Below are 56768 nucleotides of genomic sequence, written 5' to 3' on the forward strand. Positions count from 1 at the left end.
AACGCCGATATCAGTTTCAAGGCCATGACGCTGGGCGCGGTGGATTACATTCCCAAGCCATCTTCGGCCAAGGATATCAATGTCGGGTCAGGTTTCCGAACCGAACTGATCGACAAGGTCAAGGCATGGTCTGAACAGCGTCGCAAGATGCTGGAACAGTCCCAGGAATTTGACGATGGCGATTTCGACGATGATGCCGATATCGATGCCGTCGCCGGTGATGAACATTCCCCTGGTGATGCCGGATCTAACAGTGATGGTTCCGGCCATGGTGGTGGTTTAGCCGCCGGGGCGGGCGATGTATCCGGTGCGACGCACGATGCTACCCATCATGTTGGTGGTGCTGGCGAAGGGGCCGATGGTCAGGGCGACCATGTTGAACATGGCGATCATGACGGCGCAAAGCCGTTTCGAGCCGAAATGTCGCTTGAACATCAGGTTTTGCAAAAGCCTGGCCGTATTCAGCGCAAACGTTTTACCGCCGAATTACGCCCGCGCCCGATGCAACAGCCCATGCGCCCGCAAATGCGGCCAATGCCGATGGCGCCCGCGCGCGAGCATGATGACCATGGCCCGGCTCGTGAAGGCGCCCATACCAAAACCGATGCCAGCCCGGCACCGCGTGATCCCGGCCGGTTGATAGAAGATGCCGCCGTTGCCGCGAAAAAGGCAGGCATGACCAGCCCGGCAAACCATGCAACGGCCCCGGCCAGTGTTGCCAAGCCCCTTATGCCCGGTAAACCGGCGCAAAGCCGCCCGGCAGGTGTCGCCGGTGGTGTTGCCGCCCGGCCCGCCGAGGCCGCACCGGCCCGACCCGCCACCGGCCTGACCCGCGAGGCACCGGCGCGCCGCCCGGCACCGCAAAATGCCCGTACCGCCGATGCGAAGGCCAAACGCGCAGCCGCCGCAGGCAATGCCCCGGCACCGGCCCGGCGTGGCCGTGTTCAGGGCCAGATCAGCCTGGTACCGGAAAAGCATGTTAATGTTGAAGCTATCGCCATTGGCAGCTCAACAGGGGGGCCGCAAGCCCTGTTTGAAGTTTTGCGCGGGTTGGTTGGCGTTCGACAGCCGATTTTTATTACCCAGCACATGCCCGCAACCTTTACGACCATTCTGGCCGAACATATTACCCGTTTGACCGGGCTTAAATGCGGCGAAGGCGTAAATGGCGAACCGGTTCAGCCCGGCAGGGTTTATTTGGCCCCCGGCGATTACCACATGGTGGTAGAGGGGCGCGGCAATAACCGCAAAATCGCGCTGAACCAGAATGCACCGGAAAATTTCTGCCGGCCGTCGGTGGACCCGATGCTGCGCAGTCTGGTCGATAGCTATGGCGGGAATATGCTGACAATCATCCTGACCGGAATGGGGCAGGATGGTATGCTGGGTGGTCGCAATGTTGTTGCGGCAGGTGGCATGGTGGTGGCCCAGGACGAAGCTACCAGTGTGGTATGGGGCATGCCCGGTGCTGCTGCCCAGGCGGGAATTTGTACGGCGATACTGCCAATAGGGGGCATTGCCCCTTACGTGAAAAAATTTGCCGGAGGTCGTTAACACAAGATGTTGAAGCCGGAAGACTTTGATTTCGTTAGCAAATTGATCAAATCCCGCTCGGGCCTGGTCCTGACGCAGGATAAGTTCTATTTGCTCGAAAGCCGGCTCATGCCGATTGCGCGCAAGCGCGGTCTCAAGGACCTTGGCGAGTTGATCGGGGCGTTGCGCGGCATGGACCGCACGCTGATTGAAGATGTGGTCGAAGCCATGACCACCAATGAATCCTTCTTCTTTCGAGATACCAAACCGTTTGACCAGTTCCGTCATGTGGTATTGCCCCACATGATCAAGGCCCGGGCCAGCAAGCGTCACCTGCGCATCTGGTGTGCGGCGGCTTCATCCGGGCAGGAACCCTATTCGCTGGCAATGATCCTGCAGGATTTCGCCAGCCAGCTCGCCGGTTGGCGCATTGACATCATCGGCACCGACATTTCGCGCGAAATCCTGAACAAGGCGCGCGCCGGGCTGTATTCGCAGTTCGAAGTCCAGCGTGGTCTGCCCATTACGCTTCTGGTCAAACATTTCCAGAAGGCCGATGACATGTGGCAGATTTCGGCTGATTTGCGCTCCAAGGTGCAATATCGCGAATATAACCTGCTTGAGGATCTAAAGCCGCTGGGCCAGTTCGATGTGGTCTATTGCCGTAACGTCCTGATCTATTTTGACCAGCCGACCAAAACCGATGTGCTTTCGCGCATTGCCGCACAGATGCCCGATGATGGCTTTTTGTTCCTGGGTGGTGCGGAAACGGTTTTGGGCATTTCCGATAAATTCAAACCGCTGGCGCGCCAGCGCGGCATTTATCAGCTTAACCGCCCCGGCGCGCCCGATGTTGACGTTAGCGAACTTGAAAAAGTACAGGCTGGCGGTGCAACTGGCGCGGCGGCGACAACAGGTGGCGGTTTTGCCTTTCCGAAACCCAAATCAATGCAGGGCAGTGCAGGCAGCACCACGCCGTCCTCAGCCGGGACAAGCGGTTTAACGCCGCGCTCGACCAGCACCACCGGTACATCATCGACGACAACCCCGCGCAGCAGCTTTGGCACCAGCAGCACAACAGGTGGTACTGGCAGCACCGGCAGCACTTATAGCCGCCCGTCAACCACCGGCGGGTCCAGGCTGGGCACGTCGCGTTATGGCACGGGTAGCACTGGCAGCAGCAGTTCGTCAGATAGCTCAAGTGGCTATCAACGACCCACGCGCCCGGCCGGGAGTGACAGTGCTGGCAGCACAGGTAGCAGCTTTTCATCGACACGGCCCAGTACGCCGTCATCGTCAAGTTTCAGCCGGACCTATCCGCGCAAACCCGATGATAAAAAAGACTGACCATTTTTCGGACTGATACAGCCCCGATGATTAAAGCGCCCGGATATAACCGGGCGTTTTTTTGTTTCAATGCCCGCAACTTTGAATAGAATTGAATTTGAATTAAATTCAAATTGGGGCGGGTCATGAAGAATTGGGGAATTCCGGGGCTGGCGATGTTGGGCGCGGTGCTGGCCGGGTGCAGCTTTGTCGATCAGGGGGCGATTGATTACCATGTTGATCGCAGTTCAAGCGCGGGTGCGATGTATCTGGAGGGTAAATATGCCACGGCCAATGGCGGTAGTACTGGTGCCATTGTTGCGGGCGATACCATCACCCTGGACCTGAAACAGGTCTTTATGAAGGATTTCATCGAAAGTGCGCTGTTTTCCGATGACAAGCAGGGCGAAATTGCCATTGTCGCCAATGTCTATGAAATGTCGGATCAGTCAGGGCGCAATGCGGTTGATTACGGGCCAAATTCCGTCAAAAGCGGGCGTGTGATCTATTATTCCGACGATGTGCGACCGGGCCAGTTTCTTAATCTGTCGCAATTACCGGTTTACGGGCCGATCCGCTATAACGGGAACCGGCTGGTAATCCAGCTTTATATCCTTGAACTGGATTCAGTCGGCAGCGAAGCCGTTTCAAGCCTGCTTAAAAAGCTTGCCGAATTGGGCGGTGCGGCTTATCCGCCAGCATCAAGTACCCTGCGGGTTCTGGATTCCCTCGGCAGCGCGCTGTTGCAGGGGAATAAAAACGATACGGTATTTTCCTATACCATGACGCTGTTGCCCGCCCAAAATGGTGCCAGCTTTTCAGAACCTGCCGTGCTGACGGCGGGGAATTATGTGTTTGTGCGCAAGCAGGAACGCCAAAGCGATTTTCGCTGGTGTGATGTGTTTTATGCCCAGTCGCGTGGCCGCCTGGTTGTGGCAAACCCGAAACCAACGGATGGTAAATGCCCGGCTGGCGGTATTGCAAAATCGAATGAACAGGATGAAAACGCATTGCCGCTGTTTCGCGATGAAACCTACGTCGTGGTTCAGATCGAAAAGGGCTATGACAGCATCTCGCTGGATTTGCAGCAGGCAACCTTTGATACGCTGATCGCGCAGCTTGATGCCAAAACCACCAGCGACATTGCCGCTGTTGAAAAGGTTACGGATAGCTATGTTGCCAGTGTCCGGCGGATCAATAATTACAAAGATGTCAAAGGCATGCTGCAAACCCTGTCCCAAACCGGGGTTGTGCAGGCACAGGCGGAAAATGCCGCCTTTGAACTGATGCAAATCGTGGGTGAAGCCGCCCGTACCGCCAATGCCGCCGATTTGGGCCAGGATGCGGAACCCACCTTGCAGGAAGAAGACCTGCAATCAACGCTGCGTCATATCCGTTTGCTTGTACCAACCGATGCCAATGTTACCCTGGCGAAAATCGCCCCGGTCAGCGGGGGCGTGGTGACGGTTGATAGTGCCGTTGTCGATGCCATCCGTGCCGAGCTGGTTAATGCCGCCATTGCGGCTGCACCAGCAGCACAGGCCAATACCGATGCCAGCGCCGGAGCAGGGACAACCGCCCCGGATGCAGCGGCTGGTACTGGCGGTTAAGGCAGTTGCCTGAAATGCGTTAATTAAAGCCCTTTGCCCTTAATCAGGTTCATTTTGTTTCATTTCGGCGTGTCTTCTGGCAAGGCACATCGCGCAGCGCGATGCGGTGTATCGGGCAAGTGATGTAACACAGCCAGAAGCCGTCGAAATGGAATCCTTCGGGCGGCTTTCATTTGTCGCCCTGCTACGTCGAAATCCTTGGCCGTAAAACCATTACGCCCTGCGGACTTCTCCTTGCCGGGCAACAAATGACAGCGGCAAAATGAGCCTGATTAAGGGCAAAGGGCTTTAGTTGGGTAAAGGCTCAATAAAATACCCCGCAGCCATCACGGTTGCGGGGTATTTTAATGGCAGATAGCGGGATGCCTTGACGGTGCCTGTATCAGGCGGCCGCGTGCGCCCCGTTTGCGTCGGGGTCGCGCAGCACATATCCGCGCCCCCAAACGGTATGAATATAATTGTCGCCGTCGGTTGCAGACTGGATTTTCTTGCGCAGTTTGCAAACGAAGACGTCAATGATCTTCAATTCGGGTTCGTCCATGCCACCATAAAGGTGGTTCAGGAACATTTCCTTGGTCAGCGTCGTGCCTTTACGCAGCGACAGCAGTTCCAGGATGCCATATTCCTTGCCCGTCAGATGCAGCGGCGAACCGGCAACATCGACTGTACGGGCATCAAGATTGACATGAAGTTTGCCCGTGGCGATCACCGACTGGGCATGCCCCTTGGAACGACGGACAATCGCCTGGATGCGTGCCAGAAGTTCCGTTTTGTCAAACGGTTTGGTCAGATAGTCATCGGCACCAAAGCCAAGGCCTTTGACCTTGTCTTCGGTTTCCGTCAGGCCCGAAAGAATAAGAACCGGCGTTTCCACCCGCGCATCACGCAGGCGGCGCAGAACCTCGTAGCCGTCAATATCGGGCAACATCAGGTCCAGCAAAATAATATCGTAATCGTATAATTTACCGATCTCGAGGCCATCTTCCCCAAGGTCGGTGGTATCCACAACCATCCCTTCGGACTTCAGCATAAGTTCTATGCTGTCCGACATGGCGTCGTCATCTTCGACAAGCAGCACCCGCATTTTCCGCTCCGCTCCGTTACCATATTCCGCAATAAATTTGGTTTTTATCCGGACTGTCCCGGCTATGCCCCAACAGCAGCCGTATCGTGGGATTTTTCCCGTTTCGTTAACGATACGTTGCTTTGCGACTCGTGGCAAGCGCACGAGTCGCAATTTGTTAACTTTTTTACCGCCATATTGTTCCCGTCATGACCAAATAAAGATTTAACAGGGGTTTAGAGCGCCCTGACTAGGTCAGAACTTTGGCGGCATTACGGCTGCGTTTGATCGCTGGCTTTGTAAATTAACCCTTCTCCCATTATATTTGGATCAGGACGCGGCGTTTTCCACCCCCGCGTCGCGCATCACCATCGAGACGACGCAAAAGGCCCCCATGTTCCAGATTGGCAAAAACATCATCGCCGACCTTCGCCGTGTTCCCGATTACTGGGTTGTGGGTCGCGTCACAGCGGTTTTGGGGCTTCTGGTTGAAATTGGTGGCGTCGAGGGTGCGATGTCGATTGGCGACCGCTGCAAGGTGGTGCGTCGTGATGGCGAAGCCGTCATTTGTGAAGTCGTTGGATTTCGTAGCGAACGTGCCTTGCTGATGCCCTTTGGCGCGCTGGACGGCATTGGCATTGGCTGCGAGGTCGAACTGGCCGATACCCAGCCGCAAATCTACCCCGATGAAGGCTGGCTGGGCCGCGTGATCAATGCCTTTGGCGAACCGGTGGATGGCAAGGGGCCTTTGCCACAGGGCAATTTGCCCTATGCCATTCGCCGAACCCCGCCATCGGCCCATACCCGCCAGCGTGTTTCGGGCAAGCTGGATTTGGGCGTGCGCGCCATGAATACGTTTTTAACCTGCTGCCGTGGCCAGCGTATGGGTATTTTTGCTGGGTCCGGTGTGGGTAAATCCAGCATGCTGTCAATGATGACGCGCCACACCACGTCGGACGTTTCCGTTGTCGGCCTGATCGGTGAACGTGGCCGCGAAGCCCGCGAATTTATCGAAGATGACCTGGGCGAAGAAGGCCTTCGCCGGTCTGTTGTGATTGTCGCAACATCCGATGAACCGCCGCTGATGCGCCGCCAGGCTGCCTATATGACCATGGCAGTTTCCGAGTTTTTCCGCGATCGTGGCCGCGACGTGCTGTGCATGATGGATTCCGTCACCCGTTTTGCCATGGCCCAGCGTGAAATCAGTCTGTCGGTCGGCGAACCACCGGCATCAAAGGGTTACACCCCAACTGTCTTTGCCGAACTGCCCCGCTTGCTGGAGCGCGCCGGTCCTGGCGGGCCGGGGCAAGGGTCCATCACCGGGCTGTTTACGGTTCTGGTCGATGGCGATGACCATAACGAACCAATTTCCGATGCCGTGCGTGGTATTCTTGACGGGCACGTGGTGCTGGACCGTTCGATTGCCGAACAGGGGCGTTACCCGGCGATCAATATTTTGCGCAGCGTGTCGCGAACCATGCCAGGCTGTAACAACGAACATGAAAACCAGATCGTGCGGCGGGCGCGCCAGTTGCTGGCAACCTATGATGATATGGCGGAATTGATCCGCCTTGGCGCCTATCGCCGCGGGACAGACCCCAAAGTGGATGAAGCCATTCATTACTTTCCGCTGATCGAGGAATTTTTAAGCCAGCGCAAAAATGAATGCACCCGCCTTGCCGATGGTTATGCCGATCTGGCACGCAGGCTCGATATGGCCCCGGTCGAGGACGGCAATGCGCAGGTCGCTGGCAATGCCGGCCACGCCGCACGCCCGGGTGCGCCGATCAACAGCCAGTCGGCCCAGCGCCAGACCGACCTTAACGCCGCCAAACGTGCCCTGGGGCGCTAGGTGCTGATATTGACGGTCAGAATTCGCAATTTCATGATGATGTGCTGCGGCGGCATCTAACTCCGCCGGGGTAAGGAGAAGGGCCGGGAAATGGCCAAGGATTTTAAAACGCTGGTGCGTATTCGCAAATGGACGCTGGATGAAAAGCAGCGTGAACTGGGCGAGATGATGCGCGTGCTTGAACATCTGATCGAGCAACGCCAGCAGCTTGAACTTGCCCTGAAGTCAGAACAGAAAGTGGCGGCAGAAAACCCGCAAACGGCTGGTTTTGCCTATGGCAATTTTGCCAGTGCCATCATTGTGGAACGTGAAGCACTGGACCAGCGGATCAAGGCGCAGGAAGCCAGGATTGATGCGTTCCGTGACGAGGTCGCACAGGCATTCAAGGACATGAAAACTGCCGAAATATCCGAGCGCAACCGCGTGGCGGCATTACGTGCCGAAGAAGACCGCAAGGAACAGGAAAGCCTTGATGAGATCGGCGCGCGTGCCGCCACCCGCAAAGATGGTTTGATTTAATCTTTGCCGGGCAACGAGCTTTAATCCCTAAGCTTCAAGCGCCAGATCATGCCCGGTCGAAATGCCGGTGATGTGGCAAAGCTGGTGCGGGGTCAGGCAAAAAACGCTGCTGGGTGTCCCTGCCGCCAGCCAGATTTCCGGCTTTGCCAGCAGTTTTTCATCAATCAGGGTTCGCAGGGCATTGGCATGGCCAAAGGGCGGTACGCCGCCAATGGCATAACCGGTATGGGTACGAACCTGTGTTGCATCCGCCTTGCCAATTTGTTCACCGATCAGGGCGGCAACCTTGTTTTCACAAACCCGGTCCGCACCATTCATAATGATCAGAACGGGTGTGTTGCTATCCTTGGCCTGAAAGACCAGTGATTTGCCAATATCGCTGATGTCACAGCCAATGGCGGCGGCTGCATCGGCGGCCGAACGGGTGCCAGCGGGAAATTCCAGAACATCAATATCGTTTAGCCCGGCCGTTGCGAATGCGCTGGCAAGCCGTTCAGGGGGCGTGATTTTTTTCATGATCCGGTTGCTGCCTGTTTCGCCTTGTTTTTGCGTTTGCGATTAAGAAGGTTAAGCGTTTCGACCCCCAGACTGAAGGCCATTGCGAAATAAATGTAACCTTTGGGGACATGAATTTGCACGCCATCAAGCAGAAGCACAAACCCGACCAGGATCAGAAAAGACAGGGCCAGCATCTTGATCGAGGGGTGGTTATTGACGAAATCGCCAATAAAGCGCGCAGCAAACAGCATCACACCGACCGATATGATCACGGCCAGCATCATCACGGTCAGGTGGTCTACCAGGCCAACAGCGGTAATCACGGAATCCAGCGAGAATATGATATCAAGCAGCATGATCTGGATGATGGTGCCGACAAAACCCGCAACGGCCCTGGTTTCGTGTTCTTCGGGTTCATCAATGGTGTGATGGATTTCCATTGATGCCTTGGCAATCAGGAACAGCCCGCCGACAATCAGGATCAGGTCACGGCCGCTAATGGCGCGGTCTAAAACTTCAAACAGGGGCGATGTCAGCTCCATGACCCAGGCCATGCAGGCCAGCAGCAACAGACGGATCAGCATGGCCCCCAAAAGACCGGCGCGCCTTGCTGCTTTTTGCTGTTTTTGTGGAAGTTTGGCGACAATGACCGACAGAAAAACGATATTGTCGATCCCCAGAACAATTTCGAGTGCCGTCAGGGTAGCAAGACCCACCCACATATGGGGGTCGGCGATCCAGTCAAACATTTAAATACCCGTTTCCGTTTTGTCGCCTGTTCGGCACTGTCGCATCAAGATGTGTCTGCACTGCATCTAACGCAAGCGTGAATTGATTTCGCCGCCCGCAGGCCCGAAAACAGTGCATATCAGGTTGATAACGGCGGTAAAATTTGATTGTTCCGTCATGGTTTTATGCCAGCCTGATGGCGCAGGACCACCTAATGACTTTCCGGGGGAGGAAACATCATGTCCAAAACTGTCACGCTGGCCCGTTTGTTGGCGGCATCCCTATTGGGTGGGGCCGTTGCCCTGGCCGCATTGCCTGCAAGTGCTGACCCCGCACCGGACATGAAAAACTGGGATGCGGTGGTAAAGCAGGCCCAGGGACAAACCGTTTACTGGTACGCCTGGGGTGGGGAACCGCGCATTAATGATTACATCGCCTGGGCGGGCAAACAGGTGCAGGAACGTTATGGCGTTACGGTAAAGCAGGTCAAACTGGCCGATACCGCCGATGCGGTTTCCAAGGTCGTTTCCGAAAAGGCCGCTGGTAAAAACGATGGCGGTGCGGTGGATATGATCTGGATTAACGGTGAAAACTTTGCCGCCATGAAGCGCAATGGCCTGCTGTTTGGCCCATGGGTCGAACAGACACCGAATTTCAAATATGTTGATGTTACGGGCAAACCCACTACGGTTAATGATTTTACCGTGCCGACTGACGGCCTGGAAGCCCCGTGGGGCATGGCGCAGCTTAGCTTTTTTGATGATACGTCGCGCGTGGAAACAGCCCCGCGCAGCGCACAGGAACTGCTGGCATGGCTGCAAAATCATCCCGGCCGGTTCACTTACCCGCAACCGCCCGATTATATGGGATCATCTTTTTTAAAGCAGGTTCTGACCGAACTGGTTGCCGACCCGGCGGTATTGCAAAAACCTGCAAGCAAGGCCGATACCCAAAAGGTCCTGGCCCCGCTTTGGACCTATCTTGCCAAATTGCAGCCGGTTTTGTGGCGCGAAGGCAAGGCTTACCCGGCCAATGGCGCGGCGCTGCGTGCCATGATGGCGGATAATGAAATTGATATCGGCTTTTCCTTTAGCGCAGCCGAGGTTTCGGCCGCGATTGCCAATTTTGAGCTGCCCGATACGGTGCGCAGCTTTGTTTTTGATGGCGGCACGCTGGGCAATACCAACTTTGTCGCCATTCCGTTCAATGCATCGGCCAAGGCCGGTGCCGTGGTGCTGGCCGATTTTTTAATGTCGCCGCAGGCCCAGTTGCGTAAACAGAACCCTGAAATCTGGGGCAGCTTTACCGTGCTGGATATGAACAAAATCCCGGATGCGGACCGCAAGGCATTTGATGCGCTTAATTTGGGTGTTGCCACCCTGTCGCCTGCTGAAATGGGCAATGTCCTGCCGGAACCCCACCCCAGTTGGATGGAACTGGTCGAAAGCGAATGGCAGAAACGTTTTGGCGTTGCCCAATAGGGGCGTTGTCGGGGGATAGCGCAATAACAAAGGATATGGGCTGCCCGTGCTAGGATATGCACCTGTTATCACCGTTCTGTTGATGGTCGGCCCGGTTCTGGCCGGGCTGGTGGGGACGGTGTTGCCGGCTTTTGGCTATTTGCCGGCATTGGGGGGCAATCATGTATCGTTGCTGCCCTGGCAGGAACTTTTTGCACAGCCGGGCCTTTGGATATCGGTGCGCCTGTCGGTTTTAAGTGGACTGTTGGCAACGATAATTTCCTTTGTTTGCGTGATGCTGTTTTGTGCCGCCTGGCAGGGCACGCGGGTTTTTCGGGTGATTGAACGCATTTTGGCCCCGTTATTATCGGTGCCCCATGCGGCGGCGGCATTTGGACTGGCGTTTTTAATTGCGCCGTCAGGCTGGATCGTGCGGGTATTTGCCCCGCTGGCGGGGTGGGGCCGCCCGCCCGATATCATCACCCTGCAGGATGGCTGGGGCATCGCGCTGGTGGCGGGCCTTGTGATCAAGGAAATCCCGTTTCTGTTTTTAATGACACTGGGGGCCATGACCCAGGCCAATGCCGGGCAAACCCGCAAAGTCGCCCTGACCTTGGGCTATGGGCCGATTGCGGGCTGGTTAAAAACAGTGTTACCGCGCATTTACCCGCAAATCAGGCTGCCGGTTTTTGCCGTGCTGGCCTATTCGGCATCGGTGGTGGATGTTGCCATGATTTTGGGCCCCACGACCCCGGCACCGCTGGCAGTGCGTATTTTGCACTGGTTATCGGACCCGGACCTATCGATGCGGTTTATGGCATCTGCCGCATCACTGTTGCAATTGGGCTTGGTGGCCGGTGTTATCGTACTTTGGCTGCTGATTGAAAAACTGGTGGCGATTTGGGGTCGTGCCTGGGCCGAGGGCGGCAGGCGGTATCGTAACGATGGGATATTCCGCCTGATAGCAGCGGCAATTTCGGGCATCAGTGCCGGGTTGATTATTTTGGGCATCGCCAGTTTGGCCGTCTGGAGCATCGCCGGTTTTTGGCGGTATCCCGATTTGCTGCCGGGGCAGATCACCCTGAAATTATGGCAGCGCGAATTACCCGCCCTTATGGGCGCCATGGGCAATAGCATCCTGATCGGGCTGGCTGCGGTCATACTGGCAATCATTTTGGTGCTGGCCTGTCTTGAGCGGGAAAAACGCCAGCGCCGCCAGCCAGGCCAAGGCGCAATGTGGCTGATTTACCTGCCATTGTTGATGCCGCAAATCAGTTTCATGTTTGGTTTGCAGGTGTTTTTTGGCAGCATTGGTTTGGAACGCAGTTTTATATCGGTGGTGATTGCCCATCTGGTTTTTGTGCTGCCTTACATGTTTTTATCCCTGTCCGACCCCTTTCGCAGCCTTGATGCCCGCTATCGCCAAACGGCGTTATGCCTGGGGGGCAGCCCGAACCGGGTGTTCTGGCAGGTGGTTTTACCCCTTCTGACCCGGCCGGTACTGGCCGCCCTTGCCGTGGGTTTTGCAGTTAGCATCGGGCAATATTTGCCAACCCTTTTGATCGGGGCGGGGCGGTTTGCCACAATCACCACCGATGCCATTGCCCTTGCTGCCGGTAATGATCGCCGCATGATTGGCATTTACGGGCTGTTGCAGGCCCTGTTGCCCTTTGCCGGGTTTGGCATTGCCATGCTGGTGCCAGCAATATGGTTTCGTCACCGGCGCGCAATGCGCCATGGCGGATGATGTTTGGGTCTTTGGGTTTTGGGACAAAAAAGGAAAAACACAGCAATGCCACCTGTTGAAAACCCGCAATCGCGCAAAGGTCTGGTCCTTGATGGCGTTAAAATCACGCTGCGCGGGCGGGTTTTGTGTGACCTTGATCTGGTGGTGGCACCGGGCGCAATTGTTACCCTGATGGGGCCAAGCGGGGCGGGCAAATCATCATTGCTGGGGCATATTTGCGGTACGCTTGAACCCGGTTTTGATGTGCAGGGCAGCGTGTGGTTAAGCGGGCGAAAGATTAATGATCTGGCCCCCCAGGACCGCCAAGTTGGCATCCTGTTTCAGGATGATTTGCTGTTTCCGCATTTATCGGTGGGGGGCAATCTGGCTTTTGCCTTGCCTGGTGATATCAAAGGTGCAGGGCATCGCCGCGAAAAGGTGGAACAGGCCTTGGAAATCGCGGGCCTTGCCGGGTTTGCCGGGCGGGACCCGGCAACACTTTCGGGGGGGCAGCGGGCCCGGGTGGCCCTGATGCGGGTATTGTTATCATCGCCGTCTGCCCTGTTGCTGGACGAACCGTTTTCCCGGCTGGATGCCAAATTGCGCAGCCAGTTTCGCGAATTTGTGTTTGATCAGGCCCGCAAGCAGCAATTACCCACCCTGATGGTAACCCACGACCCCGACGACGCCAGCGCAACCGGGGGCGAAATTATCACCTTAAATGGTCCAGTTGCCTGAAATGGCGGGGAAAATGGCACTTTTTTATTATGGCAACAGTCTAAAAATTGCCATATCGGGCTGATTTTGTTGTGCCGGTTTTGCCCATCCCAAAAACTGCGCGCGGGTGTTATTTTCCGCTAGGCAGCATGGGAAAAGCGGTATAGATCGGCGCGTGCGCCAATCGGGCGCCTTTTGGAGTCTTGGTGATATGTTCCCTGATGAAATGTCTCTGATTGTGCCCGACGCACTGGACGCAGCCACCTGCGAACGGCTGATCGCCAATTTCAATGACCGTCTGGATGAAGGCGGGCTGGTTCAGGGGCAATCGGCAAGCCATATCCGCCGCAGCCAGATTGGCTGGTTCAACGAAGAACAGGAACCCGAAGTCATGCGCCGGATCATTGATCTGGTGGCAACGGCGAACCGGGAATGTTTTGATTTCGGCCTGACCGATTTTGCCGAAAATGCCCAGATCGCCCGTTATGAAGGCGACCAGCGCGGCCATTATGACTGGCACAGCGATATTGGCGCATCGGAAGTCGCACGGCGGCGCAAGCTGACCATGGTGATCCAGCTTTCCGAACCCACCGAATATGAAGGTGGCCAGCTACAGCTTAACCCCGCCGGGCATATTATTGATGCACCGATGACACGGGGTTCTGCCATTCTGTTTCCCAGTTTTGTGCTGCATCGGGTGGCACCGACTGTTGCGGGAACGCGCTATTCCCTGTCCATCTGGATCCACGGGCAACCATTCCGCTAAGCGATCACCACCGTTTTATATTCATATGAATCGGGCGGCATTTGCCGCCCGTTTTGTTTGATACCGGGTGATGTGCGGGTTTGGCGCGGGCAGGGAAGGGGGCTGGCAGGCAAGGCTGCTGCCAATCAGTACCGTTCCAGCCGTTCGATCAGGCGGGCATTGTTCCAGCGCGGCTGGCGGTCTTCCAGGGTTGCTTCATGATGCTGCACACTGCCATTATCGGCGGTGTGTTTATCAAGCCGCATATTAATCCAGCGGGGCACCAGTTCGTTGTTGAAATCTTCCATCAACAAAACGGCGGCCTGTTCCAGATTAACAAATTCAATTGTTTCGATTTCCTGGAAATAGGTGGCAAGGCAGCCCGGTTTCAGGATCAGCCGGTCCGGGACATAGCGCAGGCTTAGCCGGGCGGGAAAAACGTTGGGCGCCCCGCGTAATTCGCTATGCAGTGTCACGACATAATCGAGTTGAACGCCGGGGTTTGCTTCGGTTTCGATCAGGTTGCGACGTTCAAAAATTTCCAGCATGGGCCTGTATCCGATAGGGAATTGAATTTTACAGCATAATCCTGCTTTGCGCCCAAAGCCAGTGTGACAAGGATGCTTGGTGGTGCTGGCCTAAGCCTCAAGGCCGCGTTTTTGCGGGCCGGGTGTTGCCGGTTCGCGGCTGACCTCGATAAAGCGGTTACCGTTTTGGAAGTTCAGGCTGCCGCCCAGTTTGGAAATGGCCAGTGCCTGGTTGAAAATAGCCCGGATATCGTCACGCTGCGGGCCATCCAGGGTGTTTTCGGTGCGTACGATCAAATCAAATTTCTGCGTTTCCTTGCGCACCAGCCCGTCCAACTGGGTATGACCCAGCCGGGTAAAGGATAAATCCAGCAAAAATCGGGTGCCGGGATCATTGGGTTTCTGATCGCGGCTTTCATCCTCGTCGCTTTGGGTCTGGCGCCAGGAAAACTGCATCTGTTCAATGCGGTCCCCCATTTGAAAGGGCATCGACATTACACGCCAGCCGTCGCTTCGCGGTTCGCTAGCCATGCCGCGCAGGGTGTTAAAATCCTTGTCCAGCTTTTTGCCAAGGCCGCTATCCTTGCCATCGCTTTTATCAAGCGCGCCAATCGTGCGATCCCCCAGCCAGCTTTTGGCAGAACCACCGGCCCCAACAATGGCGGTAAAGAAAAACATCATTGTTGTGGTCAGGCGCGGGCCTGCGGCAGGAATTTGATTAAGCAGGGCTTGCGCGGCCTGCGGGTCGCTTTGGGCCAGCGTGGATATGGCACGTTGCAGGCTGTCCCAATCCTGGCTCAGGCTGGCGGCCTGCCCACGGGCCATTAACTCGCCCTCGGTCATTACCGGCTGAGGCAGGCGTGCGGCGGCAAGGTTATTGGCATCAATGGCAAAGGAAAGTGTCGCACCAACCGGTGCTGGTACAGGCAGGCGCACACCAACAATCCCGGCATTGGTGCGAAGGGCGGTAAAACCATCGGGTAGCATCCGGGCTTCGGGGCTGCCGGGCGGCAAAACCGTGCCGGTCAAAATCATCGGGGCTGCTGGTTTGGCACCCCCTGCCGCCAGAAGGCCGGTATTTGTACCAGCCGCACCTGCTGCCCCGCCTGCTGTTGCGCCCTGTTGCGCCAGGATGGTGGCGGGTAAATTCCCGCTGCTGGTAAGGCCACCTTGCGATGTTGCCCCGGCCATGCCCAAACCCTGGCCCGCCGCCATTAACCCGGCCGCTTTGGCCGGGGATGCGGCACCGGGGCCAACAAACATCATTTGCACCTGGCTACCGGCGGGTAATGTGCTGCCACCGGGAAAAGACAGGGTGCTGGTTGTCATGCCGGTAAAGCTTTGACCGGGCAGGATGCTGGCCGGGTTGGCATTTGTGGCTGCTGCCGCACTGCCAGCCGCGGCACCACCAGCGCTACCTCCACCGGGCAACATCTGGGGTAAAACCTGCAATCGCAGGCCATTGCTGCCATCAGCACCGCTTTGCGGCATGATGCGCACCCATACCAGATCATTCAGGTTACCGGGTAGGGGTTGGGGCAGTTTGACCGTGACATTCCCTGCACTGGTTTGCAGGGTGACTTCGGCACCATTTTTGGCCTGAAGCGTTGCCTGAAGCAGGCTGTCGACGGGCAGTTTCGTAAGGGCGGCGGGCGGGTTTTGCACAATGGCCGTGGCCGCCCCATTTCCCGAACCCGCATTTCCAGCGCCAACGGCATTGGCACCCGAAACAGATGGGACGGTGGGGCTGCTCGCGGCCATAACGGGCTATCCTTCGATCAACCTTGTTGCAATTGCCTCGATATCCTGTGCCGCATTTGAATTGGGATGACGGGTTAAAAGCGGCGTCTGGTTACGGATGCATTCCGAAACCTTGCTATCTGCCCGGATCACACCCAGAAGCGGCGGCGAGATTTTAAGGAAACCCTCGCACGCTTTCAGAAGTTTGCCATAAATGGCTTCGCCTTCCTTTTTGTCCTTCGCCAGATTAACCACCACCCGGATATCGGTTTTGGGCCGTGCCATATGGGTTACTTTGATAAAGGCATAGGCATCGGTCAGGGCGGTGGGGTCACCATTGGTCAATACGATAACGGTATTGGCAAGGCTGGTCATCTGGCGCACGCCCTGGTCCACGCCCGCGCCCAGGTCGATCAATACCTTGTCATAGGATTTGCCGGTTTGCAGCAGGTCATCTGACAGGGCCTGCAGGCGGGCGGTCGACAAATTGGCAAGCGTGCCCGACCCGCTGCGCCCGGCAACAATATCAAACCCGCCATCTTCAAATTCGGTAATGGCATCGCGCAGCGCAAGGCGGCCGGAAATAACACTGCCAAGGTCGTGCTTGGGCATCAGGCCTAGCTGGATATCGATATTGGCAAGACCCAGGTCGCCGTCAAACAGCAATGCCTTAAGCTCATGCAGGGCAAGGGCATGGCACAGCGAAATGGCAAACCATGTTTTGCCCACACCGCCCTTGCCCGAGGCAATGGCAATGACATTACGTCCCTTGGGGCGTCCTGCCTGTTTGGGGGTGGCATCAGTTTTGGATGTCATTTCATGACCTCGGCGAAACTCGTTTTCTTGTGGCTGTGTCTGGCAGGAATAAGCAACTTTGCCAGTGCGACCGGGCTAATGGCTGTTAACCCGTCTGCAACCTGTGCGGTCATGCTGACATTGCAGAGGGAAAGGTTTCCTGTGTCCGCACCATATAACGCCCCTCCCAGTCGTGATGCAACATCAAGGCGTGTTATCAGCATGCGGGTTGTACCGCATTCGGCAAAGGCATTGGCAATATCCCCGGTTTCCTCGGCATCAACACCGGCAGGGCAAACCAGGATCGGCTCGCTGGGAACGGATTGCAAAAATTCGCCAAGCGTTGCCAGTTCGGTCTGCAGGTAGGGATTGCAGTTTGCCGTATCGACAAACACCAGGTCCGATCCCCGCACCGCTTCAAACTGGTTACGCAAATCATCTGGCGATTTTATGATGCCCAGCGGAATTTTCAGGATTTTGGTAAAGGCCCGTAATTGTTCAACGCCACCGGCACGTTTGGTATCGCTGGTCAAAACGGCGACCCGACGTTTTTTCATCACCGCCCGTGCGGCGGCCTTGGCCACACACAGGGTCTTGCCCGATCCCGGCGTTCCGACAAAGGCAATGGCGCGCGGGCTGCTTTTTTCGGGCAACGGGGTAAATTCAAAAATCTCGTCTAACGCGCTTGCCAGCAATTGCTGGACATTGCCGGGGTTACGTTCGCGGCCCATGGCATCGCACAGGCGCAGGCGCAACCTTTCGGGCACCGAATGGCGGATAAGGGCGGCTTCGGCTTCCTCGATCAGTTCATCAAGGCTGGGCGCACCCAAGCCATCGTCAACACCAGTGCCAATGCCGATATCAAATTCAGGTTCGCTATCAATCGCGGCGGTCAGGCGCACGCCCGACCCGGGAATATCCTGGGTCGAAACAATGATGGCATCAGCCCCCATATGTTCTTTGACCAGCGCCATCGCCGCACTCATGGTCGGGGCGGTAAATGTTTTAAGACGCATGGCACGCCTCTTTTTGCCCGATCATCAGATTTGCCCCATTGTTTTTAATTGTGCCTTGGGGTGAATTTCGTTTTGCGACATCACAACCGTTGCCGGGCGGAAACGCTCTACAATCGACCGGACATAGGGGCGAATACCCGGGCTGGTCAGCAGGACAGGGGATTCCCCCATCATGCCAAGGCGCTCAAACGTGGTGCGCACCTTGTTGATAAATTCCTGAAGCTGGCTTGGCGGCATGGAAAGCTGCTTTTCCTCGCCACTGCCCACCAGGCTTTCGGCAAAAATCTGTTCCCATTCCGGCGACAGTGTTACCAGCGGAATAACACCATCGGCGTTTGAATTGGTATCGGACAATTGCCGGGCCAGCCGCGATCTTACATGTTCGGTCATGAAGGTAGGATTGCGGGTAAAGGCAGTAGCCTCGCCAATGCCTTCCAGAATGGTCGGCAGGTCACGAATGGAAATGCGTTCGGTCAACAGGGCCTGCAGGACACGCTGCACACCACCGACCGAAATCTGACCGGGGATAATATCCTCGACCAGTTTTTTCTGTTCGTCTTCCAGCTCGTCAAGCAGCTTTTGCGTTTCGGCATAGGATAGCAGCTCGGGCATATGGTCCTTGACAACTTCGGTCAGGTGCGTGGTGATCACGGTTTGCGGGTCCACCACGGTATAGCCCCGGAACATGGCTTCTTCCTTCATGCCCTGTTCCACCCACATGGCAGGCAGGTTGAAGGTCGGTTCGATGGTTTTTTCACCGGCCAGCGTAATTTCCTCGCCGCGCGGGTCCATCACCAGCAGCATGTTGGGGCGCAAATCACCCCGGCCTGCCTCGATCTCCTTGACGCGCACGACATAGGTATTGGCCGGCAGCTGCATGTTATCCTGAATGCGCACGCTGGGCATGACAAAGCCCATATCCGCCGCCATCTGGCGCCGCAGGGCTTTGATCTGGTCGGTCAGTTTCTGGCCGCGTTCCGTGCTGATCAGTGATAGCAGGCCGTAACCCAGTTCAAGGCGCACATAATCCATGCGCAGTGCATTGGCGATGGGTTCTTCGGCGGGCGGGGCGGCGGCCTGTGCGGCGGCATCGCTTTGCTCGCGCGTGGCAACTTCGGCGGCGGCCTTTTGCCGTTTGCTCAGGAACCAGGCAAGATAACCAAGGCCAATGGCGGACCCCATAAACCAGATCATGGGAATACCGGGCAAAAGCGACATGCCGCCCATCATTGCAGCGCCAATGCCAAGGGCGGCAGGGTAGTTCGATACCTGGCCAAAAACGGCCTTTTCGGTCGCACCTTCCATGCCGCCTTTGGTGACAAGAAGGCCTGCTGCGGTCGACACGATCAGTGCGGGGATCTGCGAAACCAGGCCGTCACCCACGGTCAGGATGGTGTAGGTTTCGGTTGCTTCATTCAGCGACAGGCCCATTTGCGCCGTGCCGATGATGATACCGCCAATAACGTTGATAAACGTGATCAGAATACCGGCGACCGCGTCACCGCGCACGAATTTCGATGCACCATCCATGGAGCCGAAAAACGCGCTTTCTTCTTCCAGTTCCTTACGCCGGGCCTTGGCCTGTTCCTCGTTGATCAGGCCTGACGACAGATCGGCGTCAACCGCCATCTGCTTGCCGGGCATGGCATCAAGGGTAAAACGTGCCGCGACTTCGGCAATACGGCCCGAACCCTTGGTGATCACGACAAAGTTGATGATCACAAGGATGGCAAAAACAATGATCCCGATAACGAAATTGCCGCTGACCAGAAAACTGCCAAAGGCCTGAATAACATGCCCTGCTGCCTGTGGTCCTTCGTGGCCATGGCCAAGGATAAGGCGCGTGGTGGCAATGTTAAGGGCCAGTCGCAACGATGTTGCAACCAGCAGGATTGTCGGGAACGAGTTGAATTCCAGCGGTTTTTGAATAAACAGGGCCGTCATCAGGATCAGGATTGAAAAGCTGATCGAGATCGCCAGGAACATGTCGAGCAACCAGGTCGGCAACGGGAACATCATGATCACAAGGATCAGGACGAAGCCCAAAGCCATGGCAATGTCGCCGCGGCGCAGGGCCGCACGTACGCGGACCTGCATATTGGCCATAAAATCGCCCCCGCCGGCCGAACCGTCGGATTTTCCAGACCCCGAAGGGGTTATTTGGCGACCATCTGCCATATTCGTAAACGTTGTTCCTGCTTGTTGCCCGGTTTGGCGGTTTTTTTCCTGCCCGTCTTTTATGCGTGATCCGGTGCCATGTCACCGTGTTTGCGCAATCGATTATTTAAAAGGGGCAGCACAGTTTCCAGCCGCGCGCTTCCCTGCCCGGTCACCCATTGCCCGGCAGCGGAATATCAACCCCTTCATCGGTATATTGGCGCAGTTTGTTACGCAAAGTACGGATCGATATACCCAATATATTGGCGGCGTGCGTGCGATTGCCAAAACAATGTTTCAGGGTATCGATAATCAGTTCACGTTCAACATCGGCCACCGTGCGCCCAACCAGCGCTGCCGTGATCGACCCATTGTCAGAAATCACCCCGTGATCAGCCGTTTCCGCAGACGGCACCCCGCTGCCATCTGGCGCGTGATGGGATGTATGGGCTGCATCATCTGCCGGGGCTGCCGGTGTATGGGCGGCGGACTGTTCGGCGGGGCGGGCCGCATCGTAAGGATGGGGGGCAGGCTGGCCATAACCGCTGCTTGCCGCGCCGGAATTGCGATAGGCCTGGTTGACATAGGTGGGGTTATAGGCCGCTGCGGCCGCATTGCTGCGTGCAATGTCGCGCGGGTCGCTGCCGTTTGCCGGGGCTGTTGCGGGGGCAGCGGGCTGCTGTGCCGGGGCGGGTTGTGATTGCGCGCCAGCAGGTGCGCCGCCCGTCAGCATGATGGCCTCTGGCCCGATTTCATCTGGCCCGGCAATCAACACCGCGCGATGCATGGTATTTTCAAGTTCACGCACATTGCCGCGCCAGTAATGGCTTATCAGCCGGTCAATCGCCAGCGGGCTGATCGGGCGGATCGGCATGTCGTTGGCTTCGGAATATTTGCGCACGAAAAATTCTGCCAGCACCGGAATATCGCCCGGCCGTTCGCGCAACGACGGAATATCAAGATTGACGACATTCAAACGGAAATACAGGTCTTCGCGGAAATTGCCCTGCTGGACATAGGATTCCAGATCGCGGTTTGATGTCGCCAGAATGCGGACATCGACCTTGACCGGTTTGCTGCCGCCCAGCCGGTCAATTTCGCGTTCCTGAATAACACGCAACAGCTTTGCCTGCAGGCGAACATCCATTTCACTGATTTCATCAAGCAAAAGGGTGCCGCCATCGGCCTCTTCAAATTTGCCAATACGCCGGGCCTGGGCGCCGGTAAAGGCCCCTTTTTCATGGCCGAACAGTTCTGATTCCAGCAGGTTATCCGGGATGGCCGCGCAATTCACCGCGACAAAGGGTTTGTCCGCCCGGTTGGATTTGCGGTGGATAAACCGGCTTAAAATTTCCTTGCCGGTACCACTTTCACCCGTGATCAGGATGGATGCATTGCTGCGTGCCACCTGTTCGGCCAGACGCAGGGTTTCGGTCATGCGCGGGTCGCGATGGATCAGGGCATGGCTTTCTTCGGTTACGGCTTCAAAAATGGCCGCAATCAGGGCGGCTTCGGGGGGCAGGGGGATATATTCCTGCGCACCGGCCTTAATGGCATTTACCGCACCGTTAATGTCATTACCCACGCCACAGGCCACCACCGGTACGCTGATGCGTTCGGTCGACAGGGCCGTAATCAGCGCACCAACATCAAGCGCGATATCGGCCATGACCAGATCAATCCGCTTGCCCGCGCGCAGGATGTTTAACGCCGTGGTGACGCTTTCGGCCAACTGTACCGAGGCACCCCGGGCCATCGCGATCTTGCTGGCTGCGCCGATCTGGCCGCCCAGTCCACCAACGATCAATACCTGCATTGCCTAATCTCTTTCTGATCCGCTTTTTGTGTGTCTGTGCTGTGATACCATTGATTTATCACTAAAAAATGGCAACAGAAGATCAATCAAAATAACTGACCCGTTTTGCCGGCGGCAAAATGGAATTCAGCAGCATTTCCAGGCGGCGGGGGTTTTCCTGCCGGCCAATGGAAACGGCACCCACCATATAGACCGAATTCAGCAGTTCTTCTTCCTGCGAGTTACGTTCCAGTTTGGCGGCCAGTGGCATGAAAACCATGTTTGAAAGCACGGCACCATAAAATGTTGTCAGAAGGGCGACCGCCATGGACGGGCCAATTGACGACGGGTCATCAAGGTTGCCCAGCATCTGCACCAGACCGATCAGTGTCCCGATCAGGCCCATGGCCGGGGCAATGTCGCCCGCTTTTTTCAGGATGCTGGCCCCCTTGTGATGGCGGGCGATCGTGGCATTCATGTCTTTGCGCATGATACCTTCGACTTCCTCGGGCGGGGTGCCATCCACCACAAGCGACAGGCCCTTCCACAGATATTCTTCACTCAGCAGGCTATCAAGATGCCCCTGAAGGGACAGGACGCCGCCCTTGCGGGCAATTTCGGCAAGCTGCAAAATCTGCAGGGCCGCATCGGACGGGTTACGCGACGGATGAAAAATTGTCCGCGCCAGAACCTTGCCAATCCCCAGAAATTCGCCCAGGGCAAAACACACCGCCGTAATTGCGGCCGTCCCGCCCAGCACGATCAGGATTGATGGTACGTCAATAAATGCGCCGGGCGACCCACCCAGCACAATCGCAGCTATCACCAGCGCAAACCCGACGAGCAGTCCGACCACCGTTGCGATGTCGAACGTCGTCTTCGTCCCCCCGTCCGCCATTCCCAGCTATCCTTCTGACCAGCCTAGTTTCGTTCTGATTTGATGATTTCCGTCATGGTTACACCCAGACGGTCTTCCACCACAACCACTTCGCCGCGGGCGACCAGGCGGTTGTTGACATATATATCAATAGCTTCCCCAACCTTGCGGTCAAGCTCCACGACAGCACCACGACCCAATTTCAGCAGTTGGCTGACCTGCATGGTCGCTTTTCCCAGCACCGCCGAGACCTGAACGGGAATATCATAAACCGCTTCCAGGTCCTTGGAGGTTTTCATCCCCTCGCCGCTGGTATCGAGTCCGGCCAGCAATTCGGTTCCTTCGCCTTCCAGCTCGATATCATCATCATCGAGTTCGGACAGTTCAAGATCGTCATCATCTGCCATTTTGTTCTCCTGCTTGTATCGGGGCGGATTGCTCCTGCCGAACCTGCATTGTCGCTTTCATCACCGCTGTGATGCAATCTATTGTTTTATTTTGCCAAAGGTATCTTTTGCCTGGCATGTGCGGGCGCACCCTAATTATCGCCTTTTGGCAGTTCTGTCCCATCCGCATTTTCAACACCCGCCGGTGATGGGGCATGTTGGGCTGGCTGGTCAGGCTGCATTGACGGCCCCGCAGGTGATGCCGGTGCTGTTGCCGTTGCCGATACGGATGATTGCGCCTGTTCGGCCGGGGCATTGCTTTCCCCTGCAACCTCACCTGTTGTTGCCTGCTGGGCAACGGGGGCTGGTCGTGGTTGCTGCTGTGGCTGCGGCTCGGGCAGGCGGCTTTCCTGCACGGCGGGGTCTGCCATCGGGTTATTGTCGGGCAGGGCATGGGCTTCGCGATGTGCGATAATCGCATTTTCAACAATGGCGTTGATTTCGCCCCAGGTACGGGCCTGGTCGCGAACGGCCGTGCCATCGCCCCACGATACACGGCAATCACCCTTGGCAATGCTGGCTTCGCCCACCACAACGGCCTGGCCGGAAAAACCCCTGCTTTGGGCAATTTCACTTACGCGCGCCTGCAATTCCCCGGCAATTTCGGGATGGACCTGAATAAGCACCTTGGGGGCATCAAACAGGTTCGACAGGCATTTGCGAACGATGCTTTCGATTTCGACGGTCGAATTTTCCTGCACCCATGCCGGCAATAGCTTTTTGACAATCGCGCGGGTAACATGGATGCCATCTTCGGCAGTGCTGGCATGGGCCCGCTTTTGCAACTCGTCGATATGTACAAGGCGTGCCGCCAAAAGCTGGGCTGTATCGGCAACCGCCTTTTCCAGCGAATTCAGGATTTCCTCGCGCCCCTGGTTAAGGCCCTGTTCATGGCCTTGGGCAAAGGCTTCTTCACGTGCGCGCGTTTCGGTATCGCGCAGCATGGTTTGCATTTGCTCTTCGGTATAAATGGCGGGTGGGGGCGGCGGGGCCTCGTCTTCTTTTTTCTTTTTCTGCGATTTGCGCTTTAGCGAATAATGTTCTTCTTCCGCGCCCGCAGGGCGGATAACGGTGTCCGCGTCGTCAAAATTTAAGGTGAATTTGAATTTTTCGATCGCAGTCATGTCATTTCGGCAATCTGTCGGGTGTTAGTCCGGGGCCGTAACCCCGGATCAGGAATGTCAAACAGGCAACATCATACCAGCGGTGATCAGTTTTCCTGATAAAGCCAGTTGCGAATGATCGCCAGGGCCTCTTCCGGGTGTTTGTCGACAATTTCGCCAATCTTTTTGACCGACGATGCCTTCACCCGGCCTTCGACCTGCGAAATGTTGATCAGTTCGTCATGCTCGTCAGCCATATGTGCGCCCGGTACCGGGGCAGGGCCCGCCAGTGCCGGCTGCCCGCCTTCGGCCAGCATGCTGCCATCTTCGGCCAGAAGCTGGCGCTGGGCCATATCCGCCGCACTGGGCAGCGTTTCAAAGGCACGGGTAAGCAGCGGGCGAACCACCAGCAGGATAACCAGGATCGCGACAATCGCTAGTACCAGCATTTCAGCAATGCGGAAGACTTCGTTTTTGTCGAGGCCAAGGAAGGTATCAACCGGTGCATCGCTGAACATGTCGGATGTATCAGCAAATTTCATGTTGATGACTTCAACCTGGTCACCACGGTTGGGGTCATACCCAATCGCGCTGCGGACCAGGGCGGCAATCTTGTCCAGGTCCTGGGGCGAACGTTCCTGGTAAACCTGCTCACCATTTTCGTTGGTGCTGTAGGTGCCATCAACCAGCACAGCCACCGTCACACGGGAAATTTCGCCAATTTCCTTGATGCTGGTGGTGGTGGTTTTGGAAATTTCGTAATTGACCGTTTCTTCCGAGCGGTTTTCCTGGCTGTTGCTGCCCGCGCCATTGCTGCTCAGGTTCGGGTCCGGCAGGTTGTTTTGCAGGGTAACCGGGTCGGTGCCATCGGTTTCGGTATTGGTCGATGTCTGGTCAACTGTCTGGCTGGAACGCACAACCTGCTCATCGGGGTTGAAACGTTCGTTATTGGTCGTGACCTTGTTGAAATTCATATCGACCGAGACTTCGGCGCGCACCTGGTCATAGCCAAGCGAACGCGACAGCAGGTCTTCGATGGTGTTGCGCAGGCGCGTTTCATTGCGGATGCGCATTTCATCGGCGGTCTGGGTCAGGAAGGTCGCTGTTTGCTGTTCACCATCACCACGCGCCAGAAGATGGCCGCGCTCATCAATGATGGAAACCTTGCTGGGAACAAGCTGCGGCACGGCAGCGGCAACAAGGTGCTGAATGGCGGCGACCTGCTCGGCATCAAGTTCCTTGCCCTGAAGCTGCAGGGCAATAGACGCACTGGGTTCCTGGGTTTCGCGCGAAAACATCTGGCGTTTGGGCAAAACCAGATGCACACGGGCCTGCTTGACCGACTGAATGGAGGCAATGGTGCGCGAAAGCTCACCTTCAAGCGCACGGACATGGTTGATGTTCTGCTCGAAGCTGGTCGAGCCCATGCCATCCTGTTTGTCAAAAATTTCATAACCGACAGATCCGCCCGACGGCAGCCCGGCTTCGGCCATGGCAATGCGCAGGCGGTTGACCTGGTCGGCAGGAACCAGAATTTCAGTGCCGCCCTTCAGAAGCTGATAATCGATCTGCTGGCTATCGAGGCGGTCAACGATCTGGCCGGCATCGGCAGGGGACAGGTCACGGTACAGCAGATCCATGTTCGGCGCGGATACGCGCAGAATCAGAAAAGCAAAAAACACAATCAGCAATAGGCCCACGCCCGACAACGCCATCAGACGTGTCGGCCCCAGGCTCTTGAGAGTCTGTAAAATGCCGCCCATTCAGGCTGCTCCTATCCCGCTCGGTCACCCCAATTCCCAAACTGGCATGCTAGCAATGCCTACCAACCCCTATCACGAATAGGGGTCCAAGTTGAAGAACAGGTTAACGACCGGCAATTTTTGCCCACTGGTGCCCGTTTATGGGCATTCGGGGTTGAATGCTCGATATTATACTATGTAGGTACCCGTTTGCCGAAAAAAAAGCCCGGCCAAAAGCCGGGCGAGTCCCTAACAGTAAGCCTGTGGCAGAAGCTGCCAGACCAGCAGCGCGGGGGATTAGCCCGCGCCAGCCGGTATTAACGTTTCACCCGGATCAGCTCGTCGAGCATTTCGTCCGTGGTGGTAATGGTTTTGGTGTTGGCCGAATAGGCACGCTGGGTCACGATCATGTTGGTGAATTCTTCGGCCAGATCAACGTTCGATGATTCAAGTGCCGAAGCCACAACCGAACCCGCACCGTTCAGGCCCGGTTCACGCAGTAGATAGTCACCGGATTCACGGGTCTGGCGGTAAACGTTGCCCGTGTGGTTTTCCAGTGAATCCGGTGCTTCAAAGGTGGCAACCGCCAGCTTGTAGACCGGGCGTTTCACACCATTGGCGAATTCGACCTGCAGGAAGCCGTCTTCGGTAAAGCCATAATTCACCATCGTACCGGCCTGTGCACCATCCTGGTTGATGAAGTGCGTGGTATAGTCGATCAGGTTGCCGTTGGCGTCCGTGCCAGCAGCAAACTGGGTGATGCCGTCGGTCTGGCCAATGGTCCCGGCATCAAGCGTGAACGAGCTGGGCTCGGCACCGTTGGACCAGGTGATGCCGGTGATCGGCTGGTCAACACGTGACAGGCCGCCTTCATCGGTAAAGGTTTTAAGCGCGCCGTTACCATCAAAGGTCATGGTGCCCGATGCGATCAGGCCATTCGGATGTGCGGTAGCATCAAGCTGGCCGGTTGCGGTCGAACCGGTCAGTTCGTAACCCCATTTGTTCTGGCCCAGTTTGACGACCTGCAGGTTCAGCTTGTGCGCCGTACCAAGCGAGTCATAAACCGTGATCGGCAGGGTGTTGTTTGCCGTAATCGCGCCCGATGCGATGTTACCCGCACCCGGTGTAAAGGCTGCCGTTGTGGTCAGGGTCCCAAAGCCAAGGGCTGCCAGGTCACCGCTGGTGTCGGTCAGGGCCAGGGTCTGTTCCGGATCGGTCGAGGAAATCGACAGGGTGTGGTTGGTGCTGGTGGTGTCAACCGTTGCCGAAACACCCGTCAGGGCCGAAATCTTGGCAGCCAGGCTGTTCAGGGTTTCACCTGCGGCAATGGTAATGGTCTGTGCGGCACCGGTGCCAACCGTAATGTCGAACGTATCGCCCGCATTGATACCGGCAAGCGTCGTAAGGTCGGTGGTGTCAGCAACGATACCGGCGGTGCTTGACGTGGTCGGTGTTCCGGCAAGCGGGGTTTCATCGGCGTTGAAGTTTGCGCCAAATTCAATCCGCGTGGTCGATGCCGCAGCCGTCAGGATGGAATTGATATCAAGCACCTGAAGGTCGCCAGCCGCCGAGCTGTTGGACGAGGTGACAGCACCGGTACGGTCAAGCAGCTGACCGTTACGGTCGGTCGCCCAACCCTGCACATAATAGCCGGCAGTATTTTTCAGATAGCCGTTATCGTCCGGTTTGAAGTCACCGGCACGGGTAAAGAACAGTTCGCTGTCTTCGCCCGGGGTTGCGGTATCGCGCACCAGGAAGAAACCGTCGCCGGAAATGGCGGCTGCCGTGGTGGAGGACGTTGCCTGCAACAGGCCCTGTTTGCTGATCAGGGCTGTCGGGTGAAACTGTACGCCACCAGGGGTGTAATTGGTGTGGGTGGCGGCCTGGGTCACCAGGGTCGAGAAACGACCCACGGTGCTTTTATAGCCAACCGTATTGAGGTTCGAGATGTTGTCCGAAATAACGCCAAGGTTCTGGCTCTGGGCGTTCAGGCCGGATACACCGGAAATCATTGCACCGAAAAGGCTCATTTTCTGTCTCCTGCGCTTACAGGCTGTTAGGTATTTTTAAGTTGCTTTAACGATCAGGCAGCGTCGTCGGTTGCCGTGTCGTCGCCTTCATTTCCGGTGCTACCTGTTCCGGAGTTCTCATCAGAATTCGATGCCAGCTTGACGTTGGTCAGGGTGGCAAACGGAACCGACACATCGCCGATCCGCAGATAAATATCGTCATCGCCAATATCGACACTGTCGACCTTACCCACGATGCCGATCGAAACCGTTGCGGCCTTGCCTTTGGAATCCTTGAAGGTATCGCCATCATCACCCAGCGGTTTGACCACCAGGGTATAGGCACCTTCTTCCTGGTCCGTGCCCGAATTGTCCTTGCCATTCCAGGTAAAGGACTGGACGCCGGAAACATCGGTGACCGTTTCGGAATAGACGGTTTTGCCGTCCTGATCGACGATCTGCAGCTGGGCCGAGGGGACCTCGGGCGAAATGCTGTATTTGAAGTCCATGGTTTCGCCAGCGCGATGCCAGTTGGTGTCGCCAACCGCCTCGATCTGTGCACCGACATAGGACAGTGCCGAAAGCTGGCGCTGCTGGCCCTGCATCGTCAGCAGGTTTTCAAGGTTCTTGTTGGTCTGGATACCCTGTTCCACCTGGGCGAACTGGCTGAGCTGGTCGGTGAATTTGTCACTTTCCATCGGCGAGGTCGGGTCCTGGTTTTTCAGCTGCGTTGTCAGCAGCGTCAGGAAGGTATCAAAGTTCTGCGACAGCGATGCGGCCGATTGTGACGAGGACGCATTCTGATTGGAGGTCTGAAGACCAATATTGGTCAGGGATGAAACAGTCATCTTCTAGCTCCGGTCTCTAAATGCGAATATCAACAAGGCCGTTGGAATTGATGCCGTATCCGACAGCAACATGCTGGGCGAGTTCGGCACCGCTGATAATGTCACCCTCATTGGGACGGGATGTTCCATTCCGGCCGGAATTCCCGGCCTGCTGGTTCTGGTTTTGCCCCTGGCCACCTTCCTGGCGGTGCTCAAAGGTGAAACTTTGTGAATCAGCGCTTAATCCCGCATCGCGAAGGGCCTGCTGCAGGCCTTTGACATCCTGGCGCAGCATATCAAGGGTCTGGCGGTTATCGGCCTGCACCACGGTCTGGACATGTCCGTCATGGTGAATTTCAAGTTTCACATCGACCCGGCCCAGATGTTCGGGGCGCAATTGAACCGAAATACGGTCCACGCCATCGCTGGCGGCATTTTTAATATGTACGGCCACTTGTTGCTGCACCGTTTCGGCGGTCGCGGCCCCTTTGCCCGCCTGTGCGCTGGCAGCCTGTGCCGTTACCGTGGCTGTTGTGGTGCTGGCTACATTTTGCCCGGGCAGGCCGGTGACTGCGCTATTGGCGCTGGCCCCGTCAATCGCGCCAACACCGGCATTGGCCGTGGTCTGGCTGCTGCTGGCGGCCGGGGTGGCACCCTGCGGCGTTGCGGCCGATTGCAAGGCGGCAAGATTTGCCACATTGGTGCTGCCGGCCTGGCTGTTGGCATTGGCGGCGTTTGCCGTGTTGTTATTGCCATTCTGGCTGTTATTGCCGGTATTGGCGTTTGCATCCGGTTTGGCGGCACCCTGCTGTTTCAGGGCGGCTTCAAACCCGGTTTTGGCATCGTTTCCGGTGCCATCTGCTGTTGCGTCACTTTCCATACCGGCCATTGCCGCGGCCTGCATGGTTTTGGCGGCACTGCCATCGCCCTGCACGGCACCATTTGCCGCGCCCGATTGCGAAAGGGCGGTCGAATTCAGCAGGGCATCCTTTGATGACCCGTCACCGCCCTGCATGTTTTCGGCCTGTGCGCCCATCCCGGTGGGGACGCCAATGACGGTCTGGCTGGCAATAACAGGCTGCGTTGCTGCGGCAATGGCTTCGGCAACGGTTTGATCGCCCGTTGCTTCGGCCTGATCGGGGGTGGTGCCGGCGTTGGCAGGTTTGCTCGTGTCCGCCAGTTTTTCGTCGTCGCCGGCACCTTGGGTGTCTTTTGGGTTGCCCGTGTCTTTATCGGCAGTTTCCTGCGCGGGCTTGTCGTCTGCCACGGCATCCTTTTTGTCATCAGGGCGTTCGGCTGATTTCGGCTTGTCTTTGTGGCCGATATCATCCTTGCGGGAATCATCGGCTTTGTGAACCGGTTCGTCGTCCCGGCGATCATTGCGCGCAGATGCGTCTCGGTCATCGCGTGCGGCAGTATTTACCGGCGACCGGTCATCCCGATTGCTGCGGTTGTCGCGCAATGCGGTGTCCTCGGCGGCATTATTTGCCGGTCGGTTCTGCGTCCGGGCAGTATTCTCTGCCCGTTCAGCATGAACCTTGTCCATGATGTCGGCAAAGGCCACACTGCTGCTGGCAGGCTGGTTCTGCGCAGGCACCGATATGGTAGGCGTACTGATTTTATCGATCGCAGAGCTGTGCATGACACGGTCCCTTTTGTAAGTCTGCGATAGATAATGCAAACAGCGGGCCAGTTTTCATGTTTACGAAATATTAATGCCGATCAACGCTTTAACGCGGGGCAGGCGCCATCAGGCATTTTTTGCCGGTCTGTCTATATCCGCGATTTTGGCAGGTCTTTACCGGGGTGCATTGGCGACGGCAAAAATGAACCAGTATAAATGGGTGGATTTTTACCGATATTGCCGGGGTATTATGCCAAATCGCCAGTAGGTGAGGGCGCCAGTGCATTGACGCTTTCACCTTCCTCATTCTCGTCAGGCTTGGCCTCGTCTTTATTCTGAATGCTTTGTTCCTGGAGTTTCTCTGACTGAGCGGGAAAGACCCTGCTAATGGGCGCGAACTGAAAAAAACGCATCCCCCATCTCACCAACCAAACCTGGGCTTATCAAAGACCGGTCAATATTGGATCGGAACTTGCCGGGATGGGAATGTTTTCGCAAAGCATGGCGCCGCCTATCTTGTCTGTGCAGCCTTTGCCTGTCGGGCAACTGCGATAGCGATATTTGAACAGGTATTGCCTGCCGGGGATTCTGACCGAGAATGCCCACTTTTGTAAGCAGATAAGTGAGAAGGCGCAGGTAACAGTGCATATTGTTTGTTCCGCGCAAAATAAAACGCCCCGGATTGCAATCGGGGCGTTTGGCATTCTGATTGGTGGGCCTGACGATGATATCGCACGTCTGGCCGAAAGATCAGGCCGAGATCGAAATACCGGACGGGCGCGGCGGCTGTTTCGGTTCGTCTTCCGATGCCGACGAACGGGGTGCGCCTTCGCTTTGTTCCGATGTCGGTGCAGCCGCAGCCTGAGAAAGGTCCTGCTGTTCCAGATTGCCATCTTTGGCACCCTGAACGGCCTGGCGCAGTTCATCCGTGCTCCGGCGTGCAAGAATTGCCCAGGAATCCCGCATCGGGGTCAGAAGGCCGATCACATCCTGTGCTGCTTGCGCATCGTTGTTGCGGTCAACCTTCATCAGGTGGACCATCGAAAAACGGTAAATTTCCTGCAGGTTACGGGCAATTTCGCCACCCTGTTCAAGGTCAAGCGTCCCTGACAGATGGGCGATAATCTCCATCGCGCGGCCATTTGCATTACAGCGGGCCTCAATATCATTTGCTTCAATCGCCTTGATGGCTTCCTGAAGCACAGATATGGCCTTGTTATACAGCATGTAAACCATTTGGGCCGGCGATGCCGTGTTGACCTGCTGGTCGCCATAGGCGCGGGCTGCGTTTGTATTCATGCCATATTCCCTGATAGTCAAAAGACGGAGGTCGGAGAAATTAGTCCGGTCTCTTAGTTATCGCTTTTCCCTGCCGCCATCAACTCATCGAGCGAGTTCTGAACGGTTTTTATCTGGGCGAGCGCTTTCTCCAAATTGATGAACTTGTTGAGCGATACTTCACGCTCGCTCGCTATTCTAGCATCAATACGATCTATCTTTTCTTGATAACTGGTGTTCTGAGTTTCGACGGCATCAATTTCTTGCGGCAGGCTACCATTCTCGCTGTTCAACATGTCTTGCATAGCAAACTGTAAGCGAGCCCCTAATCCAACCGAAGTGTTTATGGTTGCAGTTTCGGTTGCGCCATCTGCACCACTATAGAATAACCTTAGCCCATCGGCCGTTGAGATGCTGTTGCCGCTAATGGTGGCATCTTTTGTTTCGCCGTTTAAAGTATAGGTTGCGCTGGTGATCGTACCACTAGCATCTTTGGTGACTGAAAATTGATAACTTCCTGCACCGGTGTTTCCGGTGAAGCCAGTCATATTGAACGATGGATTGTCACTGACGGCATTAAAGTTAAATAGTTCGGCAACTTCGTCTGCGTTGTTAATGAGCATGTCATTAAGCTTTGTTTCGTCAATTTCCAATGTCCCAGCACTGTATCTCGTATCATCGCTTCCTCCTGCTGGTGTTGCAGAAGTTAGTGAGATGCCTATTTGCGCTAAAACGGAAAGATCAGAACTTTGGGATGTACTGCGAAAAGGGGTAGATCCTACAATCTGTTGTAAACTGGTTTCAATCGATTTGACCGCTGAATTCCCCAGCAAAACAGAGCCTTCAGCGGCTTCATTCGTCTGTGGGTCAACATAGGTTTTTTCGTTGATATAGGACTTGACGGCATTGTAGGCATCTACAAACCCAATTATGGCATTTTTCGCTGCACTTAAATCTTGTTCAACCTCAACATTGATTTTCATACCTGGCTCAGCGTCGTAGAGACTAATCGACAGGCCATCGACAAGGTCGTCAATATCGTTCGAGGAACGTGTAATTGATACGCCATCCATGGTGAATTGCGCATCATTTCCCGGATCAATTTCCTGGGCAGCGTTAAGCTGAGTGCCACCAGCGCCATCATCAACCAGAATACCCAAATTTTGCAGGACATTGCCCGTGTCATCGGACAGGGATATACGGTTGGTAGAGCCTTCTTCTGTTGACGTCAGAATAATGGTTGATTGACCATCGGCAACCTTCACCACCGATGCCTGAACGCCTGATGTGCTGGTTGTTGAATTGATTTTATCGCGGATATCTTTAAGAGAATCTGTTCCCGTAACTTCGATTTGGATGCTGCCTTTGGCAGTACCAACTGTAAAAGTACCGGTACCGATTGCCGTGCCACTGCCATTGGTTGCAGTGCTTAGATCGTCATCCGGGTTAACATTGACGGTTTCTGCACCGATCTTGTGTTTCGAGGCAATCTGCGAAATTTCAAACTTATAGCTGCCTGTAGCTGCGTTATTATTTGCGCTAACTGACATCAGGTTAGCGGCATTACCATCCGCAGAAGAAGTGAAAACCTGTTTCGAGGCAAAGGTGTTTTTCGATTTGTCAAAGCTGGCCGCACCATAAAGGTTGGAAATAGAGCTTTGTAAATCTTTGACCAAATCTTGGAGTTCTCGAAGTGAAGTCAGTTTTTCGTCGTTGGAATCAATGCGTTTTTGGAGGTTGTCAGCCGGGATGCGGCGTGCCTTCATCATCTGGTCAACAACATCGACAAAATCGATATTAGAACTCAGCCCCGAAAACTGAATTCGACCGTTATCGCCAACATAGACGTTATTTAAATTGACGCCGCTCATGATGCGTCTCCCGGTAACAGAATACTGGGCAAAATCTGCCCAAAACGATTATGCGCTGAAACCTACGCAAATACCATGCCTGTACTGCGTTTATTTAACAGTTTTCAGGCTTCTTCGTTTACAAAGGTACCGAGGTAATCACGAATTTGGGAGAAGAGGTTTTGAAGTTCCTTGGAGGGAATTTCCCTCAGGATTTCTCCGTTTGAACGATCAGTTACCTTTGCAACAACACGTCCGGTATCACGGTTGAAATTGAGTTCAATCCGATAATTGTCTAGCGGGCGGTCGGGAAGATCAAGGTCGGCAAATGCCTGCTTTAGCTGATCGGTTGCATCAATCGGAGCAATATCCCCAGATGCCTGATATCTTGATACCGGTGTACTGGCAGAAGAGGAATTCGTCTGTACGGATGTCAACCCATTGGTTGAACCACCTGCAGGAACGCCGGAGACATTGCTGCCCGAAGCGGGCGTATGATGCGACGATAAAGCCTGGGTGATATCCATTTGGGCCTCCTATGTCGAATATCTCGACAAAGGATAATCCGTAGAAAGAACGGGGGACAAGCCCCCGTTCTCGTACGAATATCCGGATTACTGCAGCAGACGCAGCAGGTTCTGCGGCATCTGGTTGGCCTGTGCCAGCATGGCAACACCAGACTGGACAAGAACCTGTTTTGAGCTGAAGCTGGTCATTTCCGCCGCAACATCAAGATCAAGAAGAGTGGATCGAGCAGATTCGTTGTTTTCGATTGATGAAGCAAGGTTTTGCGATGCAAAATCCAGACGGTTCTGTCCAACGCCAACTGCCGAGCGAGCTGTCTGAAGCTGATCAATTGCGTCCGAAACAACATCAATGGCGGCACTTGCTGCACCGGCCGTGTTAAAGTCGGTGATGTCAGTCAGATTATTGCCTGTTCCTGAGCCCAGAGTTTGTGAGTTCACCACAGTCAGGTCAAAGGTCAAATCGTCCTGGGCAGGATTGTTTCCAGAGCCAATTTTGAAGGTCAAGCTGGCTGCGGCACCTGTTTCTGCTGCCGTAGTCAGAGTGGATGCATCAGTAGCACTATCAAGACCAGCAGCAGCTGTCGCACCAAAGTTGGAGTTAATCTTTACATTAATGCCCAACTGGCCGAACGACAAATCTTTCGTTTGCGTGCCGGTGAGTTCTTTCGCACCACCGGTAATGTAATCGCTTACATCAACCGATTGCGATACACCAGTAGCAACGTTGGTCAGGCTCATGACGGTGGTGGTACCGGTCGTTGCAATGTCAACGGTCACCTGATTGCCGGTAGCGATGCCTGATGCATCTGAAGCAACGTCGAAGCTGACAAAACCTGAATCTGCTCCGATATCAGCTGCAGCATTACCCGTGCCAAAAGCGGCTGGATCAAAACCCAATTTGGTCTGACCGGCTAGCAGTTGAACACCGTTAAACTTCGTGGATGAGGAAACACGATCCAGTTCGTCACGGAGGGTGCTGAATTCGTCAAAAGCGTATCCACGCTCCACAGACGACAGGTTTTCGGAAGAACCCTGAACCGCCAGAGTTTTCATCCGGACAAGAATGTTGTCAATCGTGCTCATGCCGCCATCGGCGATCTGCAGCATCGAGTTTGCCTGGCCAATGTTAACGGTTGCCGTTTTCAGAGATTGAACTTCGGCGTTCAAACGAGAACCAATAGCCATTGATGCAGCGTCGTCACGCGCAGACACAACACGGGTACCCGAAGACAGTTTGGCGAGCGAACGGGTCGCCATGTCATCGGAAGCCTGCAGGTTACGGTGTGCAACGTTGGCGGCGTAGTTGGAAATAATATTCAAAGCCATAGTGATATACTCCTACATGGATCACTTGCAATTGGCGATCTTGCCAATCAAACCCGGCGTTCTTGCCGGATGGCACCGAGATCTTCTTGATCAGGGGATGCCGATTCGATAGTCAAAATATACCCAACTGCGGAGATAGAGTCTACAGTTTTTTGAAATCCCGAATTACCTAATGATAATAACGGACTTCAGGTTTTCTTCGCCAGCAACGTGCGGTCTATCTGGCGAAAAATGCAGTCCGCGAAGCGAAAATGATTCCCCGCTTTGCGTCTTGAAGCAAGCTCAGAGGTCGTGCTGAACAGGATATTTGTCATGCGGCATGATATGCTGCCAGCCGATCTGGCGACTTGTATTTATGATCACCGGTGCCTGAAGGTTGACCGACATGGTATAGCCCTGGTCATTGCCGGTTGGACGCACGGTCACGATCAGAAGGATCGCTAGGTCCTCTTCTGGTATGGCAAGGCTTTGCGCGGCGCGTTCAATATCTGCGGCATCATAAATCCCGCTTTCGGGATTGTAAGGTGCGATTATGAAGGATAGGTCGGCGTCCGTCAGGCTTTGATAAAGTTTGAACTGGTCCAGGCTTTTGCCCGGAATATTGGCCAGACCAAAAACATGCTGGTCGGTAAAGCCCAGCAGGCCGACCGGCATATAAATCGCCTTGTCCCAGATAAATTCGATGTCACCAAACCGGGTTTCAACAAGAATCGATTTGGGTACGCTGGCTTCATCAATTGGCTGATTGGTCATTTCCTGTGGTCTTTCCCCAATGTAACACCCTGGACATGTGATGTCTGATGGCAGCATCGTCAAGTTTGGGTGTTTTTTCCATGTTTTATATCAAGGTTTAACGTAGATAATTTACCAGTGAGTTTTCGGAAGACTTGGAGATCGTCAGGAAACTGGCCTGAAGGGCCGTATTGTATTGCTCAAGCTCTGCCAGGGTCAAAGGAACATCGACATTTTCGATGTCAGAAATCGCATTGTTGGCGAAGACTGCGAAATCTTGATGCTGTGTTTCAATAGTCTCGACGTTTTTGACGTCGATCCCGATTTTCGATGTCACGTTGGGAAGGTTTTCAATTGCAAAATTGATGTGACCTAGTGCCATCTTTAGCGAGTCTTCATCTGTTGTGGTCGAGACGATTCTCAAGCTGGCAATCAGGCTGGCGAATGCCGGGTCATCGGCACGTACCCCATAATTGACGGAATATTCTTCGTCCACACGGGCCGCAAGTCGTTTCTGGTCGCCCTGATAATAGCCTGTTTCAGCGCTAAGTGCTGGATTGTGTGACAAGCCATCGAGCAGATTGCCGCCTCCGGTTTCTGCGATCGACATAGCGTTGCCAGAAAAGTCCTCAATCACCAGTCGATAGTTATTCGAGTCAGGATCCTGTCGCACTGTTGCAATGGCCGGTGGCGGCGAAAGCTGGTTGATCTGGTTTGCAAGATCTTTGATGGTGTCGGTCGGCGAATATGTCACCGTTTGTCCATTAATGTCGAGGCTGCCTGCGGTTGAGACCCCCAGTGAATCGAGTGTCGCAGTGTCAGAACCAGTAAATTTGGCAAAGTAAGTATCTGGAACGGGCGTATTGTCAAAACTGACAGGAGCGGTGTCAGTCGTCGCTCCGCCAAACAAAAATCGACCATCAAGTGTGGAATTTAGCAGAGATTGCACCTGATTAAGGGCCTGGCGGGCCTCTTCATCAATATTGAGGTCGTCAGCCTGAGAGTTGCTCAGCCCTTGCAGCAGCAGTGTTTTCATACGTGTGGCAATATCAGACATGGAGTCGGTCGCCGACTCCATATTCTGCAGACGCAGTTTTACCTGGGTGATATTGTTCAGATATTGGTCATTGCGCGTCAATGAGCCTTCAAGGTTCAAAAGCTGTTGCGCATCATTGGCAATACCTGAATAGCTGCGCGACTTGTACCCGCTGGCAGCCTGATTGCTCAGTTCCGTGTATTTGGATGCATTGCTCAGCGCCAGATTGCTAAGCAATGTGTGACTGGTAAAGGTTGCGACCCGGGTTACCATTTTAACTCTCCATTACTCGCGGTATCTTAAACCGCATTCAGCAATGCATCAAACAATTCATCAACGGTCGAAATCACCTTGGCCGAAGCGGAATAAGCCCGCTGGAAGATGATAAGGTCCGACATTTCCTCGTCAAGGTTAACGCCGGCTTCGTTCTGGATGCGTGTATCAAGGTCGGCTGCAAGGGCGGTCTGGAATTCGTTGTTGTCCGATGCTGCCGCGGCCTTGGTGGATGCTGTGCTGATGATGCTGGCAGCATAATCGATCAGCGACGTTTTTTCCGGTGACAGGCCGCCCGCAGCACTAAAGCCGATATCGGTACGCGACAGGGCACCGGCAAGGCTTGCCGCCGACGAGTTGTCACCTTCGCGAATGCCATAAGGCACCCCAAGGCCGAGCGTTTCAACCAGGCTGGTCTGGCCTGCACCGGCGGCGGGCATGGTGGCGAAGTTATCGGTGATATACATCGAATCACCATCGGCATCCTGTACGCGCAGCTTGTAGGTGCCTGCTGCGCCATCAAAATAGACCTCGGCATTGATGTTATTATCGGTCAGCGTTGAATCGGCATTGATGCGTGCCGCAATCGAATTCAGCGAGTCGGTGCTGCCATTGTAGGAGATCGGCACCGTGCCAAACGAACCGACGATGTTAAGTGTATAATTCGTGCCCGCTGGTGCCGGCGGCGATGCCGGTGTGCCGAGCCCGGCAATCGATGCCGAGGGATCAGCAATCGTCACGCCACCAGTGCCGGTTTTTGATTCATAAACATCGGCATTGAGCGTGCCGCGCGACAGGCGCGACGGATCGTTCAGAATGTCGTGCGACACCGTCATGCTGCCAGCCAGGTTGGGCTGGTCTTCGCTCAGGCCGATTTTGGATGACAGATTGCCGGTATCGGTCGCCATCATGTTGGCATCATTGGCAATCACCAGGCGCGAACGATCGCCATCGGTGGCAACATAAACCATGTTTGATGCCTGCTCGGCCGTGAGGCCAAGGGCACCGGTCAATTGCGCGCGCAGCTTGTTCTGGATTGTTGTCAGGCTGTCGGAATTGGCATAGGTGATCGAAAGCGGTGTCGCCGAAAGGGCGCCACTACCGGCAGAAAAGGTCAGCGTGCCCGAAACACCCAGCGCGCTGGTGGCATCGGCCTGCGGGTCCGATGTCATGGTGCGGGAATTTTTTGCCGTAGTGAACAGGTCGTTCAGGCCAAAATAGTGCGACAGGCCCTGGGTGCGGCCGTCGCTTAATGTCACCGCGCTATCAAGTTCGTTTACGGCAACGCGGTTGCCGTTCTTGCCTTCAATCACCAGGCGGCCATCGGCAATTCTTGCCTGCAGGTCGCCCGACGCGCTTGATGAATTGATTGCGGAAACCAGATCATTGACCGTCGCCGGGCTGGGTAGGGCGGAAAGGTCGATGTCGGAATAGCTGACAATCTCGCCAGCCGAATCAAGGGCGGCCACACGGAAGGTGCCGGTGCCCGAAAAAATATCCGTACCTTCGATCTGGCGCGAACCGGTCAGGTTGGTTGGCGGTGGGAAGGCGGTGCCTTTATTGTGTTCGGCATTGATGGCGTCACGCAACTGGGTTGCCAGCTCGTTAACCTGGTCGGCAAGTTGCGGCAGATCCTGGTCGCGCATGTCGATCAGGCCGCGCAGGGTGCCGGTCTTGATTTCATCGGTAATATCAACGCCATCAAGCGTAATGCCCGAACCGCTGGAGCCCGGTTCGTAACCGGCTGTTGGCGTAAAGGTCAGTGTCACCGGGCTGCGGTCAAGCAGCGGGCGCGAGCCGTTGGCGGTGAAAATGACCATCGAGCCATCATCGCGGGTATAGGTCGACGTATTGATGATTTTGGAGAGCGCGTTGACCTTCTGGTCGCGCTGGTCGCGCAGTTCGGTGGTCGGCTGGTCAATATTGCCCAGTCGAACGATATCGGTATTAAGCTTGGCAATCTGCGACAGAAGCTGGTTGGCTGAATTGATTTCCTGGCTGATGCTGTCATCGGCATCGCTTCGCAGGGTCTGGATCTGATCGGACAGTTTGCTAAAAGAATCAACAAGCTGCGTTGCCGCGGCCAGAACCTGCACCTTGGGCGAGTTCTGTTCTGGCGTGCTGTTAAGCTGTTCAAAGGCATCGGACAGGTCACTGATGCGCTGGCTGATGGCCGAGTTCGATTGCGGTGTACCAAACAGGACCTGAACGCGCTGGTAAAATTCGTCACGGACTTCGGCCGCACCGGCTTTGCCCAGCTCGCCACGCAGTTCGGATTGCAGGCCCGCATTCACGTTACGGGTGACATCGCCGATCTGAACGCCAGCACCCTGACCATTCAGGGTCAGCGCTTCCTGACCGGCAATCTTGCGCGAATAGCCGACCGTATTGACGTTGGCAATATTCGACGACGTGATTGAAATGCGCGATTGCGCCGTGTTCAATCCGGTAATTGCTGAATTAAGGGCCTGTGTCAGTGACATGGTTTTTCCCCTGGGCCTTAAAACGTTTCGTTCAGGCTGATCGACAGGCTGCCGCGGTTTTTGCTGGTGCTGTAACCGCGCCCGGCCGGGCTGTTCACATAACCACCACGGTTATAGGTCGTAACCTGTTCATTCGCGCGGGATTTAACTGCTTTGACGATGGTGTCGATCATGCGCTGGTTGGTGATTTCGGCGGCTTTCAGGGCGCGCATATTGCGTTTTGCCGCTTCCTGAAATCGTGCCTGCAACTCGCGCAGTTCGGCTTTTTCATCTTCGGGCATGGATTTAAGGTCATCGCCGCGGGTGCGCAGTTCCTGAACCAGTTGTTCATACTGCATCGACAGGGCAGATTTTTCCGATACGAACCGGTCATATTCTGCCGTGTCGAGCGTCCGCATCCCTTCGGTTTCGCGTTCCAGCAGCGAAATCAGGTCAAAAGTGACGCTTTTCAGCTCAATTACCATCTGTTCCGTCGTCATGATATCAGGCTCCCTGCGTCTTGAGGATTTCGCGTGTAACGGCATCTGCAATTCCCACGCCACCTGCGCTGGTCATTTTCTGCGCATACTGGTCAACCAGCATGGAACGGAACATCGTTTCGCCGTGACCACCGCCAAAATTGGGGTCGGTTTCGATGCCGGCAAACATGTGGCTCAGCATCTGGGAAAGAAACATGCTTTCAAATTTCTTGCCGGCTTCCTGGGCTGCTGCCAGGGTTTTCTGTTTGCCCGCACCCAGGGTGCTGGCTTCCGAGGCAATGGAGGATGCCCGGCTGGCCTGGGCGCTGATTTGTGCCTGCGCCATCAAAGCGCTGGAGCCATCGATCATCATTACATCACCTCGATTTCGGCCTGCAGGGCACCAGAAGCCTTGATGGCCTGCAAAATTGTGATCATGTCGCGCGGGCCAACACCCAGGCTGTTAAGGCCCCCCACCAGTTCCTGAAGCGTCACACCGGTATCAAGAATGCCCAGCTTCTTGTCTGCGCCTTCATCAACCTGCACATCGGTACGCGGGACGGTGGTGGTCGTACCCCCTTGCGAAAACGGTGCCGGCTGGGAAACCTGCGGGGTTTCGGTAACCCGGATCGTCAGGTTGCCCTGGGCAATGGCAACGCGGTTGATGCGAACATTTTCACCCATGACAATGGTGCCGGTGGATTCATCAATAATCACTTTGGCAATCTGGTCGGGCTCAACACGCAACTGTTCAATATCGGTCAGCAGGGCAACGACGTTTTTCTGGTAACGGTCCGGCACGCTCAGGCGTACGGTGCCCGGGTCACTGGGGCGGGCTGCCACTTCACCCAGATAGGCATTGACCGCATTGGAAATACGGCGCGCGGTGGTGAAATCCGGGTTGCGAAGCACAATCGACATCGTGTTCATCGCATTGAGGTTAAAGTCGATTTCACGTTCAATGATGGCGCCGTTGGCAATGCGCGCTGCGGTCGGTACACCCTTGACCACGGTCTGGGCATTGCCCTGCGCGCTAAAGCCACCCACGGCAACCGGGCCCTGTGCAACGGCGTAAACTTCGCCGTCAGCACCCACCAGCGGTGTCACCAGAAGGGTCCCGCCCTGCAGGCTTTTGGCCGTGCCAATGGCGCTGATATTAACATCAATTTTCGACCCCTGGCGGGAAAACGGCGGCAGGGTGCTGGTCACCATCACAGCGGCGATATTGTCGGAATCAAGGTTTTCGATCTGGTCACGCACGTTGATACCCAGGCGTTCAAGCATGGCAACCATGCTCTGGCGGGTAAATTCGGCGTCTTTCAAATCATCGCCTGTGCCATTCAGGCCAACAACAAGACCATAACCAACCAGCATGTTGTCACGCACGCCTTCAAAATCTGCGATATCCTTGATGCGCGACTGTGCATGGGCTGCCGATATCGGGGCCAGGGCGAAAATGCCCAGTGCCGCGATAACCGCTGCCTGAAGTGCAAATTTGCCAAGACGCTTGATCATGGTGGTTGTTCCGCTGTGTCTGTGGCGAAAAAATCGCCGGTTAACTCGTGTGGCATCCAAAGACCGATGCCTGCGTCAGGGAATAAGCGAAAAGCGTGCCAGTCGAAGACTCTCAAGGCCTGCATGCGACTGGTTTTTGAATCTTTCTTGCAAAAACATCCGTTTATTGGTGTCTGGTTGCAGATTTGCGCATGCGGGGCGGGCTACCCGGCATTTTTTTCCGGTTGCCCAAGCCGCCTGTTTCAGGAAGACTCGACAAAGTCCCGATTTGGCGCCAGATAGGGGATATAAACGGATTTATGCCCGGCATCCCATTGCTGGCATATGTAGTGGCGCGGAACGCATAGCAAGGCAGTAGACACAATGAAGGTTAGCGGATCAAAAGGCACCACATCGGGTGCATCGACACGCAAGGCTTCGGGCACGGGTGGCTCAGACCAGGGTTTTGCCAATGCCATGCGTTCAAGCGGGCAGGGGCCGGAACGCGCAGCTAGCGCGGGCGGACTGCATGCACCGTCATCTGTCAGCGCTCTGGATGCGCTGCTGGCACTGCAACAAAGTGGTGATGCGCTGGATTCTCCGCGCAAGCGTTCTGTCGCCCGGGCCAAAACCCTGCTGGACCAGCTTGACCGTGTGCGTAACGCCCTGTTGGGCGGTGGTCTGCCGGCGTCGCAATTGGCGCAACTGGTTGATGTGGTGGGAAAACAGCGCGAAGAAATCGATGATCCAGCCCTGGCCGAGGTTCTAGATGAAATAGAACTGCGCGCACGGGTTGAATTAGCGAAGCTGGATGTTGCCGGTTTGCGTTAGTTGTGGCAAATGCGCATATATGTTTGAATTTACAAGATTTTTCCGGGTTATTTCGATTAATTTGGCGAAATTGTTCAATCAGCTTGCGCCCATAGGCTGCGACCTCTATATTCCCGCGCGATCGGTGAGTCCTGTATAGAGGGCATACATGACTATCACGTTACCACCTGACTATCGTCCCGCCGAGGACGAAGAGTTCATGAATCCGCGTCAGCGGGAATATTTCCGTCAGAAGCTTTTGGCCTGGCGGGCAGAACTTTTGCACGAATCTTCAGAAACACTGGCAAATCTTCAGGACGGAGGATTGCAAGAACCCGATCTTACTGACCGCGCTTCTGCGGAGACTGAGCGGGCACTTGAGCTGCGGACGCGTGACCGTGCGCGCAAGCTGATCTCCAAGATTGACGCCGCTCTGCGCCGTATTGAAGACGGTTCCTATGGTTACTGCGAAGAAACTGACGAACCGATCAGCCTTAAACGACTAGAAGCCCGTCCGATTGCGACCCTGAGCATCGAAGCCCAGGAACGCCATGAGCGGATGGAGCGCACGCGGCGCGACGACTAAGCGCGGCGGTAAAAAAAATATACGGCACAAGACGGGATCTAAAAGCAATCTCGCGGCCGAAGAAATTTGTTTCTTGTGGGAGAAACGCAATAACGGGGATACCCAGAAACGGGATCGGCCCAATCGGGCCGGTCCCTTTTTCTTTGTCTGGCGGTTGTCGCGGGCACATTTACGGTTTCCCCCTTCCCATTTGCCAGTCAGAAATGGCCTCAAACGCAAAACCGGCCGGCAATTGCTTGCCAGCCGGTCGTCGGGGCGGGCAACATTGCCCGTCTGCGGAACCCCGAAGCCTGTGCGTACAAATCAGAAGGGCAGCAGAATATCCATGATCTCGCTGCCATAGCGCGGCTGCTGCACATCGGAAATGGTGCCGCGTCCGCCATAGGAAATGCGGGCCTCGGCAATTTTGTCATAGGAAACCGTGTTGGTCGACGTGATGTCGGCCGCGCGGATCACACCGGCAACCTGCACTTCACGGACTTCGGCATTCACCCGGATTTCCTGGCGGCCATGAATGACATAGTTGCCGTTGGGCAGAATCTGCACAATGATCGCCGCAACCTTAAGATCGATGGTTTCGTTACGGTCCAGCGTGCCGCCGCCCGAATTTGACGAATTGCTGTCGATGTTAAACAGGTTCGACGGGTCAATCGTTTCAGGCAAAACCTTGGTAAACTGGGTTTCAAGGCCCAGAAGCGACGGAACACCCATATCTTCCGAATTCCGGCGGGTGCGCGCGGTGGTGTTTGCCAGTTCGGCCTTGTCATCAATCGCGATGCTGACCGTCAGGATATCCCCGACCTGGCTTGCGCGCTGATCCTTGAAGAAGGATCGTGCACCCGTACGCCAAAGCGAGTTGGGGTTGTTTTCGGCCACTTGCGGGGCAGGCATCGGCATGCTGACCGGGCGATAGCCGGGCGATTGCGTCGGGTTATTGATGCCTGATAATTTCGGCGGTTCGCCTACTTCCGAAAGACGGCGCATGGTATTGCAGCCCGAAAGCAGGGCCGTCGCACAAATCAGCGAAACAGTCACCGCCATTTTGGGGAAACTGCCAAGGCGCCGGGTTAGCGCCGCCTGATGTGGTTTTATATAGGTCATTTTATCCTCCTGGGTTCCGCACCCTTTAACTAGCAACCTTCGTGCCAGTTATGCGGAGGTATGGACGGCAAAGCTTGCCGGGGTGCGATGTGCCGCGAACCCTCTGAAATGACGCAGTGTTTTTTGCGGCACTGGCAGGATTCCGGTCAGCAGGACGCAAGAAAGATGGCTGAACATGCGGTGGTATTAGACGATGGCCCCTGGTGGGGGCCACCTGCGGCAATAAATGCCAGTCAGTCTCTGCCGGGCTAAGCGATGCACCGAGCGGGCTTTATTTTACAGTGATGTTGACACCAACTACACCAGCCAATTGCCCGGCTGTTATGGGGTAACTCCCATGGCGCGGGCGATGAGGGTAAAATCATTCGTGCTTAATTTACGTTTTGACCCGCGAAGGACAATACCCCAGTTCGCACCCCGCCCACGGGTAAGTTCCAGCTGGTCCAGCAGCGGGCGGATGGGGGCGGGCTGCGCGCTGATTACATATTCCGCATCAACGCGATGGGGATGAAACCCCATTAACTGATCGGCCTGATAGGGTGCCGCCGAGGTGATTTGGCCGATGATGGTGAAGGCCTGTATGGTTTCACCACCGTCGATCCGTTCTTTCGGGGAATAATAAACAATCCAGTCGCCCTGTTTCAGGCCGCTGATGGCGGAACGTTTTCCGTGACCCAACTGGGCAAACCCGCCATCCCGTCCGGCCCGTGCATGTTGGGCGCAGGCAACCCCCATCCAGTAATCTGTCATCTCAGTTCGCCGGGGTGACGGCTGTGTGCGCCGTAATCGTATAGCCAAACGGATCACAAAAGGCGAAATAGCGGCCAAAAGGCCCGTCCTTTGGCGGAAAGACGATTTTAATGCCGTCTTTAACCAGTTCCGCATGCAGGGCATCGGCATCATCGCAGGCAAACCATAATGCAATGCCAGCGCCCAGATGGTCGCTGGCCGAACTTAAATCCATGACCGGTGTGCGAACGGCAAAGGGCACCGGTTTGCTGTCAAACACAACGGCACCGGGCGGTCCGGACATAACTGGCAGGCCCAGCTTGCCATGATAAAAATCCCGCGCCGCATCCAGGTCTTCGGCCTGAATGCCGACAAAATCAATACCGGTAAGAGTTGCCATGTTTTTTCGGCCCTTGCTATAAGTGAATATCAGCTACCTGATATAATATAAGGAACCTTATATGTCAAAGCAAGAGAGTCTGGAACGCTCGCTGGGCTATAACCTGAAAAGAACCCAGCACCGTCTGCGCCGCCGCATGGACGAAGCGTTAAAGGCCTGTGGTCTTTCAACGGCACAAAATGCCGTGCTGGCAGCGCTGAAAGCGCAACCGGATATGACAAATGCGGATCTGGCAAATGCGGCTTTCATCACCCCGCAATCCATGCAGTCGGTTCTGGCCGGGCTGGAGGCGGCGGGTTATGTCGTCCGTCGGCAGGATGATCATCACGGGCGCCGCCAACTGGCCCGTTTAACCCAGGCAGGCGAGGAAATGGCGCAAAAGGGCAAGCAGGCGATCCTGCAGGTCGAGGAAGCATTGGCAAATGCCGTGTCGCCGCTAAGTGAGAATGAAGCGCTTGCGCTGCTTCATCGCCTGCAAAATGCTTTGGATTAAGGGATTGGCGGCCAAAGGAAGGTGCTAGGGCACGCTGTCTGGTGCGTGCTTGCGACGGGAAAAGCGCGTATAGGAGGCGTTATTCGGGAATTACTGGCTCATGGCCGGAATGGCGCGGACATCATTTTCGGCAGTAACTTCGACCTGAACGGTCTTGTTGCTTTGCAAATTCACCACCCGGATCACGTCGCCTAGCGACCCGTTTTCAAGCGCCTTGCCCCGTGCCGTTAACGACATATTGGCTGTTTCCAGCCGGATCGTCACCAGTGCACCGCGTTTAACCAGAATGGGGGCGGTGAAATCGCGATTAAGCAGCGGTTCACCCGGGCCGATGCTGCGGCGGACTTCCTTGCCAATCACATCATCCGGGTCCCGCAGGACATTGGCCTGTACCCGGTCAGACCGGAAATCGCGCATTTCAACCTGGTCAGGGCGCACGATATCGCCACGGCGAACCGGGTCAACCAGCACGGGCACCTGTTCAAGCGGGAAATAACGGCCATTCATGCGATAGGTTCGTTGCGAACTGGTGCCGCGCCCGGTGGTAACATCGGCAATAAAACGCCCGGTACGACGATTGACATTCATCCCGGTAATTTCGACCTGGGCTGGTGCATCTACCGGTAGGTCAATGCGAAAGGTTTCGCCGCCCATATCCACGGCAAAAGGTGCCGGGATGCCGTTTTGCGACAGGGCATCATGGATTGCATCGGAAATTTCTTCGATACCAATCGTCTGGCTGTCACGGGTTACGATGATCTGGTCTGCGGTGGTGCGGGGCCGCCAGTTAACTTTGTAGCGCTGGGCAATTCCTGCCAGCCAGCGATAATCAAGCACGGCCTGCTGGCCCGGCTGGGGCGCATGTGCCACGGCAACATTTTCCTGCTCGACCGAAAGGCCGCTGAAAAGATCGCCCAATGTAACATAGGCACCCTCGACATGGGCCTGCGGACGCAAAAGAACATCCATTTCCTGTGCCTGCCCGTTTCCGGGCAGCAGGAAAATCACGACCAGTGCAAGGGCGGCAACAATATTTCGTATCATCATGCCCATGATGTTAGCACCAAAAGACCAATGACCGGTAAAGCAATTCGCAAATTTGCCTGCACCAAAAACCTGCCCGTTTCCCCGAATGGCTATTCGGGGGAATATTGGATGCGCAAAGCCCTGACCCGTTGGGGTTATCGCGGGCTTAATGCCGGGGCTTAACGCAGGTTACTGATTGCGCTCATCATTTCGTCGGTGGTCGAAATGGATTTGGAATTCATTTCATAGGCGCGCTGGGCCTTGATCAGGTTGGTAATTTCCTGAACCACGTTAACGTTTGATGATTCAAGATAGCCCTGCAACAGTTTGCCAAACCCAACCGAACCAGCGGTGCCGGTCGTCGGCGTGCCCGATGCATCGGTTTCAAGAAACAGGTTGTCGCCAAGGGCGTCCATCCCTGCCGGGTTGATGAAGGTGGCAAGCTGGATCTGGCCCAAATTCTGCGGGGCAACCTGGCCATCGATTTCGGCGTAAACTTCGCCAGAGCCGTTAATGGTGATCGATGTTGCGTTGTTGGGCACGGTAATACCCGGCTGAATGGCATACCCATCCTTCGTCACGATCTGGCCGTTGGCATCAAGTTTGAACGTACCGTCGCGGGTATAGGCGGTTTCGCCACTGGGCAGGTCAACCTGAAAATACCCACGGCCCTGCAGGGCAACGTCAAGTTCGTTTTCCGTCAGGGTCGCACTGCCCTGGCCCATATAACGGCCAATTGCGGCTGTTTTCACACCCATACCCACCTGCACACCGACAGGCACAATCGTACCCGTATCCGATGACGGCGAACCCGCCCGGCGCAGGTCCTGATACAGCAGGTCCTGGAATTCGGCGCGCTGGCGCTTGTAGCCGGTGGTGGTCATATTGGCGATGTTGTTTGATGTCACATCCACGTTGGTGGATTGTGCCATCATGCCCAGGGCTCCAATATCGAGTGACCGCATTTTTGTCTCCTCATCTCGCGCTCGGTTGCGCTGTCTTAACGGCCGGCTTAAGGGCTGGCCAATCTGGTTATGTCAGGCGGTGCGAAACTCAGGCGCGCACATCGCCAAGTTTGCTGATCATGTCGCGCTGACGCTGGTTTTCGTTTTCAACGGTTTTGGTAACCGACTGATAGGTGCGAAGAACGTCGATCATTTCGACCATTGCCTTGATCGGATTGACGTTGGATTTTTCAAGCGTTCCCTGCACAACACCCGGGCTTTCAACGGCCTGGGGCCGCTGGTCGGTGTTATAAAGCGATGATCCCTCAGGCTTTAACTGCTGGACATTGTCAAAGGTCGAAACCGCAAGTTTGCCAACCTGGCCCACATCGGTTGAAACCGTGCCATCACCGGCAATGGTTACCCGTGTATCAGCCTGCCCGAAAAACAGGGGCTGGCCCGCATCGGTCAGCACCGGGTAGCCTTCGGATGTGATAAGCTGCCCGCCGGGATCAAGCGAGAAATTGCCGTTGCGCGTGTAGCGCACGCCATTGGGCGTATCGATGGAAAAATACATGTCGGGTTTGCTCAGTGCGACGTCAAAATCCCGTTCGGTCCGCTCAAGGTTGCCAACCGTGGTGTCGCGATACTGCCCGATATCCTGCACCAGTGCGATCTTGCGTTCACCGCGGAAAGGGGCGTCCTTGTTGGCTGCCATCCAGTCGGTAAACATCATGTTCTGCTGTTTGTAGCCGTTGGTATCCATGTTCGCCAGGTTCTGCGTGATGGTGTCCATCTTGCTGCGCAGAACACGCTGGCGCGACAGTGCGATATAGGATGTATTTTCCATCTGGCTCTAATCCCGGTTACAGGCAAAATTGGTTGCCAGCTTCAATGCGAATGGCGTGCCAAATTTGATAAATACATAAAAATAAACACTTTATTCCCGTTGGGTAAAAGTTGCCCCGTATCACAAGGTTGGCAGGCGGCAAGAAACGCCCGGGCTGAATTGGTAAAGAAAAGGCCAGTTGCGCGCGGCGTGGTTGATGTTGGCTGCTTTGCGATTTTGCAGGGGAGGTAGGCGCTTGGGCAGGGGTGTTTAACTGTGATATTCGCCTGATTTCTGCTTTCGATATTATCTATGGCATAATTCAGCGCCGGTTTTACCACTTGGTCAGTCGGCGGGCGCGTGCGGATGCGGGTTAAATCTGTATAATTTGTGCAAACTGGCAGTCTTTTTGCAAAGCACCGGGTGAATTGCTGGTATTGCGCAATTTTGATCCCAAATGTTAAAGGGGTTTGCGCCACAACCGGCCTGTAAAATCAGGCAGCTACGCGCGGCTTGCGGGTCGGGCTGGTGTTGTCGATTGGCAGCACAGCGGCTATTGTGGGGCAACGGAATGTTAACGTGGCCGGGTTAATGCTGTCAGGCTGGTGACTTTTTGATGGGAAACCGGCCTTGGGCAAGGCTGTGTAGGGCAGGCAGGACACGCAGATGGGTGACGACGTCGACGAAATTGAAGAAGAAGGCGGTGGCAAGGGCGGCAGTAAAAAGCTGCTGATTGTGATTGTCCTTTTGGTTCTGCTGCTGGTGGGGGGCGCTGCGGCGGCCTATTTCACCGGGTTGATGCAGCCGGTTATTGATATGGTGCTGGGTGGCGACAGCCAGACCACCGAAGAACAGGCACCTGACCAGTCGATTGAACAGGCGCCGGGTGTGCCCGAAAATGTCGGCTTTGTGGATCTGCCGGAAATTCTGGTCAACCTGAATGCCGGCAGCGGCAAGCAAAGCTATCTTAAAATCCGGGTCAGCCTGGAAGTGGCAGACCAGTTGAAGGTGCCCGAAGTTGAACAGATGATGCCGCGCATTGTCGACAATTTTCAGGTTTATCTTCGCGAATTGCGCCCGGAAGATCTTGCCGGGTCCGAAGGCATGTTCCGTCTGCGTGAAGAATTGCTGATCCGGGTAAGTGCGGCGGCAAAGCCAGCAAAAATTAACGACGTCCTGTTTAAGGAAATGCTGGTACAATAGGTTTTTGTACCGGCAGATTTGCGGATATTGAGCCTGGGATAAACGCCAATGGCCGACGAAGATGATGATGATGCACTAGCCGCCGAATGGGAAGCCATGGCAGGCGGTGGCGAGGATGGCGACGGCGGCGATGATATGGCCGCCGAATGGGAATCCATGCTTGGCGAAGATGGCGGCGAGGACGAAGACCTTGTCGGCCCCGGCTCTGCGCGTGTTCTTAACCAGGACGAAATCGACAGCCTTCTGGGTTTTGACGATGGCAGCGGGTCGGGCGACCAGTCCGGTATCCAGGCGATCATCAATTCCTCAATGGTGGCTTACGAACGTCTGCCGATGCTCGAAGTGGTCTTTGACCGCCTTGTGCGTATGATGTCGACCTCGCTTCGTAACTTCACCTCGGACAACGTCGAAGTCTCGCTTGATAATATTCTGTCGCTGCGTTTTGGCGATTATCTGAACTCGATCCCGCTGCCGGCCATGCTGGGTGTGTTCAAGGCCGAGGAATGGGATAACTACGGCCTTCTTACCGTTGATTCCGCGCTGATCTATTCGATCGTGGACGTGTTGTTGGGCGGGCGCCGCGGTACGGCGGCTATGCGTATTGAAGGCCGCCCCTATACCACGATTGAACGCAATCTGGTCGAACGCATGATCCATGTGGTTCTGGGCGATCTTTCCGCCGCGTTTGACCCGTTAAGCCCGGTTAATTTCCGGTTTGAACGCCTGGAAACCAACCCGCGTTTTGCCACCATTGCCCGTCATGCCAACGCGGCCATTGTCGCTAAATTGCGTATCGATATGGAAGATCGCGGCGGGCGGCTGGAACTTCTGATCCCCTATGCAACGCTGGAGCCGGTTCGTGAATTGCTGCTCCAGATGTTCATGGGTGAAAAGTTCGGCCGTGACTCGATCTGGGAAAACCACCTTGCCAACGAGTTGTGGCAGACGCATGTTAACCTGCTGGCTGTTCTGGATGAACAGGTCATGTCGCTGGGCGATGTGATCAATCTGGAGGTAGGGAACCGGATGTTGCTCAATACCGGGCCAACATCACCGGTGGAAGTACGGTGCGGGGATGTCGCCCTGTTTCGTGGTCTGATGGGGCGAAAAGGGGACCGAATCGCCATTCAGGTGCGGGAACGGGCGCGGAAAAACAAGGAGGAAACCAGCTGATGGATTTCGAGTTCTATCTCGATCTCCTGATGATTGTTTTGCTGTTGGCGACAATCATCTATGCGCTGATGCTTAATCGCAGGCTTGCTGCCTTTCGTCGCAATCGCGAGGAAATGGAGCAGTTCCTGTCGGCATTTAATGCCGCAACGGAACGCGCCGAGATTCTGATCCAGTCCTTGAAGGAAATGGCATCGCAAAGCGGGGACGCGTTGCGCGAGGATATCGAGCGGGCCACCGGCCTGCATGAGGACCTGTCCTTTATGGTTGACCGGGGCGATGCAATCGCCAATCGCCTGGAAAAGGCGGCAAGCGGCGCCAATGCCGCGCGCAAAGGCCCGGCAGCTTCTGCCGAGCCAGGCTTTGCCACAGGTGGTAACGCCGGTGTCGGGGCAAAGCCGCCGCTTGATGAACGTAATGATCGTGTCGGTATTGAAACCCGGGCCGAGGAACTTGCCGCCCGCATGGTGCGCGATACCGAAATGAAAAACAGCCGTAATGCCTATGAAGGTGGAGCCACCCGCAATGCGCCGATCGAAGATCGCGGGCCGTCGCTTTCCGCGCGTGAAGATCGCAGGGCAAATATCCTGGATGACGATGACGCCGATCAGGATGCCGGCCGGTCCGAAGCCGAACGGGAATTGCTTGCTGCGTTGCGATCGGTCAGATAACCGGGGCTGAAAGCCGGTTTTTGGGGAATTAAGTGGGGATTTGCGATACTGCCATGACATAAATAGCGGGCCTGTTTATTAAAACGGGCTTGTTCCAGGCATGATTGCGACCCATTTTTATATATAATGGGCCTGTGATCTGTGCAGGCAGTTTGTAAATATGGTTTTCAGGTCGCACCACAATGGGTGCTTTGAATTCTGTCGGGTGAGTGAATGTCTTCTTTGCGTATTTTGCCATTGCTGATTTTGGTGTCAGGGCTTGTCCTGTCGCTTAAGGTCGCTGATGTCGTGTCAATCTGGCGCGATGGCGGGGACGTGCAGGAAGCCGCCGCTGTCAGCATGGTGCAGGCCGCCCGCGCGCAGGAAAATCCTGCCGATGCCGCCGGTATTGCCGGTGAACCGGGCCTTGATGACCCGGCAGCAGGCGATGCATCCACCCCGGCGATGGACCAGGAAGCCGCTGCCAGTGGCGAAACCCCGGAAGACCCGCCCAGCTTTGGCGGGGACCCGACCCTGTTTACCCAGGAAGAAATTGACCTTCTGCAAAACCTGTCGGCCCGCCGGGCAGAGCTGGACCGCCGTGAACAGCGCCTTGATGAACGCGAAAGCCTGATCACGGCAGCCGAAGCCCGGATCGACAGCAAAATCGCCGAAATGAAACGGCTGCAAACAACCATTGCCCAGCTTGTTGAAAAGAAAGACGAAAAAGACGAAGACCGGATCAAGAAACTGATCACGGTTTATGAAAAAATGAAGCCAAAGGACGCCGCCCGGATCTGGAACGATCTGGATATGAATATCCTGCTGCAGGTCGCCCAGGGGATGCGCGAAGCCAACACCGCTGCTGTTCTGGCCGAAATGACGCCGGACCGCGCACGCGCACTGACAACGGAACTTGCCTATAAGCGCGATTTGAGCACGCTGCCATTGACAAATCCGTAACCTGTCTGCGTCTAATAAAACACCGAAGCCCAAGAAAGTGAAAAATAACCATCGGGTTTTTAGGGCTGTTCTTGATTCCGGATGGGTGAAGTCCCATTTTTATCGAAGTGAAAAGCCTTGATTAACCTTAATTAAATAGGTACATCACGAAGATAATGTTCCTAACCGAAGCTGGGTATTTTTCCAGATTGACAGCATCATGGAGTGGTAAATGTCCGTCGATCCCAATATGCCAATTCTGATTGTCGATGATTACAAAACCATGTTGCGTATCATCCGTAATCTTCTTCGTCAGTTGAACTTCACCAATATTGAAGAAGCAACCGATGGCAGCATGGCGTTGCGCAAGCTGCGTGAGAAGCCGTTCAGTCTGGTTATTTCCGACTGGAACATGGAGCCGATGACTGGCCTTCAGCTGCTGAAGGAAGTTCGCGCCGATGCAAAACTGAAGGACCTTCCCTTCATCATGATCACCGCCGAAGCCAAGACCGAAAACGTCGTCATGGCGAAAAAGGCCGGTGTATCAAACTACATCGTCAAGCCGTTCAATGCCGAAACCCTCAAGGGTAAGCTGACCACGGTTCTTGGTGATTTCTAAGTCAGAAAAGGGGCACGGGGCATTTTGTCCCGTGATACCGCCGTGGATGATAGCCAACTACGTGATCTGCTGACGCAGCTTAAGAAACGCCTTGAAAAAGGCGATCTTAAGATCGAGGAAGTTTCCGGGCTGGTTGAAAGCCTTGCGAAATATCTTCCTGCCAGCACAAAGACCGACAATCAGGATGAAAAACGCCTGTTTGGCGAACTTGACGAGCTTTCCAGCATCATCCGCAAGATGAAATCGGAAATCGCGTCGCTGCGTCCTGATGACATCAAGGCCGAATACATCCCGAATGCGACTGACGAGCTTGATGCCATCGTTGATGCAACGGCAGGTGCCACGCACGAAATTCTTGATGCGATGGATTCACTTGAAGAATTTGCATCTACCCTGCCGCCCGAACAGGCCGAAATCGTGACCAATGCCACGATGCGCGTCTATGAAGCCTGCAATTTCCAGGACATCACCGGGCAGCGTACGACCAAGGTTGTCAAGGCACTGAAAGCCATTGAAGAACGGGTCGAGGGGCTGGTAACGGCATTTGGCGCGGAAATCGCACGTTATGCCGCGGAAAACCCCCGCAAGGCCAAGGACCAACCCAGTGGCGATGATGCCCTGCTTAATGGTCCGCAGCTTGAAGGCAAGGGTGTGTCGCAGGCCGATATTGATGCGATGTTTAATTGACCCTTTGGGCGAAATGACGAACGGGTATGGCAGAAGCAGAAGATGACGCCCCACAACGCGTAAGTGCCGCCACCGGTGGTACGACGGCGTTGTTTTTGTCGCTTTATCTTTTGCTTCTGGCCTTTTTTATCCTTCTCAACACCATCTCTACCTATGAAGAGGTCAAGGCCCAGAAAGTGCAGCAAAGCCTTTCATCGGCCTTTGCATCCATTCTTCCCCCCACCACCAGCCTTGATACCGTCACATCGGTTGATGGGCCGCTGATTGCCGCCCAGGAAACCCAGCAAAAACTGGGCGATCTGTTTCAGTCACCGCTAAAGGTGGCGCGGGTCGAAGTGCTGCAGCCGGGCAAGCTGCTTGAAGTCATGATGCATACCGACCAGCTTTTTGACCCGGAAAAAATCACCATTCGTGAACGCCAGCGCGGTTTTGTTGCCAATCTGGCCACGGCCCTGGCCGATACCAGCGGCGGTGCGCAATATGAAATGGAAATGATGCTGGGCAGCAATCTTGGCAAACATGGCACCGTGCCGATTGATGGCAGCCTTGAAATTGCCCGTGCTGGTGCCTTTGCCCGGGCGGTCATTGCCGCTGGCGCACCGGCGCGTGCGATTGATGTGGGCATCGATCCCAGTGCGGATCCGTTTATTGTCACTTTCCGGTTTTTCTGGGATCAGACAGCCGCCGCCAAGGCCGCAGCCGAACGGGCCGCTGCTGCCAAACGCGCGATGCAAATGACGGTTCCTTTGCCGTCCCTGCCCAAAAACAATACGGGTGGCCCGTCAGTGACCATTCCCCTGCCAATGGCATCGCCCGGCGTAACCCCCGATATGACAACCGAACCCGGCGCCACCGATACCGGCGCACCGGCCCCAGCGGGAGACGGCGGATGATCGACGAACCAAAAAGGGAAGAACCGACCGGCCCGCCGATCTGGATGCTCAGCCTGGCAGACCTGATTTCGCTGCTGCTGACCTTTTTTGTCATGCTGTTTGCAATGTCGAGCGTGAAGGTGGACCGCTGGGATGAAGTTGTTGATTCCCTGTCGCAATCCATCCGCCCGGCACCGGTTGATCCGACCGATGAACCAACCGCACAAATGAATATTCCCAGGGTTTATCGCAAACCGGCAATGAACCTTGATTATTTAAGTTCGGTAATCGAAGGGGCCATTCGCAAGGACCCGATCCTGCAGCATGCGCGATTGAAGCATGCATCGGATAAACTGGTTATTTCCCTGCCTGGCGATGTGATGTTTGTGCCCGGCAGCGAAAAACTGGCCCAGCCTGCCCGCCAGGCCCTGTTTTTGCTGGGCGGGGTGTTGTCGAATATCGGCAACCGTGTCGGCGTGCAGGGCCACAGCGACCCGCGCCCGGTTAGCGGTCTAAGCCGCTATGCCTCTAACTGGGAATTGTCATTGGCCCGTGCGGCCGAAGTCGCAAACGAATTAAAAAAGTCCGGTTATCTGGATTACATAAATATTTACGGATTTGCGGCATCAAGATACGACGAACTGCCGCGGACCGATGATGAAGACAAGCGCTATGAAATGGCGCGTCGTGTAGACATTGTCATTGAACCCCACGGCGGGAGTGGTGTCGGAGGTTCATAAGGGATGCGATTTGGGTTAACGCGACTGTTGCTGGCTGTTGCCGTCGCGACTGCCGGTATGGTGGTCGCGGTGCAAACGGCGCCGGTTGCCTATGCCCAATCCGCCAATCCCGTGATCATCCGTTCCGGTGACCATGATGGTTATGGCCGCATCGTCATCCAGTGGGACCGCAAAACCGAATATACCGCCGAAATCATCGGCAATCAGCTGGTCGTCCGGTTTAACCAGCCACTGGTGGCATCACTACGCGGTGTCGTTGATCCCATCAGCGATTATGTCTCCGAAGCCTTCTTTGACCCCGATGGTCGCACGGTTGCCTTTGTGCTGCGCAATGATTTTGACGTGCGCGCCTTTAACGTTGGCAACAATGTGGTGCTTGATATCCTGGATAAGCAGGAACCCGCACCCGCGCCAGAACCAACCCCTGCGCCAACACCCACGCCAACGCCAGCTCCTGCAACAACACCTGCCCCTGCACCAACCCCAGCGCAGCCCGCCCCTACGGCAACGCCACCGGCTAGCGGCAATATGCCTGCACCGGCGGCAAAGCCCGCCACACCGGCACCTTCGCGCCCGGCACCTGCACCAACGTCGCCCTCGGTGCCTTCTGCGGCACCATCTGCCAGCGCACCGGCATCGCAACCGCCTGCCAATGCTGCCACTAACGCGGCAGGGCAGAATGTGCCGGGGCTGGAAATTCGTGTTGGCCGGCATCCGACCTTTTACCGGCTGGTTTTTGACTGGCCCAAAAACGTCAATTATCAGGTCACCGGGCCGGACGGGCAAAAAAGCATCGTGTTTGACAGCCCGGCGCGCATTGATGATGTCGCCACGTCCCGGCGTTTGCCCCGTGGCGTGACGCTAACGCAAACCGGCACCACGCCGCTTGGTGTGCAAATTGCGACCGATCCGGCGCGCAGCCTGCGTCATTTCCGCTCTGGCACCAAGGTCGTGGTGGATATCATGGGGGTTAATGGCAACCCGCAGGGCGACGAAGCCCCGGCAGGTACGCCGCGCAGCCCTGCTTCGGGGAATGACAATGTTGTTTCCCAACCCATCACGCCACCGGGCGCA

General features: G+C 55.6%; 54 protein-coding genes and 1 pseudogene (2 of these 55 cut by a window edge). 22 read left to right on the forward strand and 33 right to left on the reverse strand.

Annotation, left to right across the window (positions count from 1 at the left end; all coding sequences use genetic code 11):
• From CSC3H3_RS03965 to CSC3H3_RS03975, 3 genes and pseudogenes are all read left to right on the forward strand, one after another.
• Positions 1–1554, forward strand: partial view of a chemotaxis protein CheB gene (locus CSC3H3_RS03965; protein ID WP_101283861.1) — the 3' portion only. It extends 285 nt beyond the left edge of the window; the window shows 1554 of its 1839 coding nt (coding positions 286–1839); its start codon lies off the left edge, out of view; the stop codon is at positions 1552–1554.
• A 9-nt stretch (positions 1555–1563) separates the two neighbouring features.
• Positions 1564–2373: pseudogene (locus CSC3H3_RS24960) on the forward strand (CheR family methyltransferase); the annotation flags it as partial.
• Between the two features lie 632 nt (positions 2374–3005).
• Positions 3006–4469: a hypothetical protein gene (locus CSC3H3_RS03975; RefSeq protein WP_157831822.1), complete on the forward strand. Its 1464-nt coding sequence runs from the start codon at positions 3006–3008 to the stop codon at positions 4467–4469.
• Between the two features lie 382 nt (positions 4470–4851).
• On the opposite strand, the gene ctrA is transcribed toward CSC3H3_RS03975, so the two are convergent.
• On the reverse strand, positions 4852–5553 hold the full coding sequence (ctrA, locus tag CSC3H3_RS03980) for a response regulator transcription factor CtrA (protein ID WP_101263889.1): 702 nt from the start codon (positions 5551–5553) through the stop codon (positions 4852–4854).
• A gap of 373 nt (positions 5554–5926) precedes the next feature.
• On the opposite strand from ctrA, the gene fliI reads away from it, so the two are divergent.
• Together fliI and CSC3H3_RS03990 are read left to right on the forward strand one after the other, a co-directional pair.
• Positions 5927–7384: a flagellar protein export ATPase FliI gene (fliI, locus tag CSC3H3_RS03985; protein WP_101263890.1), complete on the forward strand. Its 1458-nt coding sequence runs from the start codon at positions 5927–5929 to the stop codon at positions 7382–7384.
• Between the two features lie 90 nt (positions 7385–7474).
• Positions 7475–7903: a flagellar export protein FliJ gene (locus tag CSC3H3_RS03990; RefSeq protein WP_101283865.1), complete on the forward strand. Its 429-nt coding sequence runs from the start codon at positions 7475–7477 to the stop codon at positions 7901–7903.
• 27 nt (positions 7904–7930) lie between these two features.
• Here CSC3H3_RS03990 and CSC3H3_RS03995 read toward each other — a convergent pair whose 3' ends face one another.
• Positions 7931–8419, reverse strand: a complete 489-nt coding sequence (locus tag CSC3H3_RS03995) for a YbaK/EbsC family protein (RefSeq protein WP_101283867.1) — start codon at positions 8417–8419, stop codon at positions 7931–7933.
• Positions 8416–9150, reverse strand: a complete 735-nt coding sequence (locus tag CSC3H3_RS04000) for a TerC family protein (RefSeq protein ID WP_101283869.1) — start codon at positions 9148–9150, stop codon at positions 8416–8418. The genes CSC3H3_RS03995 and CSC3H3_RS04000 overlap by 4 nt, the downstream gene beginning before the upstream one ends.
• Before the next feature lie 219 nt (positions 9151–9369).
• Here CSC3H3_RS04000 and CSC3H3_RS04005 point away from each other — a divergent pair, with 219 nt between their 5' ends.
• The 4 genes from CSC3H3_RS04005 (at position 9370) to CSC3H3_RS04020 (ending at position 13799) form a co-directional block, all read left to right on the forward strand.
• The gene (locus CSC3H3_RS04005; RefSeq protein ID WP_101283871.1) at positions 9370–10611 is read left to right on the forward strand and encodes an ABC transporter substrate-binding protein; all 1242 of its coding nucleotides are present in this window, start codon (positions 9370–9372) and stop codon (positions 10609–10611) included.
• Between the two features lie 46 nt (positions 10612–10657).
• A complete protein-coding gene (locus tag CSC3H3_RS04010; protein ID WP_245881263.1) occupies positions 10658–12337 on the forward strand; it encodes an ABC transporter permease in 1680 nt (559 codons plus the stop codon).
• 45 nt (positions 12338–12382) lie between these two features.
• A complete protein-coding gene (locus tag CSC3H3_RS04015) occupies positions 12383–13054 on the forward strand; it encodes an ATP-binding cassette domain-containing protein (protein ID WP_101283873.1) in 672 nt (223 codons plus the stop codon).
• Positions 13055–13244: 190 nt separating this feature from the next.
• Positions 13245–13799, forward strand: coding sequence for a 2OG-Fe(II) oxygenase (locus tag CSC3H3_RS04020; protein WP_101264207.1), 555 nt, complete (start codon positions 13245–13247; stop codon positions 13797–13799).
• Between the two features lie 125 nt (positions 13800–13924).
• Here the strand turns inward: CSC3H3_RS04020 and CSC3H3_RS04025 are convergent, their stop codons facing one another.
• The 23 genes from CSC3H3_RS04025 to CSC3H3_RS04135 all read right to left on the reverse strand — a co-directional run bounded on the left by CSC3H3_RS04025 (position 13925) and on the right by CSC3H3_RS04135 (position 41914).
• Positions 13925–14326, reverse strand: coding sequence for a hypothetical protein (locus tag CSC3H3_RS04025; RefSeq protein WP_101283875.1), 402 nt, complete (start codon positions 14324–14326; stop codon positions 13925–13927).
• Between the two features lie 90 nt (positions 14327–14416).
• Complete coding sequence (locus CSC3H3_RS04030; protein ID WP_101283877.1) at positions 14417–16066, reverse strand: hypothetical protein; 1650 nt, start codon at positions 16064–16066, stop codon at positions 14417–14419.
• Positions 16067–16072: 6 nt separating this feature from the next.
• A complete protein-coding gene (locus CSC3H3_RS04035; RefSeq protein WP_101263898.1) occupies positions 16073–16861 on the reverse strand; it encodes a MinD/ParA family protein in 789 nt (262 codons plus the stop codon).
• Entirely contained in the window at positions 16858–17856 is a 999-nt protein-coding gene (locus CSC3H3_RS04040) for a flagellar biosynthesis protein FlhF (protein ID WP_101283879.1), read from the reverse strand. The genes CSC3H3_RS04035 and CSC3H3_RS04040 overlap by 4 nt, the downstream gene beginning before the upstream one ends.
• A 24-nt stretch (positions 17857–17880) precedes the next feature.
• Positions 17881–20034 (reverse strand): flagellar biosynthesis protein FlhA, encoded by a 2154-nt coding sequence (flhA, locus tag CSC3H3_RS04045; protein ID WP_101263900.1) that lies wholly within the window; start codon positions 20032–20034, stop codon positions 17881–17883.
• 151 nt (positions 20035–20185) lie between these two features.
• Positions 20186–21829: a sigma-54-dependent transcriptional regulator gene (locus CSC3H3_RS04050; RefSeq protein ID WP_101283881.1), complete on the reverse strand. Its 1644-nt coding sequence runs from the start codon at positions 21827–21829 to the stop codon at positions 20186–20188.
• Positions 21830–21911: 82 nt separating this feature from the next.
• On the reverse strand, positions 21912–22706 hold the full coding sequence (locus tag CSC3H3_RS04055; protein WP_101263902.1) for a motility protein A: 795 nt from the start codon (positions 22704–22706) through the stop codon (positions 21912–21914).
• A gap of 23 nt (positions 22707–22729) precedes the next feature.
• Positions 22730–22984 (reverse strand): flagellar motor switch protein FliN, encoded by a 255-nt coding sequence (gene fliN / locus CSC3H3_RS04060; RefSeq protein ID WP_371440813.1) that lies wholly within the window; start codon positions 22982–22984, stop codon positions 22730–22732.
• Between the two features lie 239 nt (positions 22985–23223).
• Positions 23224–24255, reverse strand: coding sequence for a FliH/SctL family protein (locus tag CSC3H3_RS04065; RefSeq protein ID WP_101283883.1), 1032 nt, complete (start codon positions 24253–24255; stop codon positions 23224–23226).
• A gap of 86 nt (positions 24256–24341) precedes the next feature.
• Positions 24342–25997 carry a flagellar basal-body MS-ring/collar protein FliF gene (fliF, locus tag CSC3H3_RS04070; protein ID WP_101263904.1) on the reverse strand — a complete coding sequence of 552 codons (1656 nt, stop codon included), beginning with the start codon at positions 25995–25997 and terminating at the stop codon, positions 24342–24344.
• 296 nt (positions 25998–26293) lie between these two features.
• On the reverse strand, positions 26294–28006 hold the full coding sequence (locus CSC3H3_RS04075) for a flagellar hook-basal body complex protein (RefSeq protein WP_101263905.1): 1713 nt from the start codon (positions 28004–28006) through the stop codon (positions 26294–26296).
• 53 nt (positions 28007–28059) lie between these two features.
• Positions 28060–28833 (reverse strand): flagellar hook assembly protein FlgD, encoded by a 774-nt coding sequence (locus CSC3H3_RS04080; RefSeq protein WP_101263906.1) that lies wholly within the window; start codon positions 28831–28833, stop codon positions 28060–28062.
• 16 nt (positions 28834–28849) lie between these two features.
• Complete coding sequence (locus CSC3H3_RS04085) at positions 28850–30454, reverse strand: flagellar hook-length control protein FliK (RefSeq protein ID WP_101283885.1); 1605 nt, start codon at positions 30452–30454, stop codon at positions 28850–28852.
• Between the two features lie 732 nt (positions 30455–31186).
• Positions 31187–31735, reverse strand: a complete 549-nt coding sequence (gene fliS, locus CSC3H3_RS04090) for a flagellar export chaperone FliS (protein ID WP_101283887.1) — start codon at positions 31733–31735, stop codon at positions 31187–31189.
• Between the two features lie 53 nt (positions 31736–31788).
• Positions 31789–33585 (reverse strand): flagellar filament capping protein FliD, encoded by a 1797-nt coding sequence (gene fliD, locus CSC3H3_RS04095; RefSeq protein WP_101283889.1) that lies wholly within the window; start codon positions 33583–33585, stop codon positions 31789–31791.
• A gap of 104 nt (positions 33586–33689) precedes the next feature.
• Positions 33690–34091 carry a flagellar protein FlaG gene (locus tag CSC3H3_RS04100; RefSeq protein ID WP_101283891.1) on the reverse strand — a complete coding sequence of 134 codons (402 nt, stop codon included), beginning with the start codon at positions 34089–34091 and terminating at the stop codon, positions 33690–33692.
• Positions 34092–34178: 87 nt separating this feature from the next.
• Complete coding sequence (locus CSC3H3_RS04105) at positions 34179–35417, reverse strand: flagellin N-terminal helical domain-containing protein (RefSeq protein ID WP_101283893.1); 1239 nt, start codon at positions 35415–35417, stop codon at positions 34179–34181.
• Positions 35418–35699: 282 nt separating this feature from the next.
• Positions 35700–36170 (reverse strand): flagellar assembly protein FliW, encoded by a 471-nt coding sequence (gene fliW / locus CSC3H3_RS04110; protein ID WP_157831823.1) that lies wholly within the window; start codon positions 36168–36170, stop codon positions 35700–35702.
• 97 nt (positions 36171–36267) lie between these two features.
• Positions 36268–37458 (reverse strand): flagellar hook-associated protein FlgL, encoded by a 1191-nt coding sequence (gene flgL / locus CSC3H3_RS04115; protein WP_101283897.1) that lies wholly within the window; start codon positions 37456–37458, stop codon positions 36268–36270.
• Positions 37459–37484: 26 nt separating this feature from the next.
• Positions 37485–39941 (reverse strand): flagellar hook-associated protein FlgK, encoded by a 2457-nt coding sequence (flgK, locus tag CSC3H3_RS04120; RefSeq protein ID WP_101283899.1) that lies wholly within the window; start codon positions 39939–39941, stop codon positions 37485–37487.
• A gap of 17 nt (positions 39942–39958) precedes the next feature.
• Positions 39959–40420 carry a hypothetical protein gene (locus CSC3H3_RS04125; protein WP_101263915.1) on the reverse strand — a complete coding sequence of 154 codons (462 nt, stop codon included), beginning with the start codon at positions 40418–40420 and terminating at the stop codon, positions 39959–39961.
• Between the two features lie 4 nt (positions 40421–40424).
• A complete protein-coding gene (locus CSC3H3_RS04130) occupies positions 40425–40772 on the reverse strand; it encodes a rod-binding protein (protein WP_101283901.1) in 348 nt (115 codons plus the stop codon).
• Entirely contained in the window at positions 40772–41914 is a 1143-nt protein-coding gene (locus tag CSC3H3_RS04135) for a flagellar basal body P-ring protein FlgI (RefSeq protein WP_101283903.1), read from the reverse strand. Before CSC3H3_RS04135 ends, CSC3H3_RS04130 begins: the two co-directional genes overlap by 1 nt.
• A 363-nt stretch (positions 41915–42277) precedes the next feature.
• Here CSC3H3_RS04135 and CSC3H3_RS04140 point away from each other — a divergent pair, with 363 nt between their 5' ends.
• Together CSC3H3_RS04140 and dksA are read left to right on the forward strand one after the other, a co-directional pair.
• Positions 42278–42724 (forward strand): flagellar assembly protein FliX, encoded by a 447-nt coding sequence (locus CSC3H3_RS04140; protein ID WP_101263918.1) that lies wholly within the window; start codon positions 42278–42280, stop codon positions 42722–42724.
• Positions 42725–42872: 148 nt separating this feature from the next.
• Positions 42873–43289 carry an RNA polymerase-binding protein DksA gene (dksA, locus tag CSC3H3_RS04145; RefSeq protein ID WP_073953569.1) on the forward strand — a complete coding sequence of 139 codons (417 nt, stop codon included), beginning with the start codon at positions 42873–42875 and terminating at the stop codon, positions 43287–43289.
• Between the two features lie 303 nt (positions 43290–43592).
• Here dksA and flgH read toward each other — a convergent pair whose 3' ends face one another.
• The 3 genes from flgH to CSC3H3_RS04160 all read right to left on the reverse strand — a co-directional run bounded on the left by flgH (position 43593) and on the right by CSC3H3_RS04160 (position 45519).
• Entirely contained in the window at positions 43593–44390 is a 798-nt protein-coding gene (flgH, locus tag CSC3H3_RS04150; RefSeq protein ID WP_101283905.1) for a flagellar basal body L-ring protein FlgH, read from the reverse strand.
• Between the two features lie 321 nt (positions 44391–44711).
• Positions 44712–45140, reverse strand: a complete 429-nt coding sequence (locus CSC3H3_RS04155; RefSeq protein ID WP_101283907.1) for an EVE domain-containing protein — start codon at positions 45138–45140, stop codon at positions 44712–44714.
• Between the two features lies 1 nt (position 45141).
• Positions 45142–45519: a VOC family protein gene (locus CSC3H3_RS04160; RefSeq protein WP_101283909.1), complete on the reverse strand. Its 378-nt coding sequence runs from the start codon at positions 45517–45519 to the stop codon at positions 45142–45144.
• Between the two features lie 61 nt (positions 45520–45580).
• Between CSC3H3_RS04160 and CSC3H3_RS04165 the strand changes: the two genes are divergently transcribed.
• Positions 45581–46012: a MarR family winged helix-turn-helix transcriptional regulator gene (locus CSC3H3_RS04165; protein ID WP_101283911.1), complete on the forward strand. Its 432-nt coding sequence runs from the start codon at positions 45581–45583 to the stop codon at positions 46010–46012.
• A gap of 90 nt (positions 46013–46102) precedes the next feature.
• Here CSC3H3_RS04165 and flgA read toward each other — a convergent pair whose 3' ends face one another.
• Positions 46103–47059 (reverse strand): flagellar basal body P-ring formation chaperone FlgA, encoded by a 957-nt coding sequence (gene flgA / locus CSC3H3_RS04170; protein ID WP_101263924.1) that lies wholly within the window; start codon positions 47057–47059, stop codon positions 46103–46105.
• A gap of 27 nt (positions 47060–47086) precedes the next feature.
• Between flgA and CSC3H3_RS25080 the strand changes: the two genes are divergently transcribed.
• Entirely contained in the window at positions 47087–47221 is a 135-nt protein-coding gene (locus tag CSC3H3_RS25080; protein ID WP_281262537.1) for a hypothetical protein, read from the forward strand.
• Here CSC3H3_RS25080 and flgG read toward each other — a convergent pair.
• The 3 genes from flgG to CSC3H3_RS04185 form a co-directional block, all read right to left on the reverse strand.
• Positions 47218–48003, reverse strand: a complete 786-nt coding sequence (gene flgG, locus CSC3H3_RS04175) for a flagellar basal-body rod protein FlgG (RefSeq protein ID WP_101263925.1) — start codon at positions 48001–48003, stop codon at positions 47218–47220. The genes CSC3H3_RS25080 and flgG overlap by 4 nt on opposite strands.
• An 88-nt stretch (positions 48004–48091) precedes the next feature.
• A complete protein-coding gene (flgF, locus tag CSC3H3_RS04180; RefSeq protein ID WP_101283915.1) occupies positions 48092–48832 on the reverse strand; it encodes a flagellar basal-body rod protein FlgF in 741 nt (246 codons plus the stop codon).
• A gap of 41 nt (positions 48833–48873) precedes the next feature.
• Positions 48874–49290, reverse strand: a complete 417-nt coding sequence (locus CSC3H3_RS04185) for a hypothetical protein (protein WP_101283917.1) — start codon at positions 49288–49290, stop codon at positions 48874–48876.
• A 187-nt stretch (positions 49291–49477) separates the two neighbouring features.
• Between CSC3H3_RS04185 and CSC3H3_RS04190 the strand changes: the two genes are divergently transcribed.
• The 9 genes from CSC3H3_RS04190 to CSC3H3_RS24815 all read left to right on the forward strand — a co-directional run.
• The gene (locus CSC3H3_RS04190) at positions 49478–50014 is read left to right on the forward strand and encodes a flagellar basal body-associated FliL family protein (protein WP_101263927.1); all 537 of its coding nucleotides are present in this window, start codon (positions 49478–49480) and stop codon (positions 50012–50014) included.
• 48 nt (positions 50015–50062) lie between these two features.
• The gene (gene fliM / locus CSC3H3_RS04195; RefSeq protein WP_101263928.1) at positions 50063–51187 is read left to right on the forward strand and encodes a flagellar motor switch protein FliM; all 1125 of its coding nucleotides are present in this window, start codon (positions 50063–50065) and stop codon (positions 51185–51187) included.
• The gene (locus CSC3H3_RS04200; protein WP_101283919.1) at positions 51187–51855 is read left to right on the forward strand and encodes a DUF6468 domain-containing protein; all 669 of its coding nucleotides are present in this window, start codon (positions 51187–51189) and stop codon (positions 51853–51855) included. The genes fliM and CSC3H3_RS04200 overlap by 1 nt, the downstream gene beginning before the upstream one ends.
• 213 nt (positions 51856–52068) lie before the next feature.
• Positions 52069–52797 carry a MotE family protein gene (locus tag CSC3H3_RS04205; protein WP_101263930.1) on the forward strand — a complete coding sequence of 243 codons (729 nt, stop codon included), beginning with the start codon at positions 52069–52071 and terminating at the stop codon, positions 52795–52797.
• 211 nt (positions 52798–53008) lie between these two features.
• Positions 53009–53395: a response regulator gene (locus CSC3H3_RS04210; protein ID WP_085580778.1), complete on the forward strand. Its 387-nt coding sequence runs from the start codon at positions 53009–53011 to the stop codon at positions 53393–53395.
• A gap of 24 nt (positions 53396–53419) precedes the next feature.
• The gene (locus CSC3H3_RS04215) at positions 53420–54082 is read left to right on the forward strand and encodes a chemotaxis protein CheZ (protein WP_101263931.1); all 663 of its coding nucleotides are present in this window, start codon (positions 53420–53422) and stop codon (positions 54080–54082) included.
• A gap of 26 nt (positions 54083–54108) precedes the next feature.
• Complete coding sequence (locus tag CSC3H3_RS04220) at positions 54109–54975, forward strand: hypothetical protein (RefSeq protein WP_172963391.1); 867 nt, start codon at positions 54109–54111, stop codon at positions 54973–54975.
• Positions 54972–55694, forward strand: coding sequence for an OmpA/MotB family protein (locus CSC3H3_RS04225; protein WP_101263932.1), 723 nt, complete (start codon positions 54972–54974; stop codon positions 55692–55694). Before CSC3H3_RS04220 ends, CSC3H3_RS04225 begins: the two co-directional genes overlap by 4 nt.
• Positions 55695–55697: 3 nt before the next feature.
• Positions 55698–56768: the 5' portion of a hypothetical protein gene (locus CSC3H3_RS24815; RefSeq protein ID WP_215907552.1), read on the forward strand. It continues 2616 nt past the right edge of the window; only the first 1071 of its 3687 coding nucleotides appear in the window; the start codon lies at positions 55698–55700; the stop codon falls past the right edge of the window.

Source organism: Thalassospira marina, assembly GCF_002844375.1.
Classification (GTDB): domain Bacteria; phylum Pseudomonadota; class Alphaproteobacteria; order Rhodospirillales; family Thalassospiraceae; genus Thalassospira; species Thalassospira marina.

What these genes read in the sequence shown, in the direction of transcription:
- CSC3H3_RS03975 (WP_157831822.1), top strand. Translation starts at nt 3,006, where the DNA reads ATGAAGAATTGGGGAATTCCGGGGCTGGCGATGTTGGGCGCGGTGCTG.
- ctrA (WP_101263889.1), bottom strand. Translation starts at nt 5,553, where the DNA reads ATGCGGGTGCTGCTTGTCGAAGATGACGACGCCATGTCGGACAGCATA.
- fliI (WP_101263890.1), top strand. Translation starts at nt 5,927, where the DNA reads ATGTTCCAGATTGGCAAAAACATCATCGCCGACCTTCGCCGTGTTCCC.
- CSC3H3_RS03990 (WP_101283865.1), top strand. Translation starts at nt 7,475, where the DNA reads ATGGCCAAGGATTTTAAAACGCTGGTGCGTATTCGCAAATGGACGCTG.
- CSC3H3_RS03995 (WP_101283867.1), bottom strand. Translation starts at nt 8,419, where the DNA reads ATGAAAAAAATCACGCCCCCTGAACGGCTTGCCAGCGCATTCGCAACG.
- CSC3H3_RS04000 (WP_101283869.1), bottom strand. Translation starts at nt 9,150, where the DNA reads ATGTTTGACTGGATCGCCGACCCCCATATGTGGGTGGGTCTTGCTACC.
- CSC3H3_RS04005 (WP_101283871.1), top strand. Translation starts at nt 9,370, where the DNA reads ATGTCCAAAACTGTCACGCTGGCCCGTTTGTTGGCGGCATCCCTATTG.
- CSC3H3_RS04015 (WP_101283873.1), top strand. Translation starts at nt 12,383, where the DNA reads ATGCCACCTGTTGAAAACCCGCAATCGCGCAAAGGTCTGGTCCTTGAT.
- CSC3H3_RS04020 (WP_101264207.1), top strand. Translation starts at nt 13,245, where the DNA reads ATGTTCCCTGATGAAATGTCTCTGATTGTGCCCGACGCACTGGACGCA.
- CSC3H3_RS04025 (WP_101283875.1), bottom strand. Translation starts at nt 14,326, where the DNA reads ATGCTGGAAATTTTTGAACGTCGCAACCTGATCGAAACCGAAGCAAAC.
- CSC3H3_RS04030 (WP_101283877.1), bottom strand. Translation starts at nt 16,066, where the DNA reads ATGGCCGCGAGCAGCCCCACCGTCCCATCTGTTTCGGGTGCCAATGCC.
- CSC3H3_RS04035 (WP_101263898.1), bottom strand. Translation starts at nt 16,861, where the DNA reads ATGACATCCAAAACTGATGCCACCCCCAAACAGGCAGGACGCCCCAAG.
- CSC3H3_RS04040 (WP_101283879.1), bottom strand. Translation starts at nt 17,856, where the DNA reads ATGCGTCTTAAAACATTTACCGCCCCGACCATGAGTGCGGCGATGGCG.
- flhA (WP_101263900.1), bottom strand. Translation starts at nt 20,034, where the DNA reads ATGGCAGATGGTCGCCAAATAACCCCTTCGGGGTCTGGAAAATCCGAC.
- CSC3H3_RS04050 (WP_101283881.1), bottom strand. Translation starts at nt 21,829, where the DNA reads ATGCAGGTATTGATCGTTGGTGGACTGGGCGGCCAGATCGGCGCAGCC.
- CSC3H3_RS04055 (WP_101263902.1), bottom strand. Translation starts at nt 22,706, where the DNA reads ATGGCGGACGGGGGGACGAAGACGACGTTCGACATCGCAACGGTGGTC.
- fliN (WP_371440813.1), bottom strand. Translation starts at nt 22,984, where the DNA reads ATGAAAACCTCCAAGGACCTGGAAGCGGTTTATGATATTCCCGTTCAG.
- CSC3H3_RS04065 (WP_101283883.1), bottom strand. Translation starts at nt 24,255, where the DNA reads ATGACTGCGATCGAAAAATTCAAATTCACCTTAAATTTTGACGACGCG.
- fliF (WP_101263904.1), bottom strand. Translation starts at nt 25,997, where the DNA reads ATGGGCGGCATTTTACAGACTCTCAAGAGCCTGGGGCCGACACGTCTG.
- CSC3H3_RS04075 (WP_101263905.1), bottom strand. Translation starts at nt 28,006, where the DNA reads ATGAGCCTTTTCGGTGCAATGATTTCCGGTGTATCCGGCCTGAACGCC.
- CSC3H3_RS04080 (WP_101263906.1), bottom strand. Translation starts at nt 28,833, where the DNA reads ATGACTGTTTCATCCCTGACCAATATTGGTCTTCAGACCTCCAATCAG.
- CSC3H3_RS04085 (WP_101283885.1), bottom strand. Translation starts at nt 30,454, where the DNA reads ATGCACAGCTCTGCGATCGATAAAATCAGTACGCCTACCATATCGGTG.
- fliS (WP_101283887.1), bottom strand. Translation starts at nt 31,735, where the DNA reads ATGAATACAAACGCAGCCCGCGCCTATGGCGACCAGCAGGTCAACACG.
- fliD (WP_101283889.1), bottom strand. Translation starts at nt 33,585, where the DNA reads ATGAGCGGCGTCAATTTAAATAACGTCTATGTTGGCGATAACGGTCGA.
- CSC3H3_RS04100 (WP_101283891.1), bottom strand. Translation starts at nt 34,091, where the DNA reads ATGGATATCACCCAGGCTTTATCGTCGCATCATACGCCCGCTTCGGGC.
- CSC3H3_RS04105 (WP_101283893.1), bottom strand. Translation starts at nt 35,417, where the DNA reads ATGGCTTTGAATATTATTTCCAACTACGCCGCCAACGTTGCACACCGT.
- fliW (WP_157831823.1), bottom strand. Translation starts at nt 36,170, where the DNA reads ATGACCAATCAGCCAATTGATGAAGCCAGCGTACCCAAATCGATTCTT.
- flgL (WP_101283897.1), bottom strand. Translation starts at nt 37,458, where the DNA reads ATGGTAACCCGGGTCGCAACCTTTACCAGTCACACATTGCTTAGCAAT.
- flgK (WP_101283899.1), bottom strand. Translation starts at nt 39,941, where the DNA reads ATGTCACTGACACAGGCCCTTAATTCAGCAATTACCGGATTGAACACG.
- CSC3H3_RS04125 (WP_101263915.1), bottom strand. Translation starts at nt 40,420, where the DNA reads ATGACGACGGAACAGATGGTAATTGAGCTGAAAAGCGTCACTTTTGAC.
- CSC3H3_RS04130 (WP_101283901.1), bottom strand. Translation starts at nt 40,772, where the DNA reads ATGATGATCGATGGCTCCAGCGCTTTGATGGCGCAGGCACAAATCAGC.
- CSC3H3_RS04135 (WP_101283903.1), bottom strand. Translation starts at nt 41,914, where the DNA reads ATGATCAAGCGTCTTGGCAAATTTGCACTTCAGGCAGCGGTTATCGCG.
- CSC3H3_RS04140 (WP_101263918.1), top strand. Translation starts at nt 42,278, where the DNA reads ATGAAGGTTAGCGGATCAAAAGGCACCACATCGGGTGCATCGACACGC.
- dksA (WP_073953569.1), top strand. Translation starts at nt 42,873, where the DNA reads ATGACTATCACGTTACCACCTGACTATCGTCCCGCCGAGGACGAAGAG.
- flgH (WP_101283905.1), bottom strand. Translation starts at nt 44,390, where the DNA reads ATGACCTATATAAAACCACATCAGGCGGCGCTAACCCGGCGCCTTGGC.
- CSC3H3_RS04155 (WP_101283907.1), bottom strand. Translation starts at nt 45,140, where the DNA reads ATGACAGATTACTGGATGGGGGTTGCCTGCGCCCAACATGCACGGGCC.
- CSC3H3_RS04160 (WP_101283909.1), bottom strand. Translation starts at nt 45,519, where the DNA reads ATGGCAACTCTTACCGGTATTGATTTTGTCGGCATTCAGGCCGAAGAC.
- CSC3H3_RS04165 (WP_101283911.1), top strand. Translation starts at nt 45,581, where the DNA reads ATGTCAAAGCAAGAGAGTCTGGAACGCTCGCTGGGCTATAACCTGAAA.
- flgA (WP_101263924.1), bottom strand. Translation starts at nt 47,059, where the DNA reads ATGATGATACGAAATATTGTTGCCGCCCTTGCACTGGTCGTGATTTTC.
- CSC3H3_RS25080 (WP_281262537.1), top strand. Translation starts at nt 47,087, where the DNA reads ATGACCGGTAAAGCAATTCGCAAATTTGCCTGCACCAAAAACCTGCCC.
- flgG (WP_101263925.1), bottom strand. Translation starts at nt 48,003, where the DNA reads ATGCGGTCACTCGATATTGGAGCCCTGGGCATGATGGCACAATCCACC.
- flgF (WP_101283915.1), bottom strand. Translation starts at nt 48,832, where the DNA reads ATGGAAAATACATCCTATATCGCACTGTCGCGCCAGCGTGTTCTGCGC.
- CSC3H3_RS04190 (WP_101263927.1), top strand. Translation starts at nt 49,478, where the DNA reads ATGGGTGACGACGTCGACGAAATTGAAGAAGAAGGCGGTGGCAAGGGC.
- fliM (WP_101263928.1), top strand. Translation starts at nt 50,063, where the DNA reads ATGGCCGACGAAGATGATGATGATGCACTAGCCGCCGAATGGGAAGCC.
- CSC3H3_RS04200 (WP_101283919.1), top strand. Translation starts at nt 51,187, where the DNA reads ATGGATTTCGAGTTCTATCTCGATCTCCTGATGATTGTTTTGCTGTTG.
- CSC3H3_RS04205 (WP_101263930.1), top strand. Translation starts at nt 52,069, where the DNA reads ATGTCTTCTTTGCGTATTTTGCCATTGCTGATTTTGGTGTCAGGGCTT.
- CSC3H3_RS04210 (WP_085580778.1), top strand. Translation starts at nt 53,009, where the DNA reads ATGTCCGTCGATCCCAATATGCCAATTCTGATTGTCGATGATTACAAA.
- CSC3H3_RS04220 (WP_172963391.1), top strand. Translation starts at nt 54,109, where the DNA reads ATGGCAGAAGCAGAAGATGACGCCCCACAACGCGTAAGTGCCGCCACC.
- CSC3H3_RS04225 (WP_101263932.1), top strand. Translation starts at nt 54,972, where the DNA reads ATGATCGACGAACCAAAAAGGGAAGAACCGACCGGCCCGCCGATCTGG.